The following is a 57,671-nucleotide window of genomic DNA, read 5'->3' as shown; positions in this document are numbered from 1 at the left end:
AAATTCTGAATCCGATTGACACTAACAAACTCAATCTCTCCACTTTCGAATTCACCAACGCCTCGCATCCGGTCAACCTGAACTGGATCAACTACCAGCGCAACATGGAGTTTAAATTTGAAAATATTCTCCTTCCCGACAGCAACACCAATGAACCCCTCTCGCATGGCTTTGTTCGCTATCGCATCCAGCCTAAAACAAATCTCAGCGCCGGCGATACTATTCCCAACTTTGCTGCCATATTTTTCGACTTCAATGAGCCTGTCATCACCAATACGGTAAGAACAATCATTAGTCTTCCTACGGGAATGACATCTGCAACTCCACTACCCGATAAATTACATGTCTTCCCAAATCCCACAGAGAATAACCTTAATATCTCCGGGATTCAATTGGAGAATGGGAAAGCGCAGTTGAGGCTTACTGATATCTATGGGAAACTCATCCTCGAAAAAACTATATCATCAATAACCACTATCATAGAAACCAATAATCTCTCCAGTGGAATTTATTTTATAAAATCCGGTGATTTGCGTGCAACCTTTGTGAAGAAATAACAGTCTATAATTATAATTGAAGATTTTACCAGGTATGATTTTCGATTAATTTGAAAGTGGAATGTTAATTTTAAAATATGAAAATGATATGCGTTTATCCGTTTTTATGCGTCTAATAGTTTTATTTCTGCTTACCAACCTGCCAACATTTGGTCAAGAAATCGATTGGCAGAATACCATTGGCGGTTTAAGAGAAGATTGGCTGACGTCCATTCAACAGACCACCGATAAGGGTTATATTGTGGGTGGGTTTTCTGATTCGGACATATTTGCAGATAAGACAGAAAACAGTTTAGGCTTAGAAGATTATTGGATTGTTAAAACCGATTCTTTAGGAAATATCCAATGGCAAAATACCATTGGAGGAAGTGGGTATGATAACTTAAACACTCTTGTTCAAACTTTAGATGGTGGTTATATTTTAGGAGGGTTTTCATTGTCGAGCATTTCAGGAGATAAATCGGAAAATTGTATAGGCGAAAGAGATTTTTGGATTGTGAAAATTGATTCTATTGGTTTTATTCAGTGGCAGAATACGATAGGTGGGAGTTTAGATGATTATTTGACTTCTATTCAACAGACTTTAGATCATGGCTATATTTTAGGTGGGTGTTCCAGCTCAGGTGTTTCAGGGGATAAAATAGAAAATAATTTGGGCAGTAGAGATTTTTGGGTAGTGAAAGTCGATTCTATTGGTAATATTCAGTGGCAAAATACGATTGGTGGGGATAACTTAGATCAACTGAATTCAATTCAACAGACAACTGATGGTGGATATATTTTAGGAGGACACTCGGAATCCAATATTTCAGGTGATAAAACTGAAAATAGTTTAGGGTCTAGTGATTATTGGATAGTTAAAATCGATTCGGTGGGTGTAATACAATGGCAGAATACTATAGGAGGAAGTGATTATGATCAGTTGTCATCAATGGAGCAAACGATCGATGGAGGATATATTTTAGGTGGATTTTCTTGGTCATCCATTTCTGGAGATAAGATTGAAAATTGTGTTGGCTCCTCAGGCGGTGTTTGTGGTCCAGATTACTGGATTGTAAAAACGGATGGGTTAGGAAATATCCAATGGCAAAATACGATTGGAGGTTGGGGTAATGATTATTTGACTACGATTAGAGAAACACCAGGTGGTGGATTTGTTTTTTGTGGGTTTTCTGATTCAAATATAGGAGGAGATAAAGCGGAAAACAATGTAGGACAATTGGACAATTGGATTGTAAAAGCGGATAGCCTTGGAAATATACAATGGCAAAATACTATTGGTGGTAGCCTCAACGAAGATTGGAATTCACTAAGCCTGACAGATGATGGAAGCATAATTTTGGGCGGATGTTCTTACTCAAATATTTCTGGAGATAAAACAGAAAATAACATGGGGCTAGCCATAGTTAGAAAAGATTACTGGGTAATCAAATTGACCGAAAGTTTCAGTATGATATTCGGACAAGTGTATGCAGATTTAAATGGCAATAGCGTACTAGATGCCGGAGAACCACCATTGCAAGCATGGAAGATTACTGAATTAAACACTGGCCGTTTTTCGTTTACTGATCAAAATGGTAGTTATAATTTATCTGTTTTGGATTCTGGAAATTTTACGTTGACTCCTCAGCTGGCGAATTGGTTTAGTCCTTTGCCAATATCAAAAGCAGTTTCTTTCACAGGAATAAATCAAACCGATTCCCTCAACGATTTTGCATTTCAACCTCAAGGCATATTTGAAGATGTTTGTGTAACGATTACGCCTATGGGAAATTTCCGCAGCGGCTTTTCAGCAAGTTATGCTATCACTTTTGGTAACTACGGTAATTCCACTGTTTCGCCGACTGTTTATTTTTATCCAGATAGTAATATCACTTTTCAATCAGCAACACTTACCCCTACCCAAATCTTTCCTGATTCAGTGATATGGAATCTACCCTCATTAACTCCCTTCCAAACCGGCAACATCATAGTCACAGTAAATGTGAATCTCGGACTCCCTATCGGCACCCTCATCAACAGCAGTGCGCATATTGAGCCTTATGCCACCGACGATAACCCAAGCTGCAATAACAGCAATTGGGAAGTGTACACCACCGGCTCCTTTGATCCGAATGATATTCTCGTCAACGAAGATACCCTCACCACAACACAACTCAGCAGCGCACCCTGGCTGGACTATATCATCCGTTTTCAGAACACCGGGAACGATACGGCTTTCACAGTAAAAATTCTAAACCCTATTGATACCAACAAACTTAATCTTTCTACCATCGAATTTGTATACGCATCGCATCCCGTCAACCTCAACTGGATCAACTACCAACGCAACATGGAGTTTAAGTTTGAAAACATTCTTCTCCCCGACAGCAACACCAATGAACCCCTCTCGCATGGTTTTGTTCGTTATCGCATCCAACCCAAAACAAATCTTTCCGCAGGAGATTCTATCACCAACTTCGCTGCCATTTACTTTGATTTTAACGAACCTGTGATCACCAATACGGCTAAAACCAGTATTATTCTTCCTACGGGAATTGCATCTGCATCACCAACACACGGCAAATTGCATGTCTTCCCAAATCCTTCGGAGAATACAATCAACATCTCCGGCATTCAATTGGAGAATGGGAGAGCGCAGTTGAGGTTGACGGATATCTATGGGAAACTGATTTTTGAGAAAACAGTCACATCAACTATCGCCGATCTCGAAACAACAAATTTGCCCTCGGGACTTTATCTACTACAATCCGGAGCATCCCGTGCAACCTTTATGAAGCAATAGTAGTCTATAGTTTTAATTGGAAATTTTACCAGTGTAGGTTTCCGGTTAACTCACTAGTAGATTATTAACTTTAAAGGATATGAACGTCACAAGGACTCTTCGTTTTAAACTTGTTTGTGTTTTATTGCTACTTATCAAACTCTCTGTGTCAGGTCAGGAAATCGAATGGCAGAAGACCATAGGAGGTAGTTGGAGTGATAAACTGTCTTCAATTGAGCAAACTGCTGATGGGGGTTATCTTTTAGGCGGATCTTCCAGATCCATTATTTCCGGTGATAAGACGGAAAATAGTTTAGGAGGATATGATTATTGGATCCTAAAAACCGATTCATCAGGGAATATCCAATGGCAGAATACGATTGGTGGCGGTTGGAACGACAGACACTCTTCAATTGAGCAAACTGTTGATGGGGGATATATTTTGGGCGGAACTTCTCTATCTGATATCTCCGGCGATAAGACAGAAAACCGCATGGGTGGTGATGATTATTGGATTGTTAAAATTGATTCATTTGGAAATATTCAATGGCAGAATACGATTGGGGGAAATGATAATGATCAACTATCTACACTCCAACAAACCATTGATGGGGGCTATATTTTAGGTGGATCGTCCCTATCCGGCATCTCAGGAGATAAAACAGAAGTCGGGTATGGTGGTTGGGATTACTGGATCGTAAAAATCGATTCAACAGGCAGTATCCAATGGCAAAATTCGATGGGTGGAAGTGATTATGATTATTTACGCTCTATACAACAAACTAGTGATGGTGGATTTATTTTGGGTGGTTATTCCGCTTCAAATATTTCAGTTGATAAAGCAGAAAATTGTTTAGGTGTCTTTGATTACTGGATAGTTAAAATTGACTCCTTAGGAAATATACAATGGGAAAATACAATTGGGGGTAATGGTATTGATGTTTTGTCATCCATACAGCAAACTACTGATGGTGGCTTTATTGTAGGTGGTCATTCTGATTCTCACATCTCTGACGATAAGACCGAGGTTAATTTAGGATTTCAAGATTACTGGATCGTAAAAACCGATGCAAGTGGAGTGGTCCAATGGCAGAATACAATTGGTGGTAGTTTATCTGATTATTTGAACGCTATTCTGCAAACTGTTGACGGGGGCTATATTTTAAGCGGAACTTCACTTTCCGGAAGCTCAGGAAATAAGAGTGAATTTAATTTGGGTGATAAAGATTACTGGATAGTAAAAACGGATACGGCAGGAAACATTCAATGGCAGAATACGATTGGGGGAAGTTTAGGGGATGAATTAATGTCTGCTCAAGTAACTGTTGATGGAGGATATATTTTAGGCGGATATTCCTTATCCGGTATTTCCGGAGATAAATCGGCAAATTGTATAGGAGGTGATGATTATTGGATCGTGAAACTTACTGAAAAATTTAATAGGATTACCGGCCGGCTGTTCGCTGATAGCAACAGCAATGGGATACAAGATAGTGCAGAACTATCTCTGACTGCAAGGAAGATAACCGAACAGAATACCGGTCGAATTACCTTTACTGATCAAAATGGAAACTATTCACTTGTGGTGTTGGATTCCGGGAATTTCACAGTGTCTCCACAATCATTATTATGGTATAATCCTGCTCCTTTTTGGCACACCGTTGCCTTCACCGGAAATCAACAAACAGATTCCCTCAACGATTTTGCATTCCAACCACAGAGCACTTTTGATGATGTATGTGTAACGATAACACCAATGGGGCCTTTCCGCAGTGGCTTCAATGCCTTTTATCAAATTAGTTATGGCAATTACGGTACAACCACCGTTACACCAACAGTGATTTTTTACCCTTTCAGCAATATCACATTTCAGTCGGCGACGCTCCCACCAAGCCAAATCACTCCTGACTCAGTGCTATGGAATCTGCCGGCGATGACTCCCTTCCAAACCGGTAGCATTATCGTAACAGTCCATGTCAACCCCGGCCTTCTTAACGGAACCCTCATAAACAGCAGTGTACATATCGAACCATACCTCACCGATGCCAACCCAAGCTGCAATAACAGCAACTGGAAAATATATACCACAGGCTCCTGTGATCCCAATGATATACTTGTGAACGAAGCTGCATTTACCACTACGCAATTAAGCACATTTCCCTGGTTAGAGTACATCATCCGCTTTCAAAACACCGGCAACGATACGGCTTTCACAGTAAAAATTCTGAATCCGATTGATACCATCAAACTCAACCTCTCCACCATCGAATTTGTAAACGCATCGCATCCCGTCAATCTCAATTGGATCAACTACCAGCGGAACATGGAATTTAAATTTGAAAATATTTTATTAGTGGATAGCAACACCAACGAACCCCTCTCTCATGGCTTTGTTCGTTATCGCATTCAGCCTAAAACAAATTTAAGCGCGGGAGATTCTATCACCAACTTCGCAGCCATTTACTTCGACTTCAACGAGCCCGTTATCACCAACACAGCTAAAACTATTATTATTCTCCCTACTGGAATTCCATCTGCAACAGCCACACAAGGGAAGCTCTTCGTCTTCCCAAATCCCGCAGAGAATTCAATTAATATCTCCGGAATTCAATTGGAGAATGGGAAAGCGCAGTTGAGGCTGACGGATATTTATGGGAAACTCATCCTCGCAAAAACGATCACAACATCAACAGCTACTCTTGAAACAGATCATCTCTCCACAGGTATCTATCTGATTCAATCAGGAGAAATGAGAGCGACGTTTGTGAAGCAATAAGCTCACCCAACATAAAGAGTCAAAATTGAAAAATCGCGCATTCAAAATAAATCAAGTCGAGGCCTCTCCATCAATAAGTACCAACAGTAATTAAAACCATCTTCAAATTCATCCATTTTCAAATCTTCAAATTCATCTCATCTTTCGCGAGGCGCTATCTCCTTACGGAGATTTTTGCTCGCGATCACGAGCTAAAGCTCGCGACAAACCTGTCTCCCGCCAGGGAGATCAACCCATCTTCAAATCTTCAAACCTGTCTCCCGCCAGGGAGATCAACCCATTTTCAAATTATGATTTTAACCCATTAAACGGATTAAGTTTCCGTAAATTCAATCCCGTTCCTATTGCTCTTTGTATCGCTGCATCCCCGAATTTCAATCGCATCTTATCCATCGCCTGGTAGAGGTTGATGATTTCTTCACTGTCTTCGAAAAGGTTGATCTGGTGTCCGCCGCCGACGAGGTGACTGAAGCGTATCCCCAGCAACCGTACCAGCATCCGCCGTTCGTAGAGCTTGTCGAAGAGTTCCTTCGCTCTTGATATCAGCGTATGGTCGTTGGAGGAATAGGGGATGCGGCATTGCGTGGTGTGGGTGTCGAAGTTGGAGTAGCGGATCTTTACGGTAATGCAGGCCGTTAGTTTATTTTCGCTGCGCAACTGGAAGGCGAGTTTCTCCACCATTTTCACGAGGAGCGCTTTGAGGAAGACAATGTCGATGGTGTCGGTGTCGAAGGTTTCTTCGGTGCTGATGCTCTTGCGTTCGCTGTAGGGCTCTACCGGACTGTTGTCAATACCATTGGCTTTCTTCCAGAGCACGATGCCGGGTTCGCCCAGGACTTTCTCGAGCAACCTGACGGGCATCTCCTGGAGAGTGTGGATTTTCTCTACGCCCATGCTGCGCAGCAATCCCGCGGTTTTTTCGCCGGCACCCGGAATCTTACTCACTGAAAGCGGCGCAAGAAAGGGCTTCTCCTTGCCGAAATCGATTTTTAATTGTCCGTTGGGCTTGGCTTCTCCCGTGGCGACTTTACTCACCGTCTTGTTCTGCGAGAGGCCGAAGGAGATGGGCAGTGCGGTTTCCTTCATGATCTTCTGCCGTAACTCCGTAGCAAAACTGTAGCAACCGTAAAAACGATCCATGCCGCTCAGGTCGATGTAGAATTCGTCGATGGAGGATTTCTCGTACAGCGGAACCTGCTCGTGGATGATATCGGTGACCATCCCGGAGTAGTAACTATAGCGTTCATAATCTCCACGGATAATGATGGCATCGGGACAGAGGCGCCGCGCCATACGGATGGGCATGGCCGAGTGTACCCCGAACGCCCGGGCCTCGTAGCTGCAGGCTGATACCACGCCCCGCTCACTGCTGCCCCCCACAATTACCGGCTTGCCGAATAGTCCGGGATGCTCAAGGCGGGATACCGAGACGAAGAAACTGTCAAGGTCCATGTGGACAACGGTGCGGGAAGGATCTGCCATTGGGATGTTTAAATTATTTCCTATCTTTGACTGCCAGGCAATCATTTGGAAGGACTGCAATATAAACATATATTTGCAAAACTATTTATCAAAAACACCTTTCAGATGAAACAGCTTATAGTAAATGAAAGTGCCTCCCGGTATAAACGCAGCGGTAGCAGCGGTCTCGCGGCGGGCGCAACGAAGACAGAAAATGAGATTGCAACGTTAATATTGGATTGTGCAGTAGAGTTGCACCGACATCTGGGTCCCGGATTATTGGAAAGTGCATATGAGGCTACAATGATGCATTTATTATTGAAGAAGGGATTAAGAGCAGAACACCAAAAGGCGCTTCCGTTGGTGTATGAAGAGGTGAAACTGGAAGCCGGATATAGGGTAGATATATTGGTGGAGAAGAAAGTAATAGTGGAGGTGAAATCAGTAGAGATTCTTAACGATGTACATCTGGCACAAGTAATGACTTATTTAAGATTATCAGGATGTAAACTTGGACTACTAATCAACTTCAATTCAATGAAGGTGATGGATGGTGTCCGAAGAGTTGTAAACAAATTATAGAACCGTTGCGTCCGCTGCGATCCCGCCGCGTCGTTGCGTTTAAAGGACGATTATTACCCGAAGCTTATGACATTTAACGCTAACATCAAACTTCTTCGCCAGCGCCGCAAGCTGACGCAAGACCACGTTGCCGGTGAACTCGGCATCAGTCGCTCCACCCTCAACAGCTACGAGAACGGCAGCGTCCAGAACCCTACACTCGAGATGCTCATGTCTTTCTCAAAGTATTTCCGCGTCAGCATCGACACCCTCGTCAAACTCGACCTCACCAAGCTGAGCGAATTTCAACTCTCAGAACTCGAGCGAGGCCACGATGTGTACGTCACCGGTGCCCGCCTGCGCGTCATCGCCACTACCGTCGACAGCAACAACAAGGAGAACATCGAAGTCGTTCCCATCAAAGCAAAAGCCGGATATAAAAATGGTTTTGCCGATCCCGAGTTCATCAAGAAACTACCCACCTTCCAATTGCCCATCCTATTCGGCGACCGCAAATACCGCATGTTCCAGATTTCCGGCGACTCCATGATGCCCATTCCCGACAAGAGCTGGGTGATCGGGGAGTACGTGGAAAATTTTTACGACATCAAAGACGGTAACGCGTATGTGTTATTAACGCAGGAAGATGGTGTGGTATTTAAAGTTGCGTATAAGCAGATCAGGAAGAATAAGAATTTACTGCTGAAGTCACTCAATCCCAACTACGATCCCTACGAGGTACCGTCTACGGATATCCGCTAAGTATGGAGCTTCTGCAATTACATCAGCGCCGAACTCCCCGAAGAATACTGGGCCAAGGACCGTGTGCTGAAACGCATCGAAAAATGGAAGCAGAGATGAAGGATTTGAAAGGGAATTTATAGAGTGCCTTTCATCCAATTATCGAATATTAAGATAATATTTATCGTGCAATCAGAAATTTTCCGGAATACACGAACGTATCTCCATTTGCTCGTAATTGATATATGCCGGCAGGAATCATGGAAATATCAATGCGATTGTCCCCATCCATCGTTAGCGAAAAAGATCTTCCCATAACATCAATGGCAACAATTGAATGTAAAATTTCATCGGAGGTTATATAAATTTCGGTAGCGGCAGGTGATGGAGAAATGGAGATCGGTAAGGATACCGCAGCTTCTGAAATGCCTGTAGTAATGACAGGTATATTGTATTTCAAAGTAGTTCCATAATTGATCGTATTATTATTTTCACAAGAACTTCCGGTTACGATAAGTCTGTTGAAAGCATCCAGGCGTGCTGCCGCAATACCATCATTGGAACCGCAGGGACCATCATATACAAAGGTATTGTTAATAGTGCCTTGCGCATTGTAAAACCATACATTAAAGTTGTTACCTCCGCCAACAGCAATCACATTCTTCTGAGGACTCAACAGTAAATCCTGAATCATCCCTCCGGCGAAGGAAGAATCTCTCCAGACAATACTACCGTCCATGGAGTTGTGCTTGTTAACATAACGCTTGGTAGGAGGAAGGTTGGAATTGTTTCCGGCAAGATAAACGGCATTATTGCTCAGATCAACGAGCATTTGCGTAAAATAAAGATTTGGCCCTTCGGCTGTTATCGTATCATAACTATTGATATATATGACACCTGCATCTAATATTCGTGTTAGTACATTGACCGGATCCGGCACACCGCTGAGTTGTTTAGTTAAAACAAATATTTCTCCGTTTTCTACATGAATCATTTGTGGGTCAGCAAATGAACTATAGAGGGGAGCGGTCCACATTTTAGAGGCGTAGTTGAAGTTTAATTTCGATATGCTTCCAGGACCTGCATAGTAAACTGTCCCGTTCGGTAAATAATAACAAGGCCCGGGATATACACCAAAACCAAGCGTGTCATGAAATTGAGCAATCAGGTTAAAATTTGAATCGAATTTCAGAAATGAATATATAGATAAACCCGCATTTACTTTTATAAATGAAGTATGAATATTATTGGATTGATCAATATGAAGACCATAAGAGTAAAAAGGTTGAGACTTAATACCAATAAGCCGGGTGGTTTCAACAGTATCGATTACCAATTGGTTGATCAAATTGCCCAGCGTATCTATTTTAAGAAGACATAAATGGTTATATTGGGACTGAGATGCATTACTCACGTTCGCGGCTATGTATATATTCCCGTTCTTATAAATACTATTGTTGAACTGCATAGCAGTGTACCCGGCAGGAAGGTAAGAATTGTTAAAATATTGTCCGCCGGAAGGAGAAAGTTTGATCATGCTCGATATACCATTACTATTACTGCCATCATTAAAGATATATACATTCTGATTGGTGTCAAGCAACATCATCTCCATAGCCCCACAGTTACAAGAATGTTTCCATAAAGCCGGCGTGTTTTGAGCGTTTACTGTATGCACAGTAAAAAGTAGGCTTAAAAATGGTATAAGTATAAGTTTTCTCATGTTCGTTTGCTTATGTATTACAAATATAAAGGAAACACTTGTCCCCATAAAGAGTGAAATGAAATTTGATTGTTTCTTAACTTAAGTCATGTAATTTTATGGTATTCAAACGAATAAATCTACATATTCCATAAATCGCGATGGAATTCTTATTGAAAAGCTGTGATGAAAAATATTGTTTTAATGTGCAAATTGTATCGTCAGGAACTTTTGGAAAACATTAGAATTTCAATAGTCAGAGCTCATATTTCTAACCTTAAACCTTTAGAGCAAATAAAAGGATTTAACTCTGGTATATAGGATCCTAAAAAAATAATTAAGCCCTAAGTGGTATTAGGGCTTAATTTTAAGATGAAGTAGATGAATAACTAAGCTTGCTTCACCAACTGAATCTCTGCATGTAGTCTTACCTCTTCACTCACTAACAATCCGCCTGCTTCTGTAGGGGCGTTCCAGTTCAAGCCAAAGTCTTTGCGGTTAATCGTTCCCGTTAGTGTGAATCCGGCCTTTGTATTTCCCCATGGATCCTTAGCGACGCCACCGAAATCAACATGCATTACGATGGGCTTCGTTACTCCACGCATAGTGATCGTGCCATTCAGTTTACGGCTCTCTCCTTCACCACTCAAACCGTCTGCCTTTATCGTAAGTTGTGGATGATTTTCCGCATCGAAGAAATCCACGCTTTTCAGGTGTGTATCACGCTGCTCGTTGTTGGTGCTGATGCTGTCTATATCTGCAGTAAATACAATATCTGCCTTGCTGAAAGTATCATCTTCAGCATTCACTTCCGCATTAAACTTCGAGAAGCTTCCGGAAACATTTGTAATCATAAGGTGCTTCACTTTGAAACCTACCTCACTGTGTGTCGGGTCAATCGCCCATTTTGTTTTTTCAAGTACTGTTGTCATCTTTTTTAAATTATTTAAGTTTTTATATTTTTACCGTATTATATTTTTTCATTCAGCTCCAAAAACATTTGTCATTTTTTAAAGAGAATTCTGTTATTTGATTTTCAGCTGCTACATTTTGAATTTCGTACATTCGTAATATAAGCGGATTCGTCAATTCGTATTTCGTATTTTCGTACACTTTCGTATTTCGTAACCCCTTTTATTTTTCGAGCACCCCCATCTTCCCCTCCCTGTACTCCTCCAACGCTTCTATCAAATCCGTTTTACTGTTCATCACAAACGGACCATAACTCGCTACCGGTTCCTGTATCGGTAAACCCGCCAGGACAATAAACTCACTGTCTTCTTTCGCTTCAAGTTCAATCGTTCTTCCATCTTCCTTGAACCAGATCAAATGACGCTCGTGAACTTCAAAGCCATCTGTACTCAACAGACCTTTTAACGTATATACGGTACTGTTATATCCCTCCGGAATGGTAATGCTGCTCTTCCCATCTTTATCGAGTCTTCCGTGAAGGATCAACACCGGAGTGAGTAATTGAGCCGGAGATGTTTTATCATCATACGAGCCGGCAATGAGTTTCATACTTGCATCCCCTGCTTTCACCAACGGAAAATTCTCTGCGCGCAGATCCTGATAGCGGGGCTCGTGCTGTTTCGCACTGCGGGGGAGGTTTACCCAAAGTTGGATGAGTTCCATCTCTCCTCCTTTTTCCAGGAATGCAGGTGGTACTCCTTCAGAATGAACAATACCTTTTCCGGCGGTCATCCACTGCACATCTCCTGCCTTCAGGTTACCGGTGTTTCCCATGCTATCGTGATGAAGTACCTCACCTTTAAAAAGAAGGGTCACGGGTTCAAATCCTTTATGTGGATGTGGAGGAACATAAAAAGGCTTTTCCTTACTGACATGCGCCGGACCAAAATGATCCAACATCAGAAAGGGACTTATTTGTTCCACCCATTCATTGGGAAGTGGACTCTTAACAAAGTTGCCATTGCCGATATGTTTGTCAACAGCAGCCAGAATTTTGCGAACCTTTTTCATGGTAATATGTTTTAACATCATTTGTTGGTACAAATATAGATAATAAATAGTTGTATATACAACAGTTGTTGGCCGATAAGTCATAAATAATTGATAATTAGTGCCTAAAATTTGAAAGTGAGAGCTATTTTAAATCGGGTATAATCATTTAAACCCGTATGCAAACGATTGTTCCTTGGAGATCGGATTAAATAAAAGGAGAGAAACAGGTCAAACCTGAAGTCACAAAAACAAAGGATTCTTGAATAAAAGATCAACCCTCTCCATGCGTCTTTAAGGCAGGTTCCATTGATCATCCGATCGCCCCGCAAGTAATAACTATCTTTACCAGCCTGTGAAAAATTACTTTCGCCTCCTGCGTTATATTGGTCCGTATAAAAGCCGGGCCATTACCAGCGTTACCTTTAATATCCTGACTGTTGTCTTTTCTCTTTTTTCACTCACGATGATCGTTCCATTTCTGAATGTGCTTTTCAGTCAGGATCGTAATTACACCTTACAACCCTGGACATTTTCGGTAAAGACCTTGCTGAATAATTTCAATTATTATCTCGGCGACTTTGTTGTTCGTCATGGTCAGTTAGAGGCATTGTCGTTGATTAGTCTGTTGGTGGTGATTTTATTCCTGTTGAAAAACTTCACCCGCTACATGGCCATGTACTATCTGGTACCTATTCGTAATGGAGTGGTACGGGATATTCGACGCGATGTCTATTCAAAAATTCTCTCTTTACCTATTGGCTATTTCACCGATGAACGCAAAGGGGATATTATGGCGCGGGTTACCAACGATGTACAGGAGGTAGAGTGGGGCATTATGAATTCGCTCGAAGCAGCCTTTCGTGAACCACTCAATATTCTCATTTTCCTCATTACCATGTTCACGATGAGTTCAGAACTGACTCTCTTCGTTCTCGTTTTACTTCCGATAGCCGGACTCATCATTGGTCGTATCGGGAAGAGTCTGAAGAAAAAATCAGGTCTGGCCCAGATTAAAGTAGGAGAGTTGTTAAGTAATCTGGATGAATCGCTCGGCGGATTACGTATCATTCATGCGTTTACTGCAGAGGAAAAATCGAAGAAGCGTTTTGGCGATATTAATCAACAGCTTTTTAGACTATTAAATAAAATCGGTCGTCGTCGCGATTTAGCTTCACCGCTTAGCGAATTTCTGGGTGCATTAGTGCTCACTATCGTCATGTACTTCGGAGGAAGATTAGTACTTGGTCCTGGCTCCAGCCTTGAACCATCGGAATTCATCGCCTTTATCGCCATTTTCTCACAACTCATCCCCCCTGCGAAATCGCTCACGACTGCCTGGTACAATATTCAAAAAGGATTAGCCTCCAGTGAACGGATTTACCATATTCTGGATGCACCTGTTGCAGTAAAAGATGCAGAGCATCCTAAAGATATTGCCACCTTCACTAATGTGGTCAGCTATCGGAATGTTTCCTTCTCTTACCGCAAAGGAGAGCAGGATAATGTATTAAAAAATATCAGCCTTGACATTCCCTTCGGCAAGACCATCGCACTGGTGGGACAATCCGGATCCGGCAAAACCACATTGGCGGATATGCTTCCCCGTTACTATGATCCTGCAGAAGGACAAATCCTTTTGGATGGTCATGATCTCCGCGAACTTCGCATTCACGATTTAAGAAAGCTGATCGGCGTTGTCACTCAGGAGTCTATCTTGTTCAACGATACGGTTTTCAATAACATTGCATTTGGTGTAGACAATGCTACAGAGGAAGCAGTCATCAACGCCGCCAAAGTGGCCAACGCCCATGACTTTATTTCGGCTATGCCTGATGGTTACCATTCTAATATCGGCGACCGTGGCGGCAAGCTCAGCGGAGGACAACGACAACGTCTCAGCATCGCCCGTGCCGTCTTAAAAAATCCCCCCATCCTCATCCTCGACGAAGCCACCTCCGCCCTCGACACTGAATCCGAAAGACTGGTACAGGATGCCCTTACTCACCTCATGCAAAACCGTACTACCCTTGTCATTGCACACCGGCTTTCAACAATTGTACACGCTAATGAAATTATCGTCATGAATAAAGGGGAAATAGTAGAGAGAGGGACGCATGTAGCGTTGTTGGAACTTGGCGGGTATTATAAGAGGCTTTATGAGCTTCAAACATTTCAGTAGGTTACGAATTTACGAATCTTCCCTGAAGCGTGAAAGGAAAGATGAGTCCTCATCTTTCCTTTCTCTGCTTCAGGGATACGAATTTACGAATGTACGAATAGTGCGAATCCGCAAATTTTACGAATGTACGAATAGGGCGAATCCGCTAATTTTACGAATGTGCGAATGTACGAATTTTACGAAGGGTGCGAATGCGTTGAGATACTAAGATGGTTTTGGAGTTTTGGACGAATTTTGAGACGCTGGATTGTAATATTCTTCAAGCACCAGTCTTTTTGTAATTACACCATCAGTAGCGAAATTAATTAGTATTGCCAGAGCCATTTTGCCACTATGCATATAGTTCAGAATTTGTTTTAAATAAGCTCTTCCGGAACGAATCTCTCTTTTTAATTCTAGAATAATTTCATTTTCTATTAAGAAATCTACATAGCCTTTTCCAACCGAAGCCCCCTTAAAAAATATATTTAATGGAGCTTGTTCTTTAAAAGCAATCCCTGCATCTTTTAACGCAATTGCAAGTGCTTTTTGATAAACTCTTTCCAAATGACCAGGCCCAAGTGCATTATAAACATCATATGCACAACCAATAATTTTATAACTTAAGTCCGGAAAAATTAAATCATTTCGATTTACTTCTTTTTTCATGTTGTTCAATTTTAATGCAATCATAGTATGATCCTTGCTTGCTAATCGTATAAAAGATAATTGTATTCGTTTGTAAATACATTTTTGCTTTGGAGACATTGATTATTAATTAATTAAATTACGTTTATTGATGCATTAGCAATATAAACTTACAGTTTCCTAAAAATGAAATACTCCCATTTTCTCCCCACCAACCCGATCTAAACCCATATCGCTCAAAAAAAATATACCCTTTCACATTTGCATCAGAAGATACATGCAACAATTCTTAAATCCTCATTCCTTCTCATTCATTTTCTCTTTCTCGTCATACATTCTATTTGTAGTAATCACAGTATTCGTAGCATTCGTAAAATTCGTAGCATTCGTAATATTCGTAATATTCGTAGCATTCGTAATATTCGTTCCCATCGCCCCATTCGTACTTTCGTGAACTTCGCGAATTCGTAAATTCGTATTTCGTATATTCGTACTCTCGCCCGCAGGGCGAGACTGATTCGTAAATTCGTAACCTCATGCACGTATCTCCACCCATTGATTCCACCTCCATCAATGAACGCATCACCCGCCTCACGAAGCGCTCTATCAAGAACGAATCCAAGATGCACGCTCTTCAACTGGCGATAAGTATGATGGATCTGACCACCCTCGAGGCCAGGGATACTCCCGGTAAGGTGCGGCAGTTATGTGCCAAGGCCATTCGTCCGCATGAGGCATTGCCGGATTTACCCTCTGCAGCAGCAGTATGTGTTTATCCGCCCATGGTACGTATCGCAAAAGAAGCTTTGGGGGATAGTGGTGTGAAGGTAGCCGCTGTAGCCACTGCTTTTCCGAGTGGAATGAGTACCCGTAAGGTAAAGTTGGAAGAGACGAAATATGCGGTGAACGAAGGAGCTGATGAAATTGATATGGTGATTTCCCGCGGTCATTTTCTTGCCGGAGAATTTAATTATGTCTTCGATGAAATTGCGGCGGTTAAGGAAGCCTGTGGTGAAGCACATCTGAAAGTGATCCTGGAGACCGGAGAATTGAGTACCTACGATAACGTTAGAAAAGCCAGCGACATTGCCATGTATGCCGGTGCAGATTTTATCAAGACTTCCACCGGGAAAGTTCAGCCTGCTGCTACCCTTCCGGTTACTCTAGTCATGCTGGAAGCGATCCGTGATTTTTACTATAAAGAAGGAAGGATGATCGGCATGAAACCCGCCGGTGGAATCAGTACCGCTAAACTGGCCATTCAATACCTTGTTGTGCTCCGCGAAACGCTGGGCGAAGCCTGGATGAATCCGGATTATTTCCGTTTCGGGGCCTCTTCACTCGCTAACGATCTCCTCATGCAAATTGTAAAGCAAACGACCGGCGTATATCAGAGTGGTGATTATTTTTCAAAGGATTAACCCTGCATAGCCCGCGATTCAAAATGAATCTGATGCCAGTAGCTGCGTTACATGTAACTCAGCTACTGGCATCAGATGATACAATTTTTTGAAAATGTAATTCAACTACAGTAGTATTAGCTATTTTATCTATTGTAGAATTTCTTATCCTGTCCTTTCACCACTAGCTCACTCAGCAACTGTTCCAGTTTTTCATGTTTAGCATAGTGGATGGCATACTCCGAATCCCGGCCAATAGCCTTTTCTGCAATCATGTTCAACAAAAGTTGCCTATCTGATTCATTCCATTTTTTAATACTTCCTCCCGCTTGAATGTACAAAGCTATTTTTTCAAGACCGGGCTTTAAAGTGGCATAGGTGGCATCATCGGAGATGTGAAGATCTGCACAGAGCGTTGAAACAGCTTCTTGTTCTGCGGCTCTTGTGTCGCCTTTATATCGTTGACGAATATACTTTGTTAATGCTGCGCTAAGGGAAGCAGTATCGTATTTGAATTTAAGTATTCCGGAATCATTATTTATCAATAACACCATTTCGTCCTCAACCAGTTGCTCTAATGTCCGTTTCGATGTCTTGTGATTTTTGTTCTGAAGCAAGCGTTCAAATTCTTTTTTGGCAAGCTCCTGCAGTTTTCTTTGAACGGGACGAAATCCCAAACGATAGTAGAACCAAAAGGCACCGGTTTCAATTCCCTCGGGGTTATTTCTTCCGACCTGATAGGGCTCTGCAACGAAATAGGCGGGTTGAAAGACTTGTTTATAGACTCGCATGAGTTGTGCAAAAAACCAGGCCGATTCTCCGCCTCTGTAGGAAGGAAAAACATTGATTCCGATTTTAGCCATCTTACCTAACAGCCACGCCCCTCCGTAAGCATAAGGTAATCGGTTTTTGAAAGCCATGAAGCCAATATAAGCATCTAGGGGTTGCCGGTGATCAGCATCCATCCCAATCAATACGATGTCCATTCCGCGACCTGTATTAAATATATGCAAATCATTGCTGTCAGCGTAAGTAGCAGGATCTGTTTCACGATAGAGGCTGAGCAATTGCATTCTCATGGCGCTGATTAGGTGTTGTTTTTCCTTTTCATTCAACACCATTGGCACAGGTAAAGGCTCCTTCAGGATAGAGGGCAAGTCGATTTTCCTTATTATCGATTCTTTATGAAAATAAATGGGACGTGGTGTTCCTCTGATATCCATACGGCTTGGTACTACATTCAAATCAACATCAACATACATTTCAAGTTGATCAAAGTGCTGGTTCCTGATGTTCATTGGTAATGCAGCATCCTTGAAAAGACGTGCAATGAAACTCAACTGTTCATAACGGTTCTTGCTAACCGTAAAAGCAAGCCATTGTTCCACCGTTTCATATCCGCCTTCATTGAAATGTTCCCGTAATGTTGCAGGTAACAAGGGCGAGAGTAAAGTAAAAACCAATTCCGGATCGCTCCCGAAGGAGTCTAATGTAATTGCATTGGGATATTCATGCAGTAGCCATTCAATTAGCTCGAAACTAAAACAGGCTTTTACATGGGTTCCGGTTAATCCTGTATTTTCAAAGGGTCCTGTTTTTTTTGTCTTCCGGATCATTGTTTTTATTCCTCCTCTTGTCTTTTCAAGAAGCAAGTTTAGTTTTTGTAAAAACAATTTATGATGAGGATAAGCCAATAGAAAAAGAAGTGTTTCGCTCAACTCTAGTAGATCCTTCGCCTTGTTTATTTTTACGCGCGCGAGTTCCTGAATGATGGTTTCTTTTTTCACGAGTGATACATCATCAAAAGCAGCTCGAATGGTCTGGAGTTCAGCTATTAGTTTGGTGGGTGTCGGCATGTCTGAAAAATAGGAAATAATTTATATGGCGGCTATGATTATTGTCAAAAGTATGGTAAATTAAAAAGGGCGTAACCATAGGATTACGCCCTTTCCTTTTAACTTTTACAGATCAATTACCGGCAATCTTCATTTTTTCAAATGTATTATCTTCCAGACTTTCAAGCGCCCGGGTGTAGAAAATATTAATATCGTTGATAATAACATAATAAGCATTGATGCCCCAAAGGTCTCTGGCGATTAAAGCTTTCAATTGCGTTCGGATTAATTTTTCCGATGTCTTAAAGCCGGCTTCGTCTTTCTTTACCGATTTTTTCTCTGCATACGCGATGAACTTATTCATGAATTCAGGAGTAACAGTGAATTGCTGTTTGTAAGCATAAACATCTTTATGCTGAGCTACTAATTCAGCTCTGTTTTCATCCACATAACTCAACGTAAAATCATTCAGGATTCCGTTTCTGCGTAAGTCATCATAGTATTTACTGGTCATGCTGGTGTCCAGTGGCACAAAGACATCAGGCATGATACCACCACCACCGTATACTAATCGTCCTGCGTTGGTTTCATACTTTAAAGAATCTATGAAGTGAATACTGTCAGCACTGTAAAGTTCACCATGTTCATAACGCTTGCTGATGTCCATATCATAGTTTTCATCACCTGCTTCGTAGGGTTTTTGAATACATCGTCCACTCGGAGTATGGTATCTGGCAATTGTTAAACGTACTGCCGAACCATCAGGAAGAGGGTAAGGTTTTTGTACTAATCCTTTTGCGAAAGTACGTCGACCGATTACGAGACCGCGATCCCAGTCCTGAATGGCTCCGGTAACGATCTCACTGGCGGAAGCAGAATTTTCATCTACCAATACAATCAGCTTTCCTTTCTCCCATCCACCGGTGTTAGTAGAGAATGATTCCTGACGTGGGTTGTTCTTCCCTTCTGTATAAACAATGCGTTTACCCATACTTAAAAATTCATCCGCCAGTTCAATCGCACGGTTCAGATAGCCACCACCGTTACCACTCAGATCGAGTACCAAACTATGAATCTGTTTTTCTTCTTTTAATTTCTTTAGTGCATCACGGAACTCATCAACTGTTGTGTCAGCGAATCGGGATATCTTAATATAACCAACCCCTGGAGCGGCTTCATAGGAGGCTTCAAGACTATAAAGTGGAATTTTATCTCTTGTAATCGTAAACACCATGAGGTCCGGAACTCCACGACGGTAAATATTCACTTTTACTTTCGTTCCCTTGTCCCCACGAAGCTTTTTCAATACATCGCTGTTTTTGATTCCAATGTTAGCAACGGAAGTATCGTTGATCAGCACGATACGATCACCGGAACGGATGCCTAACTTTTCAGAAGGTCCTCCGGCAATGGTCTGAGTCACCATGATCGTATCATCCAGAATATTGAGTTGTATTCCTACACCTTCAAATTTCCCAACCAGGGGCTCATTTGCGCTTTTCAGTTCATCTGCAGGTATGTAAACGGAGTGAGGATCCAGTTCCTTCAACAGCGCCCGAATAGCATCGTCCGTAATTTTCTTTTCATCTACGGAATCTACATAAGCGTAACTCACCATATTGAGAAGGGCTTCCAGCTTCTGTGCGTTGGGATTGTCTTGCGCATTAGTCTTTAAACTCAGGCTTACAATAACTGCAGGCAGCAAGAGGTAGCGCATCCATTTATTTATTTTCATCATTTTCTGAAATACTTAAGTATACTATTGTTTTGTAGAAGTATTGACGTGATTCATCACCTTTTTATTGTACGCTGATGCACCTATTTTGTTCTCGTAAATAAGCAAGGAAAAGCCACCACAAGTAAGACGTGGCGGCTTTTCGCAATTTTATCAATGATGATACCGAAAATGGTCAGGGCTTTGTCATTTTAAACCCCCTGGTCAGCATGTGGCTGCATGGTTTCCAGGTCTCTGTCGAAGAGATACATACCTCCCTTGTCGGAACCAATGAGTTTGATCTTGTCCAGTAAATTACGGGCAAGGCGCTCTTCTTCAATTTGTTCAGCAACATACCATTGCAGGAAGTTATGAGTGGTGTAATCCTTATCTGCCAGACAATGTTCCACCAGTTTATTAATCTCGTTGCTCACCTTCACTTCATGTTTAAGTAAAAGTTCGAACACCTCACTAACACCTTTAAAGTTAATGGGAGGGCTTTTCAATGCCGGAATAAGCGCAGCACCACCTCTCTCATTTACGAATTTTATCAGCTTCAGCATGTGTAATCGCTCTTCATCGCTGTGACGATATAAAAAGGCGGAAACACCATTGTATCCGGAGCGCTCTGCCCAGGAGGCCATGGCGAGATAGAAGGATGAGGAATCTGCCTCAAGGTCAATTTGCTGATTCAATAATTTTTCAATTTTCTTAGATATCATATCAACTTAGTTTTTGAAAGAAATGATTATATTTTTATTCAATAATACTTCAACAAATATAAGTAGAAAGTGTTTAATCCATCCAAATATTCGCACTTCTGTGCCGACGTTTTCGGGAAATGTTTAAATGTTCGTTACGGTTGCTGAATCCATTTCCTCAAAAATTTCCACAGGTAAATCTTTATTTTCAAAAGCAGCACTGATAACCGCATTGGGTGTCTTAAATGTGTGAAGGAAATAGTTGTGACCCTGAAGAAAAAGAGTGTTTTTAGAGCAATCTACGGAAGCTAAACCATCAAAAAGTCCGATGCCCTGTGCTTTTAATATGGCCTCTTTGCGAGTCCAAATGTCGAAGAAATTAGTTCCCTTTGAGATTAACTCTTGTTCTTCGGGATGAAAGAATCGTTTGGCTATGGGCAAAAATGGAGCAGGATCTCTAAGGATTTCTATATCGATTCCGGCCATCACCGGGGCAAAGATAAACGCCAGATTATCCTGACAGCGACTCATATTAAATTGAATTTCCGTATCCGGGAGATAGGGCTTTCCGAAGGGATTCGTTTCGAAGAAAAGTGCTGTCGGTAGTTTGTTCAACCAGTGTGATAGCCATGTACGCAGCAAGTGGTGCCGATATAGAAATGCCTGTCGATCTTCTTCCCTTACAAGCTTTGCAGATCGCTCCCATTCGCTTGTTGTCAGATTCAAAACTGCAGGTAAATTTAAAGGAACTTTTTCGAGAACAATGATAATTTTATTCTCCGGGAGATGTTTTGACGGATCAAAGGCGGAAACGGAAACCTTTGATTTCTGACTCCTCTGATCAACCATTTATCTTATTCAGGATTTCATTCATTTTAGCTGCAAGTATCGGCACATTCGGTTCTTCAAATATAGAATTATGATCACCCGGAACTGTAATCACAGTTGTTGTTCCTTTTACAAAATTTCCCCAGCCGAGATCTTCATCGTATTCATTATTATAATGTCCATCTTTTGCACGGAACAATACCAATGAGCCTTTATAGGGTTTAATCTTATAATTCATCAATGCTTCGTAACAGGCTTCTTCCACTCTCTTAAAATAAGTTGCGGCGTCTTCACCAATCATTTCAGTCACATTAAAAATATCGAGCCATGATTCCAACTCACCTACTTCTTTAATTTTTTTACGGGCTTCGAAATAATTTTTACGTTCTTCTTTATCCGCCTTAGCTAGTACAGTTGCTCGTTTTATAAACCTGCTGGCAAGTAACGTTGCTCCCATGAGCTGTTTTACACCACCGGGAAGAAAGTCAGTTTTCTTTGCCGCATCAAGGTCGTATAACGCGAGAAATGAAACTTCTTTGCCTTTCTCCATCAGTTGAATGGCCATCTCATAGGCGAGATATCCTCCAAAGGATCCTCCCCCTAACATATAAGGTCCATTTGGTTGAAATTTTAACAAGGCATCGATATGATACGCTGCCATCTCTTCCATATTGGTAAAGGGAATATCTTTTCCATTTAACCCGAATCCTTGTAAGCCAAGGCTAGGCTGGTCCGGATGCAGGAGTTTTCCTAAAGCAAAATATTTAAATACATTCCCACTCACCCCGTGTACAAAATACATAGGCTTCCTTGTTCCTTCCGCTTTTATAGTAACGAGAGGACTCCATACTCCCTCTTCTGCTGGTTTATCATAAAGCGAACTGAGTTTCCGAATGGTTGAATGTGTAAAAAGAACAGCAATTGGAAGACGAATACCGGTTTCTTTTTCGAGATCAACCATCAATTTTACAGCGAGAATGGAATAGCCGCCATGTTCAAAAAAATTGTCATCAAGGAAAACTTCCGGCACTTTCAAAGTGTCTTTCCAGACATTGGCAATCTGTAGTTGAAGTGGACTGAATTGTTCAAATTCAACGTTATTTCGGTCTATTGGTTTTGCAGTAGTATGTTTAGGCAATGCTTTACGGTCTACTTTTCTATTGGGAGTAAGCGGAAAACTATCCATCTTCATCCACAAAGTGGGAATCATATAATCAGGTAGTTTTAATGCTAGCGCCTTCTTACATTTCTGTATAAAATCTGTTTCATCTACATCTTTCTCTTTTGTAGTGAACCAAACAGCTAACATATTACTTCCTGTTGCATCCGGTACGGTCATGACTACACATTGCGATATTCCATGACATTCATTGATATTTGTTTCGATTTCACCGAGTTCAATTCGATATCCTCTTACTTTTACCTGATGATCAAATCGATTCATGAAATGCAGGTAACCATCCTGATCCATAACTACACGGTCACCCGTACGATAGACTCTTCCGTTATTGTCAGGTGAAGGGATGAACTTCTCTCTGGTCATCTCAGGGAGATTCTTATATTCAAGGGCCACACCTTCCCCCCCAATCCACAATTCACCTGACACACCCAGTGGACAGGGTTGGCCGTTAGCATCCATGATAAATACGCGGGTATTGGCGATGGGCTTTCCAATACTCATCGCTCCACTTCGCATTAAATGAAGATTTTCATTGTTGAAAAGTTGTACAGTAGCCCAGATAGTAGCTTCAGTAGGACCGTACAGATTCCAGATCTCTTTATTATAATAAAGGACCTTTTCTACTAATTCAATTCGCATGGCTTCACCGCCGCAGAGAAGTACAAGATCGTTATTCCCTTTCCATCCGGCGGAGAAAAGTATCTCAAAAGTGGCAGGAGTTCCCTGTATAAACCGAATCGAATTTTTATTTATGTAATCCTCCAGCCACATCGGGTCAAAAGATTCCTCCTTAGTGGTCAAATGCACACTTGCACCATGCATCAGTGGCATAAATATTTCGAGAACTGAAATATCAAAAGAAATGGTGGTGATGGCCAGGAAACGATCTTCCATACTCATCCCGAATTTACCTGCCAGTTCAGTGAGCACGCTAACTACTCCATGATGTTTTATGACAACGCCCTTCGGTTTGCCCGTCGAACCGGAGGTATACAGAATATAAGCAACACTATCTTTGGTAACAGGATACTTGGTATAGGTGCTGCCGTTAGTTTCAGAAATTAAAGCATCAATATATATTATTTTATCTTCCGGAAAATGAAATTCATTTTGCAATTCTCGCGTGATAATAATAAATCCTGCATTGGAATCTTCCACCATGTACTGCAGTCGATCAACAGGAAATGCCGGGTCAAGCGGTACATATGCACCTCCGGCTTTCATTATACTTACCAAAACTGCAGGCAATTCAATGGTGCGTGGCAGGCATACCCCTACAAAGTCACCCTCTTTCAGTCCTTTCTTTTGAAGCCGGCTCGCCCATCGGTCAGATATGTCAGAAAGTTCCCGGTAAGTCATGCTCTTCGCCCTGGCAACTACTGCTGTTTGTGAGGGCTTTAACTGAGATGCTATTTGATCAATACATTCATGTATACCATTGGGCTTGTTAAAATTTACATCTGTATCGTTAATAGAATTTAGAAATGCTTTTTCCTCTTCAGTTCTTACTTCCAGATGACTGATTTTGCAGGAAGGATCATCTGCAATACTCGTCATCAGCCGTATGTATTCTTCCATGCGCAATCGCATCATGTCCTCATCGAACAGGTCATTGTTGAAAGTGCATTCGAGCACCAACTTATCACCGGATCCGGAAGCATTTAAAAATATCTCAAAATTTTCAAAATGACGGGGATTGGTAGAAACATCAAATGTACATCCTTCAAAGGAGAAGCCTTCTGTAAAGCCAATGTCTACATTGAAAACTACAGGAACTAGCGGTATTCTTGACGGATCACGCTGTATACTTAGTTTTTGTAACAAACTTCCAAAAGTGAATTGTTGGTGATCATAAGCGTCGAAGAGATAACTTTTTCGATCCTTCAGGTAATCACTAAACGCTTGCTCAGGTCTTATTTTACTTCTCAATGGAAGCAAGTTGACACAGTGTCCGATCAGATTATAATACCCTTCTACATTTTGTCCTGCTGCCGGTAAACCTACTACGAGATCTTCCTGTCCGGTTATACGATAAAGAAAGGCCTCAAATGAACTGAGCATTATAGTGACAAAGCTTGTATTACTTTTACGACTTAATTGTCGCAGTCTATTCACTAATTCAGGAGGAACAGTGACATCTATCCGCTTTGCAAAAAAACTTCTCACTGTTGGCCGATGGTTATCAGGAGGAAATTCAACAACAGGTAACTCACCCTGATATTGATCCAGCCAGAACTTTTCTACTTCCTCATGTTCTTTACTTTTCAGATAATGTTCCTGTTCATTGGCATAAGTGATAAATGAAACTGCTGATTCCAGATCCGGCTGCTCGTTTTTTACCAGCGAGGAATAAATCGTACTGAGATCCTTGATCATTAAACTCAATGACCATCCATCACAAACAATATGATGTCCTGTTACCAGCACGGCATGACTGTTGTCATTAAAATGTAACAACAACATATTTACCAGAGGCCCATTAATAAGATCGAACACATGCAGCGTTGCCTCACGTGCATATTTATCAAGCGTTGCTGCTTTTTCAGAAGTGTCGAGATTCGCAATTTCCCTCCAGGGTAAATCAATAGAGGGAAAGACATGCATCAGCAAGCCATCTTCACTGAAGGTGGATCTTAAGCTCTCATGACGAACAATAATTTGCCTGAAGGCCTCCTTCAATTTATCTTTTTGAACCGGTCCGTGAAGATGCAAGGTAATGGATTCATTGTAGGCACAGTTGGCAGGATCTCCGCCAAGAAGTACAGACATGAACATTTCCTTCTGAACTTCAGTGGAAGGAACAGTGATCGTTGAAGAACCGAATGGGTCGAAATCAACTGCTTCAAATTGGTAACCCGGAGGTAATGTAGACATATTTAATAAAGGTAGTAATTAATTAAGCATTAATTTGAGGTATTTTCCGGGACGAGCAGGATCAGGTACAAACCAGCCCTGTGTTCCATCAGGATTCTTCCCAAGCATGGCACCGGGAACAGGAGGCAGAGTAGCATCATTCTGTTTCTGTCCGTTGCCATTCATTGAAGCGCCGTTGGAAGAAGTGTTATTGCCAAGACCCGGAATGAACCCGGCATCAGCCAGTTCTGACAACGCTTCTTTGAACATGCTGATGATAAACTCAATATCTTCACGGCTATGCGCTTCCGTTAGAAAGCAGGGGAACCCATCATAAATATGAATGCCTTTTTGACGAAGTAACAAGTAAATTAAATCGGCATTCGGCAGATCAATATCATACTTAGGTTTGAATAATGATCCGAAGTGAACGAGATGGAATGGAATATTTAATGAAGCAGCAAAATCATTTACTTCTTTTGCGAGCCATGCGGTATTTCCATTCAGATGTTCCTGCAACGCTTGTCCTTTTTCTTTCATGTGAAGGAGCACTGCTTTTGCTGCGGCAAGTGCGAACGGATGACGAACGAAGGTTCCTGCAAAATAGGTCACCCCGATTTCAGGCACTGAACCATCTCCATATTGCCAGAAGCCACCGTCGAGCGCATCCATGTATTCTTTTTACATGCAATAACTCCGATCGGCATACCACCACCCACTACTTTACCATAAGTGCCGATGTCCGCCTTTACATCGAAATATTGTTGCGCTCCTCCCGGTAAAGTACGGAATCCGGTGATGACTTCGTCGAAAATCAACAAGCAACCATTGTCACTGGTAATTTTACGAACTTCCTGAAGAAATTCTTTCGGATGAAAATCAGCACGACGGCTTTGTACAGGCTCTACCATTACAGCAGCAATCTCATGTGCGCGCTGGCGAATGATTTCGAGCGATTCCGGTGTACCATAATCCAGCACCAGCATGTTCTGAACAGATTCAGGCATGATACCTGCTGCCGCCGGTACTGATTTGAATTTTTTAGTTCCACGAAGAATGACTTCATCGTTGATACCGTGGTAAGATCCGTTGAAACTTATAATTGTGGAACGCCCTGTAACGGTTCTGGCTATACGCATAGCACCGAGTACAGCTTCTGATCCGGTATTGCAGAATCCTGCGCGGTCAGAATTGGTCAGCTCACAGATCATCTTCGCCACTTCTCCGGCCAACTCATGTTGAGGTCCCAATTCATATCCGCGTTTTAATTGTTCACTAATGGCTTCCACGATAAACGGTGGATTATGTCCGAACATATTTGATCCGAATCCATTTAACACATCCACGTATTCATTTCCGTCGATATCCCAGATACGAGAGCCCAAAGAGCGATTGACCACCGGCTGATAGATCATCTCCTTCAGATGAGGTTTGAATCCGGTAACAACACGTGGGTCTGCTAAATGCGGCCGATGTTGTTGCGTATAAGCTTTCGATAATTTTGTTTTCTGAACGTAGGCTGATTTAAATGCTTCCAGCCATTGCACCTGTTTTTCGGTGAACTGACTGTTGACACTTTTTTCAATGCGCGCCACTGCACCAAAAGGCTTCTTCAGTTCTTTTTCTTCATCCGGAGTGATGAGGGCATCTTTCGTTGCCTTTACAGAAGGTGCTGCTGTTGGAGGAGGAGTATTCGAAATAGCTGCTGCTACAGGACCGGGCGGCATTGCTACAGGTGCTTGTCCGCTGAGCATCATGAGTTGTTGCTGCATGAGCTGTAATTGCTGATTGATCACCGCTTGCACACTGCCATCGTTTGGAATGGTATTTTGCATCTGTGCGACGGGCTGAAAATTAAATGCCGGAGCATTTTGCGCAACTGGTGCTGAAGTGGCTTGCTTCGGTTGAACCGGAGCAGCAACAGGAGCCGGAGCATCCGGTGGTAACTGCTGATCAAAATAATCAGAGAGACTGTTGAGTGTGGAAAGGCTTTCATTCAACTGACGGAAAGTCACTTTCACACCGTATTTTTTGGTGAGTGTCAACGCTACCGAAGTCAGGAAGAGAGAGTCAAGACCCAGTTCTACAAAACCGGCGTTGCGATCTGCTCCTTCCAGTTCCATCCCTGAAGCTTCTTCGAGGATGTCGGAAATTTCTTTTACTAATCGTTCTTTTCGTTGTTGTGACATAGCTGCAATAGTTTGGAAATCGGAATTGTTTTCTGTTATTGTTTCTTGTTGTGTTTCTTGTGATGAATAGGTTGGAAGCTCCGTTTGCGCAGGAGGATCCAGCCAGTAGGATTTATGTTCAAAAGGATATCCGGGCAAGGCCGTTCGTTGACGATTCTCCAGCGCATAAAAGGCTTTCCAGTCGATGTAAATTCCATTCAACCATAAATGCCCGATGGCCGAGAGTAAAGCGGTCCACTCCGCATCGTTGACAGATGAATCGCCGAGTGATGGAATAGCTTTTTGTGATTTCGGATCAATAGCCTGTTGTCGTGCCAATGTCGTCGCTGTATTTCTCGGTCCGAGTTCCAGCATGACCATGCGGGGCTTGTCTGTCCACAAGGCTTTCACTCCTTCCGCAAACCGAACTGTGGCCCGCAGATGTCCTGCCCAATACATCGGATCTTTTGCTTCTTCATCACTGAGCCATTTCGTAGTGACTGTTGAAAGAATAGGTAAAGCCGGTGCTTTGAGTTCAATCTTTTTTACCAACTCAGCAAAGGGGGCGATAACCGGCTCCATCATGGGAGAGTGAAAGGCATGAGAAGTATGCAAGGGTTTGCAGATGACTTCTTCCGCCTCCCATTTACGTTGTAATTTTTCTATTTCATCATAGGGTCCGGCTACGACACATAATTGCGGACCATTTACTGCGGCTATGGAGATTTTATCATTCAATAAAGGACGTATCGCTTCTTCGGATAGGCGTACCGATAGCATAGCGCCACCCGGACAATCCTGCATCAGCTTACTTCTCCCTGCAACAATCGTCAGCGCATCTTCCACTGTGAAAACTCCTGCGATAGTAGCAGCGACAAACTCGCCGATGCTATGGCCAATGAGCGCGGATGGTTTGATGCCCCAACTCATCCACAATTGCGCCAGACTATAGCCAATGGTGAAGAGTGCCGGTTGCGTGTAATACGTTTGCTTTAATAAATTTTCCGCATCCGCATTGCCTTCTTCTGCAAAGAGTAATTCCCGCAGATCACGTCCCAGTAAAGGCGTCAGGATGGCTGCACAACGGTCAACGGCTTCTTTAAAGATAATTTCATCACGGTAAAGTGCCGTTCCCATTCCCACATACTGTGATCCCTGACCGGGGAACATAAACACAACGCCTTCAGCCTGCTGTTGCAAGACATGACGGGAGCTGCGTTTAGGATCCCCTTGTTCAAGTAGCGTAGTGGCATCACCGTTATCATTCACCACACCAAACCAGCGCTGGGCAAAATCATGCCTTCCGGTTTGTAAGGTAAATGCGGCGTCGGCGGTGTTCAGCCCGGGGTTATTATGGACATATTCACGGAGGTCATGTTGTCGCTGTGCAAGTGCATTTTCAGTCTTGGCAGATAAGAGCAGCAGATGTTTACTTCTGGCAGGTCCGGAGGGGAGAGGAACAGGAGCCTCTTCCAGAATCACATGCGCATTGGTACCACCCACACCAAAGGAGCTCACACCTGCACGGCGTGGCAAACGTGTAGTATCCCAGGGGCGAAGTGTGTTGTTGACAAAGAAAGGGCTCTCGGAAAAGTTAATCTGTGGATTCGGAGATTGATAATGAAGACTGGGAGGTAACTCCTTATGGTAAAGAGCAAGAGCGGTTTTAATAAAGCCGGCCACACCTGCAGCAGATGTCAAGTGTCCGATATTGGTCTTGACAGATCCCAGAGCACAATATTGTTTTTCGGCAGTATGTTCACGGAAAGCTTTAGTGAGCCCTTCAATCTCAATAGGATCGCCTAACGGTGTCGCAGTACCGTGTGTTTCAACGTAAGAAATAGTAGAAGGATCTACTCCAGCCATCGCTTGTGCCATGCTGATCACACCGGCCTGACCTTCTACACTGGGTGCGGTAAAGCTTCCTTTATCACCACCATCATTGTTCAGTGCAACACCACGTACCAATGCATACACGGTGTCGCCATCTGCAAGTGCATCTTCATAGCGCTTCAGCACCACCATTCCGGCACCATCACTAAATACTGTTCCACGAGCACCTGCATCAAAAGTTCGAGTATGGCCATCTTCAGAAAACATGGCACCTTCTTCATATCGCTGACCACTGTTTACAGGCGAGGTGACGGCAACACCACCGGCGAGGACCATATCACACTCTCTGTTCCAAAGCGCATTACAGGCCTGAGAGATGGCGGTAAGTGAGGTAGAGCAACCGGTATGTACACTTACGGCCAATCCTTTCAGATTGAGTTCATAAGCAATACGGGTAGCGATATAATCTTTTTCGTTCTGCGTCATGGCGAGGAAGGATCCTACGCGCTGAACAGCCGTTTTGTTGGGCAATACATTATTCAGGTAATAGGTGCTGTTTCCCATACCGGCAAAGACACCTATCATACCTTCATAGCGGGAGGAAGCGTGACCGGCATGCTCTAAGGCGTTCCAGGCCAGTTCAAGCAGGACACGTTGCTGCGGATCAGTTACCTTCGCTACATTAGGATTCATATTAAAAAATGGTGCATCGAATCCGGATGCATCTTTCATTATACCTCTCACCGGTACATATTGCGGATCATCAATCACATCTTTCGGAATAGACGAATCCATCTCTTCCGGCTTAAAGAAGGTAATGCTTTCAACGCCGTTGCGCAGATTATTCCAGAATTCTTCTACAGTATCCGCACCGGGTACCCGAAGTGACATTCCTACAATGGCTATCGCATCATTTGCAGTATTTGCTCCCTTTGTATGACGCGCGGCGGCACGTTCCCGCATGGAAACTTTCAGTTGTTTGCCGGTATCTTTTCCTTCAATGGAGGCGCTGAGGCCTGCTACTGTTGGATGCTGATACACCTTTATAACGGAGACGTCTATACCATACTCCGCTTTCAGGTAAGCAACAAATTGAAGCGCGAGCAATGAGTTTCCTCCGAGGTCAAAGAAATTATCTTTGGTACCAATGGGTTCAATATTGAGTAAGGAAGACCACAATGAACAGATGTTATTCTCTAAAGGGGATGACGGTGCTGTAAATGGTACATCCAGTTCAGGTCTTTTGGTATCCGGTTTCGGGAGACTGCGACGGTCAATTTTTCCGCTCGGTGTTCGGGGGAGAGCTTCCATCTGAACAAAAGCAGAGGGCATCATATAATCCGGAAGTCGGGTATGCAGAAAGTTGCGTATATCCTTTACGTTTAGTGAATGCCCCGGATCCATGACCAGATACACCACCAGTTTTTTCTCGCCGGGCTTATCCTCTCTCACTGTTGCAGCAGCCTGAGCCACATGATCAAATCGGCCGGCAGCTACTTCTATTTCACCGAGCTCTATTCTGTAGCCACGCACCTTCACTTGTCCGTCGATGCGACCGAGATATTGAATATTTCCATCCGGCATTCTTCTGGCGAGATCACCGGTTTTGTACATTTTTTCACCTTTTCGGAATGGATTCTCCAGAAAGCGTTCAGTGGTGAGATCATCTCGTTTCAGATAACCATCTGCGAGGCAAAGACCAGCGGCAAAGAGTTCGCCCTCTTCACCATCTTTCACAAAATTCCCGTTTTCATCCAGCAAATAAATTTCCGACTGCTGAATCGGTTTGCCTATAGCAGGCAATGCGGGCCATGTATCGGGAGTGCCTTCTAACAGGTACGAGGTAACGACATGTGTTTCGGTAGGACCGTAATGATTGTATAATTTACAATGCGGAATACGGTTGAAGAAATCAACGAGCGCCGGAGTTACCTGCAATTGTTCGCCCGCCGTAATAATTTCCTTGAGTGAGGGTAATGTAGAATCCGCATGTTTTGAAAGTTCACATAAACTTTGAAGAGCAATAAATGGCAGGTATAATCTCTCAATCCGGTTCTCATCAATGAATTTCAACAAGGCGAGTGCGTTCAGGCGCAATTCGTCATTGATCAGACAAATGCATCCGCCATCACACCAGGTACTAAAAATCTCCTGGAAGTGAACGTCAAAACTGACAGGTGCAAATTGCAAAGTCCTGCCTTCATCATGAATGGATGTTTGGCTGATTTGCCAGTCTACCAAATTCACCAACGCGCGGTGAGGCATAACAACGCCCTTGGGTAATCCGGTAGATCCGGAAGTAAAAAGTACGTAAGCAGGCTGATTTTCAGCAATTTCTAAATTGGGATTGGTCGAAAGTCCTTCTGTTTTAACTTTATTAATGTCCAGCACTTTAAAAGACCCCTTCGGTAAACGTCGACCAAGCGCATCAGAAGTAATCATCACTGGAATGTCACTGATTTCTGCCATATATTGTAAACGCTCAGCAGGATATTCCACATCGAAAGGGACATAGGCAGCCCCGGCCTTCAGAACACCGAGAATGGCAACCATCAGGTCGGAAGAACGCTCCAGACAAATCCCAACATAACCACCTTTCACATTGCCGTGGGCAGAAAGTTGGTGGGCAATACGGTTCGATTGTTCGTTTAATTCACGGTAAGTCAGTGTTTTACCATCATGAAGGATGGCAGCACGTTCCGGATGTTGTTGAGCTCGAAACTCGACCCATTGATGTATAGTTTTAGAGGTGGACATTTGTCGGATTAAAAGTGTGAATTGTTTCTGTTTACGTGATTTTTACTCATTAACATTATACAGAACTCAAGGATAAAAGTTACGCAAATTTATGAAGTTTTATCTCTATAATTCAGGCTTTTATATTATGGGTTTGCAGAAGATGTTCATCCCGTTGCAGACAGAGAACCACGCGTTGAAATGACCATGATCTGCTTCATTAAAATCAGGGTGACACAGTGCATTCTCTATGTAAAATTATTAAAATGTATTAAGATGATACGACAAAGATAGTGGATAAAAAATGGTCAAAATGTCAGTTTTTCCATTTGGCACCTAAATTGACATCGGCAGAGCCGAAACCATAAAAAAATAAGCAGAAAACTGAAAATATGAGCACACAGCACGGTAAAATCAATGTTCAAACAGAGAACATCTTCCCTATTATTAAGAAATTCCTTTACAGCGACCATGAAATTTTCCTCCGTGAATTGGTAGCCAATGCGGTGGATGCTACGCAGAAACTTAAAACCCTGAATACGATAGCGGAAAAGCCGGTGGAAACCGGGGAGCTTTTTGTAGAAGTCATCATCAATAAAGAGGAAAAGACCTTAACAGTCAGAGATCGTGGTGTTGGAATGACGGGTGAGGAAATTGAGAAGTACATCAATCAGATTGCTTTTAGCGGTGCGGAAGAATTTGTCAATAAGTATAAAGATCAGGCAACCGCGCAACTCATTGGTAAGTTCGGACTCGGTTTTTACTCGGCCTTTATGGTGTCGGACAAAGTAGAGATTCACTCACGGTCATGGCAAGCCGAAGAAGCGGATGCGGTGAGGTGGTCCTGTGATGGAAGTCCCTCGTATACGCTCGATAAAGAGCCGAAAACGGATCGTGGAACAGACATAGTTTTAAATGTCAATGAGGATTCCGCAGAGTTTCTTGAGCCGGCCAGAATAAAAAATCTTCTTAAGAAATATTGCGGCTTTCTTCCTGTGGAGATTCGCTTTGAGGGAGAAAAGATGAACAATACGGAGCCGGCATGGGTAAAAAAACCTGCTGACTTAAAAGACGAAGACTATCGCGCTTTTTATAAAGAGTTATATCCTTTTGCAGAAGAACCGCTCTTCTGGATTCACCTCAATGTGGATTACCCTTTCAACCTTACCGGAATATTGTATTTCCCTAAACTGAAGAAAAATCTGGAAGTGCAGAAAAACAAAATTCAACTCTATTGCAAACAGGTTTTTGTGACCGATGCCGTAGAAGGAATTGTTCCGGATTTTCTGACCTTGCTTCACGGTGTTATTGATTCTCCGGATATTCCATTGAATGTTTCCCGCAGTTACTTGCAGAGTGATTCGAATGTGAAAAAAATCAGTAATCATATTCTGAAAAAAGTAGCCGATAAGCTGGAAGAATTATTTAAAGAGAACCGTACAGATTTCGAAGCGAAGTGGGATGATATAGGTGTGTTTATTAAATATGGAATGCTGAGTGAAGAGAAGTTTTACGACAGGGCCGCGAAATTTTGTTTGTTGAAAAATGTAGACAAGAAGTACTTCACTTTTGAAGAGTATCGTGAGTTAGTAAAGGTGAATCAGGAAGACAAGGACAAAAAATTTATCTATCTCTACTCGACGCAGCCGGAAGAACAGCATATTTATGTAGAAGGAGCAAAGAATAAAGGATACGATGTGCTCTGGATGGATGGAGTGATTGACACACATTTTGTAAATTTCCTTGAACAAAAATTAGAGGGAAGCAGTTTTGCGAGGGTAGATGCCGATACTGTAGATAAGTTGATCAACAAAGAAGAATCGAAAGTCTCTGTACTCAACGAAGAGCAGCAAAATGCGCTCAAAGAAATTGCGGAATCCGTTGTCAACAAAGAAATCTATCATGTCAATTTTGAGTCATTAACAGAAAAGGATGCACCCGTAATGGTGACCCGTCCCGAGTTTATGCGACGCATGAAGGAGATGTCGGCAACCGGCGGAGGATATTCTTTCATGGGAGAAATGCCGGACCAATACAATCTTGTCGTTAACAATAATCATCCGCTTATGAGTAAAGTCCTTTCTGAAGAGAATACGGAGAAGAAGACGCAACTCATGCAGCAGGCCATTGATCTTGCATTATTAGGACAGGGCTTACTGAAGGGCGAGGCCATGTCGAACTTCATGCGCAGGAGTGTAGAGATGTTAGGAAAGGACTAATGAAACAAGGGTGCTGAATGGTAGAGTATGAAGAAGTACAGTCGTGAATGGGATAGCGTTTTAAAGACAATTTCTGACCGGAATATGCTTAAGATCATTAAACCTTATTAATATTCAGCAGGTTAGTTACCTTAAGCGATAATAAACGTTTAATATACGACTAAAGCGATGGCTACTCTTTAATTTTGTCCTCAGTTCGGTGATAATATACTTATTAACATTTGCGTTACAGGAATGAAAAACCGGTGTTAAAATAAGTGTAGAAACCGTCTAAATCAGTATTTTTGAAAATCAAATAACAGCAATAATTATGAGTCAGGAAATCACAGCAAAATTACTCTATTCACTTCCGGAGCAAACGGGTACTGGCAAAAATGGCCAATGGGTGAAGCAAGATTTTATCGTTGAAACGGAAGATCAATATCCAAAGAAAATATGTATGAGTGCATGGGGCGATCTGGTAAGTACCTTCAAAGCATTTGCACCCGGTACACGTTTAAAAATTAATTTCCGTGTGGAATCACGCGAATACAATGGTCGTTGGTACACGGATGTTCGTCCATGGCGCGTTACAGTAGATGGTACTGCACCGTCAAGTACTCCAATGGACAATACACCTGTTGCAGCAGGAGCAATGTCAGATCCAATGTCAGGCTCATCCGGCGAAGCGGACGATCTTCCATTCTAGAAAAACATAACTCAATCAAAGCCCCTGTCTCCTCAGATGGGGGCTTTTTATTTTAGGGCGACTTTAGTTTTTTTAGCCCTGTAGGGGCGACATCAAAGTCAGCCGAAAGCCCATCTCTCCCCTTAGCCCTGTAGGGGCGACATCTCTGTAACCCGAAAGCTCCTCTCTCCCTCCAGCCCTGTAGTGGCGACATCTCTGTAACCCGAAAGCTCCTCTCTCCCTCCAGCCCTGTAGGGGCGACATCTCTGTAACCCGGAAGCCCATCTCTCTCCTTAGCCCTGTAGGGGCGACATCTCTGTAACCCGAAAGCTCCTCTCTCCCTCCAGCCCTGTAGGGGCGAAATCTCTGTAACCCGAAAGCTCCTCTCTCCCTCCAGCCCTGTAGGGGCGACATCTCTGTAACCCGAAAGCCCCTCTCTCCCTCCAGCCCTGTAGGGGCGAAATCTCTGTAACCCGGAAGGAAGCCCCTCTCTCCCCTCGAGCCCTGTAGGGGCGACATCTCTGTTTCTTTGTGTGTTCGACATCATGATGAATATGAAATCTCTACATTTCATCACACCCAATCGGTTCTTTCGGCAGCTAAGTCTTGGTTGGAGTTTTCAATATTGATATGTTGAAATCTCATACACAATATAATAATTTTCAAAATAATCTCGAAATATATTTGTCAAGTAATTTTTCAAAGAAATCATTTTAAAAAAAATAATTTATGGCAAACACATTCACACAAATCATTATACATTTTGTATTCGTTGTTAAAGGTAGGTCCAATCTAATTAATGAGAATATAAAGGATACTATCGAAAAGTATATGTGTGGTATCATCAAAGAAAATAAATCAAAACCGTTATCGATATATTGTAATCCAGATCATGTTCACATTTTAATTGGATTACATCCTGAAATTTCGGTTTCTAAAATGGCCGGTTTAGTTAAGGGTAACGCATCCAAATTTATCCACGAGCAAAAGATGATTAAAGGAAAATTTGAATGGCAGTCGGGATATGGTGCTTTCTCCGCTTCAAGGTCTGCTGTTCCCGTAATTTCAAAGTATATCTTAAACCAAAAAGAGCATCATAGTACGAGGTCTTTTAAAAAAGAGTATGTAACAGTTTTGAAAGAAAATGAAATTGAGTTTACAGAAAAATATCTACCGGAGTTTTATGATGCTGACTCCGATTTAGGTGTTTAGCTTAGAAGGCAATTTAACAGGGCTGGGGTAGCCGTATCTGAGGAGGTTTCGCCCCTACAGGGCTTACAGAGGTTTCGCCCCTACAGGGCTTACAGAGGTTTCGCCCCTACAGGGCTTACAGAGGTTTCGCCCCTACAGGGCTTACAGAGGTTTCGCCCCTACAGGGCTTACAGAGGTTTCGCCCCTACAGGGCTTACAGAGGTTTCGCCCCTACAGGGCTTACAGAGGTTTCGCCCCTACAGGGCTTACAGAGGTTTCGCGCCTACAGGGCTTACAGAGGTTTCGCCCCACAGGGCTTACAGAGGTTTCGCCCCTACAGGGCTTACAGAGGTTTCGCCCCTACAGGGCTTACAGAGGTTTCGCCCCTACAGGACTGAGGTAGCGGATAGTTGTTCATTCCAACTTATTCCATCCTTTTCCTATTTTTACGCCTCAAATCATTCTATCATGGTATTACGCAGGCTTGTCGCTATCTTCTATCTGTTTATTCATTGTTCCGTTGCTGTTGCTGATGAGGGGATGTGGTTGCCACAACTTTTGCAGCAACTGAATGCGGCTGAAATGCGAATTAAAGGCTTGCAAATTCCGATCGAAGAAATTTACAACGTCAATAAAAATAGTTTGAAAGACGCGGTGGTTTCGTTTGGCGGATTTTGTACCGGCGAGCTTATTTCATCGAAAGGTCTTATGATTACAAATCACCACTGTGGTTTTAGCCAGATACAGAAACAAAGTACACTGGAGCATAATTACCTGCGAGATGGTTTCTGGGCTATGTCAATGAAAGAAGAAATTCCTTGTCCGGAACTTACAGCCACTTTTATAATCCGTATTGATGATGTGACGGCTTCATTCACTAACGCACTGGAAGGTCTAAGTGAAGAACAACGGGCTGTGAAAATTAAAGAAATTGCTTCCGGTCTTGAGAAAAAAGCTATGGAAGGAACCCATTATGAAGCTCAGGTTAAACAATTATATTCCGGTAACGAATTTTTTCTTTTTGTGTCAGAGACGTTCAGGGATGTACGGCTTGTTGGCGCACCTCCTTCCTCTATAGGAAATTTTGGAGGAGATACCGATAACTGGATGTGGCCAAGGCATACCGGCGACTTTTCGGTTTTTCGTATCTATGCGGATAAGGATAATAAGCCGGCAAAATTCAGTCCGGATAATATCCCTTTTACACCACGGCATCATTTCTCCATCAGCATGAGAGGTGTAGAGGAGGAAGATTTTACCATGGTGTATGGATTTCCGGGTCGGACACAGCAGTATATTTCCTCTTATCAGTTGCAGACAATCCTTGAAGTGAACAATCCTAATGGTATTAAGGTTAGGGATGAGCGTTTGCGTATCATGAATGAAGCAAGGAGAAGCAGCGAAGCACTGCATCTTCAATATGCCGCAAAATACAGTAGAGTCAACAATGCCTGGAAGAAATGGCAAGGGGAGATTAAAGGATTGACGTTATCGAATGGATTAAAGAAAAAACGGGACTATGAAGTAGATTTTAGAAACTGGTGTAACACCAGCGAGGCGAACAAAATGAAGTACGGGCAGGTGCTTCCTGCTCTTGAAAAACTTTATGCTCAGCACCGCCCCTATCTATCAGCCAATGACTATTATGCTGAAGCGGTCTTTGGTGTGGAAATCATTTCCTATGCCAACGCTTATAAAAAATTGATTGATGCTACTCTGGAAGAGAAGCCGGACACCGCTAAAGTCAGGATAGAAGCAACAAAACTGAAGTCCGGAGTTTCAGATTACTTCAAAGATTATGACGCGAGCACCGATAAAAAAATGATGAGTAGCCTATTCAAGCTATTTGACGAAGGGGTTTCCGACTCCCTGAAACCAGAGTACTTTACGTTACTTCGAAACCGTTATAAATCGGATTTTAATAAAATGACAGAAGAGATTTTTGAAGATAGTAAATTTGACGAACGGGCCGGAATGGAGAAAGCACTGTCTTCTTTCAACACTTCTAAAGCGAAATCCCTGAAGAAGGACCCTGCTTATCAGTTAGCGGATCAACTGTTAACCTTCTTCCGTTCAAAAATTCAGCTTAAGCTAGTAAGTTTCAATATTGAACTGCAAAAGTGGAACCGCATCTACATGGCCGGACAAAGAGAGATGCAACCGGAACGAAAATTTTATCCCGATGCCAATAGTACTTTGCGCTTAGCCTATGGGAAAGTCAAAGGGTATGATGCCAGAGACGCTGTTTTTTATGACTATCAAACCAATCTCGATGGCGTCATTCAAAAATATATTCCAGGACATGAAGAGTTTGATTTGCCTCCGCGTTTAATCGAATTACATCGCAACAAAGACTATGGAAGATATATGGTGAAAGGTTCTGTGCCGGTCGCTTTCATCGCTACCAATCACACTACCGGTGGTAATTCCGGAAGTCCGGTGTTGAATGCAAAAGGGCAACTCATCGGCACCAATTATGATCGGGTATGGGAAGGAACAATGAGCGATATTCTTTTTAACCCGGATATTTGTAGAAATGTCACCCTGGATATTCGTTATACCCTTTTTATCATCGATAAATTCGCAGGTGCGAAACACCTCGTGGATGAAATGGATATTGTAGAGTAATAATATCGTTACCGGCTACCGGCTACCGGCTACCGGCTACCGGCTACCAGCTATTATATGTAGAACAGGCGAAATTAACACTGTAATTATATTTCAAATATTTTTCCCTGAATATTGCACCGATATCCAAAGCCTAAACTACAGCGGGAAGCCGGTAGCTGGTAGCCGGAAGCTAATCATAGGTGGAATCTATATTTTAAAGGAAAACTAATCCTTCACAAATTCAAGTGAACGGATAGCACCTCTGTTATCAGTAGCTGATAAATAAAGTACATCTCCATCCAACATGACAATGGTCCATGCACGGTTTAAATCTTCATCTGTAAATGCCGAATTAGTGAACTGTAAAGAATCAGGGAATGTGAAGCCGCTTAATTTGACATACGCTTTAGAAAAACGGGCATCAATAGAATAGTTACCAATAAAAGTATAATTAATGGTAGTATCTAAAGATGGATAATCTTTATCATAATTCAACAACACTTCTCCATTGCTGAATGTCCATTTTTCGCGGGAGTCATTACTGTTGGCGTAAAGTACTTTCCAGGTTTTCTGAAGTTTTTCATTCAATTTTTTCTCAGAAAGCAGCAAGTCGTTCTGCTCACAACTAATGAAGGTCATTGAAAGCAACCCGGCCAGAATTAATAAAATATTTTTCATGCGTATTTCGATTTTTTATAGACTTTATACCTTCTCTACTAATCAAAGATACAGTAAAAAACTTCCAAAGTATTACAAATGTCAGATTTTTGCCTGCCGTATGCGTTGTTCAATGGCTGTTGTTGAATAGCCCTCTACAAAGGGAATGGTTTTAACACTTCCTCCTCCTGCTATAACGACATCTGCACCCACTATATTCTCTATCTTGTAATCTGCTCCTTTTACCAGTACGTCGGGATTGACCAAACGAATTAATTCAAGGGGAGTGGGCTCATCAAAGAGGATAACTGCTGAAACACAAGACAATGCAGCCAGGACCAATGCCCTCGAGCGCTCATCATTGATCGGCCTCGTTGGTCCTTTTAATCGGGACACCGACCGGTCAGTATTGAGTCCAATAATCATCTTGTCGCCGAAGTCGGCAGCATGTGATAAATAGTCCACATGTCCTAAATGCAATAAGTCAAAACAGCCATTTGTAAACACAATCTTACATCCCTGATCCCTCCACTTCTTCAGTTGTTCTGTTAATTGAAGGGCATCCATTAACTTGCTTTCCAGCTGTTGAAGATGGCTCATGCGGTTGCTGAATTACGGTTTTTTACAAAAAAGAATAAGCTGATCATAGATAGCGCACCGAGTAAAATTAATAATAAAGTAGCGATCGCATGACTCATGGTGGCATATACTAATCCGTCGGTTTCAGATAACCCATATAATAAGAGTCCTTGAGAGACCAGCAAATGATAAGTACCGATACCCCCTTGTACAGGAGCTGTCATACCAATTCCTCCTAATACCATAATAAAGAGTGCTGCTGATGGACCGAGTGAAGTGGTTTCCGGCAAGGCGAAGAAGCAGAGATAGCTCATCATAAAATACATGGTCCAGATAAATAAACTATGAAAGAGAAAGAGTCCTTTGTTTTTGACTTTGGTTATGCTCTTCAATCCATCTCCCAAACCCAATGCAAACCCGCGGATTTTCTGAATCAATGCAGGCGGATTCGACATCCTGAACAGGGCATAAAGTGAGCCTCCGGCGATGACAGCAATAATCAGGAGGATCACAATTAAGAAAGTCCCATTACCCACTTTTTCTATTGCCGGTCCGATGATCTGTTTATAGAGAAATCCTCCCAGAAGATCGAATTCCAGAAAGGCGGTCATGGCAATGCAGACGAGCAGCATGAAAACATCCGCGAGTCGTTCAATAATCACCGTGCCCACCAGCTTTTCAAAAGGGACATTGTCACTTTTCTTCAAGGCACCACAACGGGAAATTTCGCCCAATCGCGGAACCGCCATATTGGCCAGATAGGCAAAGGTAACGGCATGGTAAGTAGTACTCAATCGGGGTTTATAGCCTAGGGGTTCAATAAGTTGTATCCATCGCATCGCACGGCTGATTAAAGCGGCCATCGAACAAAGGCAAGATAATCCGAGCCACCAGGGATTGGCTGTTTTTACTTTCTCCCATACCAATGAGAAATCATGGTTACGGAAAGTGAGCCACAGAAGAACTCCTCCGATTGCCAGAAAAAACAGATTGCGTAGTGCCGGTATCAAACAGTCTTTTAGGATCTTACGGGATGATTCTCCGCATCAGGGAAGCAAATCCATGGTTTAAAGGATTTTGCCTCTTCGAAGTCCATGCTGGCAAAGGAAACAATAATTACGAGGTCTCCCAAATACATTTTCCTCGCAGCAGGTCCGTTAATACAGATTTCACCACTGCCTCTTTTTCCTGTAATAATATAAGTTTCAAGCCGTTCGCCATTGTTAACGTTCAAAACATGTACTTTTTCACCTTCAATCATATTGGCGACTTCCAGTAAGTCCGGATCGATGGTAATGCTGCCAACATAATTTAACTCAGCCTGAGTAATTCGGGCGCGGTGGATTTTAGATTTTAATACTTGTATGGTCATAGCGGTGCAAAAATAAGGAAGAAGCCTTTGCATTTTGCAAAATGGAATTTTGAAATCTGCTAAGGGGTAGGGTTTCAATGTATAATAGATATTGTGTGAAAGTTGGTGATTAATAAAGTTTACGTCCCTGTACTACCAGACTACGAATTGATCAGCAGATTATTTTCTTACTTTAGCCCTGTAATTGACAGGTCGGGGAAATTTCCTTCCAAGATCCTAACTGATTAATAATTATGAAATTCGGAAAAGCCAGAAAAATTTTTATTGTGGAAGATGATGAGTTACAAAGCTCGTTGCTGATGGACCGCCTGACGAGGGATATTCCACATACAGTAACCATTTTCCCCACCGGCGAGGAGTGTCTGAAACATATCCATGAAAATCCGGAAATTATTATTCTGGACTATCACCTGAACAAGGATGTGAAAGATGCGGCGACCGGAATGGAAATCCTGACTGTGATTAAAAAAGCGAATCCGGATATTCATATTATCATGCTCAGCAGTCAGGAACGTTACAGCATCGCCTTGCAAAGTATTCAGAAAGGAGCGGAGCAGTATGTGGTGAAGGACGCGACTGCTTTTGAGAAAATAAATAATCTGGTGAACGACCTGAAGTAAGTAAGTGCAGTTGATGATTTAATTTTTTCCAACCATTTGTTCAAGATTAAGGTAGCTCTGCACAATTAAAGAATTGATTTTATATTTATCCTTCGACATTCTAAAAAGATGAATAGAATTGCATGTCTTAGCTTAGCGATCCTCGCATTTTTATTTTCTTCCTGTTCATCAGAAGTGGATGGAACGGAAGCCAAAAAAATCGTTGAGCAATTGCTGACAGATTTGAAAAACGAGAAGTACGATGGGCTGGATACGTATTATACTTCTTCGTCCAATCAGAGCGAACCCCTGCAAGCCAAAATGGAGAAATTTATTCGTTTGCAGGATACCACAGGTCCGATCGAAAGCTTTGAATATGTAAGCGAGGATAAAAAGTACGATGAGGCATCGGGGTACAATCAATTGACACTTATCTATAAGGTGGTTTGCAGCAGAGTTGTTTTAAAGGAAACATTTATTCTCGTGAAGGATGAGGGAAAGACCGGCATCATTTTTCAGAACACGGAAAACTGGCCCGAAGAGCAGAGTAATTAATTGATTCCCGGTACTGCGATCTTCCGATTGATCCGTAAATCTTCCACATAGCCTTGCATTTCATCCCTGCAAATGCATTTTATCCCATAACCCTTACCATTTCTCCCGTTTTTTGCAGTTAACCCCTTCTTACTTGACCTGAAAAAGGATCGATTGCATTTTTGTCGAATCAAAGGTTAAGAAAATGTTGACACTTCTCTCCATGCTGCTGATGGTCTCCTCCATTCCGGGAGATGTACGATCCCTCATTTATCTTTTGTTGGAACTGCTCGTTTCGATTTTGAACTTTCTGCTTACGATCATTTAGATGATGGGTCTGATGAAACATATCCTACTCCTGCTTGTCTTTTCGGCAGGTCTGTTTACCGGTGTTGCCGCCCAGGAAAATCAGCAGGGCGCCCAAACCCGTCATCGTTTTGCGGAGATGTACGTTGGGGCGGATATGCGTTTTTTTCCAGGAGCAGGAACGCAATCGAAGATCATTTCTGAAGATGGCTCTTTGAAGAACCGGGAACTGGATGATTATGCCGGGAACCGTATCCTCATCGGCGCTACTCATTTCTGGGGCCATGCAGATTTCTTTGTGGCCATTCCCGTCGCTCGTTTTAAAGAAGCTGCTTTGAGCACCGGCGTAGAAACAGGAGGACGCTATTTTCCGTGGAAGATAGAGAAGGGGAAACTCCGGCCCTGGTTGGGGATTTCGCTGGCAGCAACCTCGTACAAACAGGGAGAAGGAACCAAACAAACACGATTTACGGCTCCTTTAAGCAGCGGCGCAAGCTTCCGGACACGCAATCATCTCATTGAATTCTCTGCAGCGATGGATTTCGGTAAGGCGCAACGTTATTATTTCAGCAGAGAAATAGCGACAACTGTTTCACTGCATAAAATGAGTGTTGGTCTTTCCTATAAATATTTATTTGATGTCACTTTAAGCGCGGAGAAAGACTGGCAGAGCGGTCGTACCCAACGCATCACCGATACCCTGGCTGCAAGGAATAAGCTGAACGGATTCACACTGGCGGCCGGACCTTCTTCCGCATTCTATTTAAAAACATCTGACCACAATACATCTTCACATCCCTGGCTCGGACAACATAAAAGCGCAAAAGTATTTCCTGATCTGGCCATCGGTTACTATTGGCATAAGCCCGATCTGCAATTGAGTCTGGCATATCGTCCTGTAAAAAGTGAACTGAAGGCCTATGGTTACGAGCAAAAGTTGCATCGTAAATCAATTACACTGGAGGCGTATAAGTTTATCGGCGATTACCATGGCTTTGTGCCTTTCGTTGGACCTTCGGTAAGCTATGAACATCTTTCTCTCCATGAAAAGGAAGCGCGGGCAACAGCCTACAAAAAGGAGAAAGAGTACATCCGTCCCGGCATCACCTTTGGCTGGGATATCCGACCCAACCGCATTCAGTCGATGCTGCTCCGCACCAACCTCCGCTGGATTCCCAATTTAAATTTATCAATGAAGGAAGGTAAAAAAATTTCCTTCGATCAATTGGAATTTAATTTCATTCAGTTGGTTATTTTTCCGGGAAGGATGTTTTAGGAGGGAGAATGTGCAAAGAAGAATCTTTCCCTAAGGGAATGAAATGTAGAAGGAGTATTCATTGAATCGAAAACAACAATCCATTCAATTTCCTATCACCCCTGCTTCAACGCCTTAAATACTTTTTGATTTTGAATTGTTTTTACAATTATAAAGTACAATCCATCATTAAATTCCGCCAGGGAAATTTCCGAATAGTTTGTATTGATCTGCGATAGTGTTTTGATTGTTTTTCCTGTTGCATCCATAACAACAATGGATTGAATCTCATCTCCTTCTTTGTTTTCAATGTATATTCCGGTGGCTACTTGAAAGGGATTGGGTAAAAGTTTAATATGAGCATTGCTGCTAATTTCCGGAGTTGTACTATTTCTAATGCGATTTCCGCTACCGCCACTGAGAGGTGGAGGACAGATGGCCACTGATAAATTGGGGTCAATAGTTATTTTAACTGCTGAACCGGGCAGTGCACTAAATCCATTATCCAGCTTTATATATTCTTTTGCTATTAATTCAAGATTGCTACCTATATCTGCAACATAAGGTCCTGCCGTTTGATTCGGATCAACAAATTCGCCCACATGGATTTTTGCATCTGCCACATACGTATTCGGACTATTTGCTGATTCAACATCATCTTGTAAAAACAAAGTGCCGTTTGTTAGGGAAGCAAGATCATACTTGCGGATAAGTCTTCCGCCCATTCTATCAATGGCCACACGATGGAGCCCGACAAATGTAGGCGCATTGGCAAATTCTAAAACCGAACCGGGATTTAAAATAAAAGCAGCATCAAAAACCTCAACGCAGGGATCAAAGGTTAATTTGCTTCCGGCTGCCAGTCTGTACAAAGAGGCATATCTGGAATGGTCAGGAATCATTGGGTCATCGGGGAACAACGGATCTTCACTACGCAGGTCAGTGCGAACGGGTACATCACGATCATCACTATAAAAACCACCATTGGCGGGAGTATTATCATTGGCCACTTCGGCGGGTGAAGGATAAACTCCACGAATGGTACGGAAGGAATAGTGACTTGGAAAATGAAGATCAGTGGCAGTAATGGTAACATCGCTGGGGTTGTAGAAGATTCTATCTGTCGTTGCCAGCTCTGTAAACGCAAAGTCAAAATTAGAATTTATAGTATAGTTGTGTGAAATACCAAACATGGGAGAAAAGTTTGATCCCGAAACTTCGTAACCTGCTATCGCTCTGCCTTCACTTTGATAGAGTGGTGCCGTGATCAATGAATAAGGTGCAAAATAGGCACGGATGTATGAAGGGAATCCGGGTGTATAGTTATAAAATGCATAATTGGACAAGGGGTAAATCGTATAAGGCAAATTACAATTTGAATTTACAAGATCACTGTATTTAAAATAGTCAAGAGTACCTGAAACCGGTACAATCAGAGTTGGCGAACTTTCATTGTAATAGTGACTGGTATTTTTATGTAATAATCTTGGAGCAAAGCAAACATCATATTGTGATTCATTGCAAAGTGCATCGCTATTTGGACAGAAAGGATAGGATTTCATACGACCTCTCGTATTATCATGAAGCCACGAAAACTTGAAAATCGGTGGTGTAATCGGATCAGAGGTTGAATTCGTTTCACAATGAATATTCAAAGTATGTTTTAATATGGTATGAGGAAAATAATTTCGGACCGGGGTGCTTAACACGGGATTATCAACGGCATATGCAAATGAAGCTAAACTTGAACCCTTCACATTAAACTTAGTCGGTGGAATATATCTTCTAACGTAATCCCAGCTATCAGTATTGGGATCATATGGATCTGAGGGTAAAATGAAGTTTCTTCCGGGATTAGGATTATTAGCTCCACATCCACTAGTATTTTTAATACAGTCAGGTAAAAACGGGAAAGAAACTACTTCAATTTGATAAGAAACAGCAATTCCATATCCTGGCGCCTGAATGTAGTTCTCCCAAAATAGCCAATCGTCTATAGTGAGAATATTGTATTCACCGTCATATGATGGAAATGGATTGCTGAAAGGTCTATACCATTTAAGCAATTGCGTATTTGAAGTAGAGGATAAATTTATTTCAAAATCAGAACTTACCGGAGAGGGTAAATTCGCATATTGATTTATTAAATCTTGTGCAGTAACATTAAGAAATGATAGTTGCATTAAAATAACAATAGATTGTATAAATTGTCGTCTCATCTAATTATTTATTTTAATTAATTTCTTATTGATTTTGCTTTTATCATTATATACTATTGATAAAATATAAATTCCTGATGGTAAATTTTCCAGATTAATTTCTAAAGTTGATAGATCATTTACTCTGCATTTTTCCATTAAAATACCATTCATGGAACTTATACTTATATTAATTGAGGATAAGGGGTTATCACAAGTAATTGTTATTTTGTCTTGAAATGGGTTAGGAGATACTTTTATTTCGATATCATTCAATTCGGAAATTTCATTAGAAGAATTTGGACATAAATTCATAAGTCCCAAAGTTGAATTTAATACATCCAATCCATAAGTATAGTTGAAGCTATGTGATGTGTCTATAGAAATCGAATCCGGATTAATTGCAATAGGATAATTTACTGAACTTTCAGTAAGATTGCTGGCAAAGCAACCTATTCCATTCAAGTCTGTTTCGGCTATTATAATATCAAAAGCAGAACTTAGAAGTAATTTTACGCTTCCTATAAAATACGCTTTATTACCGATTACTGTTCCTGCTTTATAAAGAATGTTTGCAAGTGGGTAGGTATTGTTTTGGAAGATATAGTTATAGCCAATGATATCTCCTATGCTATCAATATTAAGTATCCGGGGTCCTAAGGATAAAAGAATATTATCAGTTGAATCAATAAAGGCGTTTGTAAAAAATAATTTATCTTGAATTCCATCATAAATTCTTTTACTTATCACTTTATTATTAAGAGAATCGAGAGTAAAGTATATAAAACTGCTCTTTTGATTAGCAGAAAATTTTTCAACACCACAAAAAATCTTTCCCGATTTCTTCGATGTTGCTAGTTGGAGGTAGCTATAGTCAACAGTATCTGACATACTATACATATTTATAGCTAAACCATTTGTATTACATTCTATTAGAAATAACTGAAGAAAATTCGATGAAGTCGTATCTATTTGCGCCGTCCCTGCTATAAGGAAGGTTTGCTTCTTTTCATTGAATACTCCATGCCATAAATTCGTATTGTAGTTTGGATGTTTGTTAAAAATTCTTTTGAATATAACTGAATTGGTTTTATGATTATAGGCAATAAAAACGCCTTCATTTGGCTCAAATTGTTTTGTACTTCCAACGGAACCAATAAGGAACAAACTATCACCGGAAACATGAATCGGTTTAAGATATAGATTGTTCAGTGAATCACTGATGTTTAGTGTATGTATGGTATCGCCTGACATATTTAATTTAGCGATGGTTGAAAATAATCTATATTTTTGATTTAATGAGTCGTATTCAGAATTTGAGCTCACTATAAGTATACTAGAGTCATTCGTGAGTTCCATACCGGATGTATTATAGTTTACGTTACTATAGCCATACAATTTGGTAAAGATGGGGTTAAAAGAGGAGTCTGTTTTAGTAATCGCTAGTTGAGGCAGTCCGAGAGACCCTATTCTAATAGTGGATGATATTATAAAGTGATTATCATATGTAATTGCAATTTTATCTCCATACTCGTTGTTAGCAGGGTTTGTGAAACATACGTTTCTATAGGTTTGTGCGGTTGAAGTTCCACGAAAAAGAAAATTTAAACATAGCCCTATAAAAAGAAGAGCGTACTTCACAAAGCTTGATGGAGAATTTAATTTCATTCAAATGGTTATTTTTTCCCGGAAGGATGTTGTAGGTAGAAGCGTTTGCATCACGTGGTTATCATTTCGGTAAAAGAAATGCTCAATTGATAAGAGGATTAATCGACGCCAACAGTTCGTACATTTTCATGTTACCCTTGCTTAATCGCCTTAAACACTTTTTGATTTTGAATGGTTTTTACAATTATAAAGTACAATCCATCATTAAATTCAGCCAGAGAAATCTCCGAATAGTTTGTATTGATATGCGATAGTGTTTTGATTGTTTTTCCTGTTGCATCCATAACAACAATGGATTGAATCTCATCTCCCTCTTTGTTTTCAATGAATATTCCGGTGGCTACTTGAAAGGGATTGGGTAAAAGTTTAATATGAGCATTGCTGCTAATTTCCGGAGTTGTACTATTTCTGATACGATTTCCGCTACCGCCACTCAGCGGCTGTGGACATAAACCAATTGATAATAATGGGTCGATTTTAATTTTCACCTCAGAACCATTTTCAGCAGAAAAGCCATGTTCTAGTTTAATAAATTCACTAGCTAATAGTTCTAAGTTGGTTCCGATTGCTGCTACATAAGGCCCAGTTTGTGACAAAGCATCAACATTTTCTCCAGCAAATATTTTCGAATTTACAACATAGGAATTTGGAGCAATTGCTGTTTCAGTTTTATTTTGTAAATAAAATGTACCGTTATTTAGGTCGTGTTTTTCAATTAGCCTCCCTCCAAATCGATCAATAGCTACCCTATGTAAACCAATGATGGTGGGTTTGTTGTCTAAAACTAATGTTGAATTTGGATATAGAATAAAGGCTGCATCAAAAACACTAACACATGGCTTTAATGTAACCATGCTACCAGAAGCTAATCTATACAATGAAGCATACTTAGAATCATCAGGAATCAACGGGTCATCGGGGAATAAGGGATCTTCACAGCGCAAGTCAGTGCGAACGGGTACATCCTGGGGATCATAGGGGCCACCATTGATATTGATGTTATCAGCCAATACCTCAGCAGGTGTTGGAAACATTCCCCGAATAGTTCTATAGGAGTATGGATAATAAAAAAGTAAATTATCAGCAGTTATTGTAACATCACTAGGGTTGTATATGATGTAATCAGTTGTATTGATTTCAGCCATGTGGGGTAAAATATTCGTGTTTATAAAATAGTTATGTTCTATTCCATTTAGTTTCACAATGTTTCCAGAAATATTTTCGTAGCCTGCAGGTACTAGACCACGATGTTGCATGAGTGGAGCAGAAATGAGGGAATATGGCGGGATATATGCTTTATTGTAAGTAGAAACAGGTGAGCTGGAAAAGAACACATCGTTTTGATTTGGTTGAATTAAAAGAGGAATGGTACATCCATTGGAATTGATATTTGAGTAATCAAAATAGTTTATAGTTCCATTTGGTAATAATACTGTGTTATTGCTTTCATTGTAAGAATGAGAAATTTGATTATGAAGTAATTTTGGAGCATATGAAACGTCGTATTCTGATTCTGAACAATTGGTACAGTTGCAGGGGCAAAAAGGGTATTCTTTCATTCTGCCTCTTGTATTATCATAGATCCATGAAACACTAAATATTGGATTAGAAGTAGGGGTAGTGACATTATTGTTTTCACAATGGACATAAATGGTATGTTTAATTATGGAATGAGGAAGATAATATCGATTGGTAAAAACATCAAAAGGAAAGTTATCTTTATATGCTATTGATGCTAGAGATTGACTTTCAGTATTTATCAATTTAGTCAATGGTTTTTTTCTAAAAATTGCAGCTCCCCAGGTATCAGTTAATGGAAAATAAGCTTGCGAAGAAGGTGGCATTACCAAATTTCTATCAATAGCACCTTCGCATCCATTCGAATATAAATAGCAATCTGGTAAAAATGGAAAAGACACCACCTCCATGTCGTAGGATAAAAGATAAGTTTCTAAAGTCGGACCAAGATAATGATCAGCCCAAAAAAAATCAGGAGTAAGTAAGTTTATTTCATATTCACCATTATAACCTGTAAAGGTATTACTTCTATAAAATTGTACTGGATTAGAATAACTATTTACAAATGTTTCAAGGTTCGAAAATTGAAGAGTTGGGCTATTGAAATAGGGTACTATTATGTCTTGACTTTCAGATTTAGTATTAAAAATAAACATGAAAAGAAATAGATTGCAACAGTTTTTCATTTTAGTTTTCATATTCCTTAAGATTTTACAATTTTTAGGTACGTGTTAGAGCCGTTGGACAAATTCAATTTCAAAAGATAAACTCCGGGAACTAAGAAACCAAAATTAATTATTTGATCATTGTCAATTGAATAATTAAATGTAAGTATTGTTTTTCCTTCCAATGAAAAAACTTGAACTTGTTGTATCGAGGAAGGTAAATTTTTAAATTGAATTGAAGAGTGGAATGGATTTGGGAATACATTAATTACTTCTTCTTGTTTATTTATATCTTCTAAAACAGCATTTGGGATACATTGATCAAAGCGATTTAAAACGATCGACTGAATATTAAAATGTGGTTGCTTATAAATTATTATTGAAGAGTCTACGGTTATTGCGTTGATGCTGGGAGTCATTTGAAAAAGATAGGGTGTGGAAGAAAAGGGAACAGGGTTAATATAGCAACCAACACCTGAAAAATCACATTTTGAAATTAACATCTCTTGTTTCCCACTCAATGTATATTGCGTTAAACCAACAATAAAGAGATCATTATTTATAGCAGTCGCTGATTGATTATTTATTTGCAGCAATGGAAAGGTTGAGCTGTAGTAGTTATTATTACTTAACATGTATCCCGTTGAATCAACAATAAATATATTTCCACCTGCTAAAAATATAATTGTTGAATTGACAGAATTTAAGGTCGCTTTAGAAACGTGAAGCCAATTATTATAATACTTATTACTGTTTTTTATTTGTAAATTGGAGTCTAATACACATATCACAAATCCATCACGGATATAATTGGTTGTCGTTAGATCTTCGTAAAAAATATTCAACTCCTTTGTGAGATTATTGTAAATTAATCCAGCAGTTGAACTCACATATAACTCCATAGTATCTTGCAATTGCCATTTGTTAAGAATATCGCCTAGTTTATTTATTTCAAGTATATAAGGAACACGCAAGAGCGAAATTGTGTCTTCTATATTATATACAGTTAAGAAAAAACTATTCCTGTGTTCATGATAAATATATGATCCGATGCCAGTCTCCACATGTGGAGATATACTATATGTTTTATTAAACATGATTTGCTTTGAATTAAGATCGATTGCAATTAAGACCATTTCACGATCCATCGTGGCATTCATATTGAATATATTGCAAATTAAGTATAATATGTTATTTTCAAAATGCAAAATATTGCCGGATATTCCATTTAATGAATCGCTAATGGTAATTGTCCATAAAGTATCAATTTCATGATTCAGGCAAAGTATAGTTAATGAAAATTTTGTTGGAACTGTGTCGGTTGATGTGGTGGAAGTAATAATAAATGTGGTGTCGGATATTGGATAAATATTTTCAAATCCACCTCTTAAATTCGAATCAATATATGTTTTAGATGTGACTAAATTATACGAACTATCCAATTGATATAGGATGCCTTTAGGATCTCCATTTTGTAATTGATGGAAACCTATTATAATATTTAAAGTATCGTTAACATGATACATTTTTCGACCCACATGATTTTGCCCTGGTAAACCAAAAGATGACGTAAAGTAAGATTGTGCATTTAATGAATTAAAGGCTACCAATTGTATTAGTATCAATAGTATACTTTTCATGAATACGAAATTTGAGAATTAAATAGTGATTGAAAAACGAGGAAAATTAATTTTATTTATTCTTCTCTTCCAATTTTCGCAATCTATCCTCTAATTCAAAAATATATAGATGCAGCTCTTCGATTTTTTCAAATGCCTTACTCATCAACTCCATTACATTTGCCCCCTTACTTTCTAATTCGCCGGCTGAAGGAACTCCCGGAAGATGCTTGTTTTTTGAAACATAGTGGCGTAGTGTATTTTGGATAGTTTGTCCCATCGTGTTGCTGACTAATATTATATTAAAAAGTAAAATTAGAGCCGGTAGCCGGTAGCCGGTAGCCGGTAGCCGGTAGCTGGTAGCTGGTAGCTGGTAGCTGGTAGCTGGTAGCCGGTAGCTGGTAGCATATTATTTTTTGTTTCCATAGTATTAAAAATAGTAGAGTTATACTTTCAAAAGTACTATTAATTTCAATCAATTTCCCGGTTGCTTTGAATTATTTGCCATCCGGATCAATTTTATCCCTCCTCTCATCTCAAAATAATCCGCAAAAATCAAGTCTAAATGCAATAGTTCTCCACCCGTTTGTCGACTTTCACCAAAATTGATAACTATTTGTTGCAACAGTGAAAGTGAATTCATACTTTTCATCACCTAAAACCATGATGATGTTTAAAAATCTACTCTGTTGTTGTTTGTTATTTCTAACTGTTCAACACGCCATTTCTCAAACTGTTCCTACTGCACAGTCCATTCCCTATAGCCAGGATTTTAGTACACTGGCTGCTTCTTCCGCCGTCTATCCGGCAGGATGGCAGGGATGGCAGTTGAATGCCACCGGTCCGACCACATCTTTTCGTACAACAGCCCCCACAGCAAACCTGAATCTAACGGCTAGCAGTACCGCAGCGACTACCGCAGGAGGAATTCATAATTATAATGGTAAAATCGGAATTCTAGCCAGTGGAACGAATGATCCTGCATTGGGATTGGTAGTGAATACCGTAGGGAAGATAAATATTGTGGTGACTTTTGATATCGCCACCATCCGCAACCTCTATAACGGTACCACTGAAACACGTCGTAATAATGTGGAACTCCAATACAGAGTCGGAAATACCAATGGAACTTTTACTTCATTGACCGGAAGCATTTATATAAACAATACCTCGGCTCAAACAACGGGCACTACCGCACGTAACGGCATGCGTTTTCAATATATTCTTCCTGCGGCTTGCGAGAATCAGACGGATGTTCAGTTGCGCTGGGTGCAGCGCGATAGTTCCGGTGCGGGTTCTCGCCCTTCTTTTGCTATAGACAATGTGATTGTTTGCCCGGCTCCTATCGTAGCTGCCACAGTTGTTCCTGCCTGTAATGGCAATGATGGCAGTATCAGTCTCTCCGTCTCTGCCGGATTGCCTCCTTATACTGTTGCCTGGGATACGATCAATAAAAATGGTCCGGTGTTTTCAGTTACGACAGCTAACAAAAATGCCAGTCACCCTTATTTCGGTGTAGGTTTTCCGGTAGGCTATGTGCTGGATGGAATTCAAGGCAAGGAATTGAATCTGACCCGTGGTGTCAATTATACGTTTTCCGGAACTTTCCCCGGACATCCTTTTCATATCACCACCAGTGCAGCGGGCGGTAGTTTTTTGAATGAAGTCACCACCGGTGTCACGAATAGTCAGTTGCAGGGAGGTGCAATGGTTTTTACACCGAATGTCACCCATCCTGCCTTGCTCTATTATATGTGCGGTGTCCATTTGAATATGGGATGGAAGGCGAACATTAATTCCGGACAATTAACAAGTTTTAATATCGCTAATCTTTCACCCGGCAAATACAGTGCTGCGGTTTCTTCCTCGGACGGCTGTATCACAACACTCACGATCACAGTAGCTGCCGGTACACCGGTAGAACCACATATCTCAGCTAATAGTCCGATTTGTGAAGGCAACACACTTGAACTTTCAGTAACAGGAGGAGATTTCTATAGCTGGACAGGCCCGCTTTCATTTTCTTCTAATCAACCTTCTCCTCAGTTACCCAATGTGAGTGTTACCAATGAAGGATACTATTCGGTTGTCGCCTCTTCGTTAGAAGGATGTACGTCCAAGGACTCTTTAGAAGTCATCATTAACTTAAGCCCCTCTATCAGCTCCTTCCTTCCCGCATCAGGACCCATAGGCACTACCGTTAGCCTTAGCGGAAATAATTTTTCGGTGGTGAATGAAGTGAAGATCAGCGGGCAGACGGCCACTCCTGTCATTTTGAATAATACCTCACTCGAATTTAATGTTCCTGCCGGAGCGGTAACGGATAATATCATTGTGAACACGGCTGAAAATTGCTCCGATACAAGTGCCGTTGCATTCCTGGTTGTCAATATCAGTCAGCTGAATTTGAAATTATTTGTGGAAGGTTTTTATACGGGCAACAATGCCATGACGGCACCCTTGCAGGACCCGCTTCATCCCACTCATGCCGATTCGCTGATCGTAGCCTTGTATGACTCTACAAACTTAGCAGGCGGCCCGGCATTTTCTGTTGCAGGAGTGGTGGATGTCTCCGGCAATGTATTGCTCACTTTCCCACCTGCAGTGATTGGCAACAGATATTACATTGTTATAAGACATAGAAACAGCATTGAAACCTGGAGTAAGCATACACAGTTGTTTAGTCAAACCACACTTTTTGATTTCACGGACTAACTTCTTGTTGTAAATAGGTTGGAGTAGCTAAACGCAGGGAAGGTTCAAATTAAACCGACCTTAGTGACGGTACTTTCGATTTTATGTAAATTTGCCCGGACCTTACTCCCATGTTACCCACGTATTTTTTCCGCCTTCTATTCCTTGTTCTGCTTTCATGCGGTATTCCTGCCTTATGTCAGGAGGCGGAAAAATTAAAAAAGGAACTTTCATTTGCCAGGGAGGATACCACCCGTTGCCGGATTTTAAACGAGTTAATCGAAGCAGAGGCGGATGATAACGTATGGCCTGCATACAACGATCGTATGAAACTTCTTGCGGAGAAAAATCTGGGAGAAAGAGCGGCAGATGATCCACAGCTTCCTGTTTTTAAAAAGTACCTGGGTGCAGCGTTAAACAATACCGGAGTAGTGATTCAAAACAAGGGGAATTCTAAACTTTCGCTGCAGTATTATCTGAAGAGCCTTCGCCTGCGTGAGGAAGTCAGGGATAGCTCCGGTATTGGGGAAACATTAAACAACATCGGTTTGATTCATCATGCACAAGGCAATATTCCATTGGCCATCGATTACTATCAGAAAAGTTTAAAAATACAGGAGCTGATTGATGATTACACCGGGATGAGTACAACGATTTTGAATCTCGGCGTGATCAGTTCTGATCAGGGTGATTATACGAACGCGCTCACTTATTTCCTCCGAAGTTATGAATTGCAGGAGCGTACAGGAGATGAATATGGGAAAGCGCATTCATTACATAATCTATCCCGTATTTATCAGAGAAAAGGAAATTTCGAAAAAGCATTAAGAACTATACAGCAAAGCCTGGAGATCAGGAGGAAAATACAAGATACGAAAGGAATCGCCTATTCGCTTTTTAATATGGGTAACATTCTTTCAAAGATGGATACCATTGGTGAAACAAAAGTTATCCAAAAGGAATATCTCGAGAGCCTTGCCATCTTCGAGAAGCTGGAGGATAAGGAAGGTGTTGCCTATGTGATGAATCAGCTCGCTGAATTGTATTTTAAGAATGGAGAGTATAGGCGCGCGTTAGACTGTGCGGAAAGAGCCTTGTCACTAGGTAAAGAATTAGGATATCCCGAACAAATCAGAAATGCTTCTCATAGTTTGTATCTTATTCATAAAGCGATGAAGCAGGAAGGTCTGGCACTTGCCATGTACGAGTTGTATTCAATTATGCGCGATAGTATTTCTAATGAAGAATTACGCAGATTGAATCTGGGAAAGCAATATCAATATGAATTCGATAAACGTACTACAGCAGATAGTGTCAAGGCGGTGGAACAGCAGAAAGTGATGGCCGCCAGAATTTCAAAGGAAAAAACACAACGCTTTGCAGTTACGGGTGTGTTGATATTGACAGTTGTCTTTTCAGGATTTATCTTCAACCGCTGGCGCATTATTAAAAAGCAGAAATTGCAAATACAACAACAGCATACCGCTCTTGGAGAAGAGAAAAAGAAATCAGACGATTTATTGTTGAATATCTTACCGGAAGAAACAGCGGAAGAGCTGAAACGAACCGGGCGTGCAAAAGCCATGCGCCATGAGCAAGTTTCTGTCATGTTCACCGACTTCGAAAATTTTACTCAGGCTTCCGAAAAGATGAGTGCAGAAGAATTGGTCAATGAAATCCATTATTGTTACAGTGCCTTCGACCGGATTATTTCAGCCTATCCCATCGAGAAAATTAAGACCATTGGGGACGGGTACATGTGCGCTGCCGGTTTACCTTTAGCAAATGTGAATCATGCGTTAGATTTAGTAAAAGCAGCTTTAGAAATCCAGAAGTTCATGAAGGAATATCAGGAAGAGAGAATGAAAACCGGGAGGGATTATTTTGTAGCGCGGATAGGTATTCATAGTGGCACTGTGGTAGCGGGTGTAGTAGGCACTAAGAAATTCGCCTATGATATTTGGGGCGATACCGTAAATTTGGCAGCACGTATGGAGGCAGGCGGGGTTCCCGGAATGGTGAATATCAGTGAAAGTACAATGGAGTTGGTGAAGAATTATTTTGATATGGAATACCGTGGGAATCTGGAAGTGAAGAACAAGGGAGAGATGAGAATGTACTTTGTAAAGACTATTAAAGAAGTAATATGAAGTTTTGTTAATGTTCTTTCTATTGTTTAAAATTTAATAATTTTGTACACCTCTACCAGCTATGAAAATTAGAAAATCTCTTTTCCTGACTTTATTCCTGCTTGTAATTGTTATACAGGGTTGCCTGGATGACAAAGAAAAGGAGCCTTGTGGTGAAACGCTTGGCGATATTACATTCAACACGCTGCCCGAAGCAAATAAGTTTGTTGTGGTGCAAGTGGATACCCTTGCGGATGTGGCTATATTGAGGTATACCGGCTCCGACTGGGATAATATATGTACCAAGGATAGTGTGGGACTTTCTGTAAATGTCCAGGGTGTTTTTACAGAAATAAAAGCTTGTTTGCACTGGTCTCCTGCGGATAGTATCGTATTTGAAGTGACGAATGCCGGACCCGTATGGTCAGGGAGGTCAGCGAACAAAGATATTTCCGGTGTTCATGGCAGCGGTCCCGGAGTGATTTATACTTCTGTGGATTTTAAATTTTCTTATTCGGATAGTGTTACCACACTTTCAGCACTGCACAATCATCTCTCCGGAATTTTTACAGGCCTGTACATTGATCCTGTCGGATATCGTTTTAAGCCG

The 57,671-nt window shown here is 41.4% G+C and carries 37 protein-coding genes and 1 pseudogene (2 of these 38 cut by a window edge); 17 read left to right on the top strand and 21 right to left on the bottom strand.

All coding sequences use genetic code 11. From position 1 onward, the window contains the following. From IPJ86_04805 to IPJ86_04795, 3 genes are all read left to right on the top strand, one after another. Positions 1-557 carry the end of a T9SS type A sorting domain-containing protein gene (locus tag IPJ86_04805; GenBank protein ID MBK7886633.1) on the top strand. The gene continues 1,879 nt to the left of window position 1, outside the view, so 557 of the gene's 2,436 nt are visible here — the last part of the coding sequence; its start codon lies beyond the left edge, outside the window; it ends in the stop codon at positions 555-557. A gap of 61 nt (positions 558-618) precedes the next feature. Beyond that, positions 619-3,342: a T9SS type A sorting domain-containing protein gene (locus IPJ86_04800; protein MBK7886632.1), complete on the top strand. Its 2,724-nt coding sequence runs from the start codon at positions 619-621 to the stop codon at positions 3,340-3,342. A 79-nt stretch (positions 3,343-3,421) separates the two neighbouring features. Then, positions 3,422-6,097, top strand: coding sequence for a T9SS type A sorting domain-containing protein (locus tag IPJ86_04795; GenBank protein ID MBK7886631.1), 2,676 nt, complete (start codon positions 3,422-3,424; stop codon positions 6,095-6,097). 288 nt (positions 6,098-6,385) lie between these two features. On the opposite strand, the gene dinB is transcribed toward IPJ86_04795, so the two are convergent. Next, positions 6,386-7,579 carry a DNA polymerase IV gene (gene dinB / locus IPJ86_04790; protein ID MBK7886630.1) on the bottom strand — a complete coding sequence of 398 codons (1,194 nt, stop codon included), beginning with the start codon at positions 7,577-7,579 and terminating at the stop codon, positions 6,386-6,388. 105 nt (positions 7,580-7,684) lie between these two features. Here dinB and IPJ86_04785 point away from each other — a divergent pair, with 105 nt between their 5' ends. Both IPJ86_04785 and IPJ86_04780 read left to right on the top strand, forming a co-directional pair. Then, complete coding sequence (locus IPJ86_04785; protein ID MBK7886629.1) at positions 7,685-8,140, top strand: GxxExxY protein; 456 nt, start codon at positions 7,685-7,687, stop codon at positions 8,138-8,140. Between the two features lie 66 nt (positions 8,141-8,206). Continuing rightward, positions 8,207-8,881, top strand: a complete 675-nt coding sequence (locus tag IPJ86_04780) for a LexA family transcriptional regulator (GenBank protein ID MBK7886628.1) — start codon at positions 8,207-8,209, stop codon at positions 8,879-8,881. Between the two features lie 160 nt (positions 8,882-9,041). Here IPJ86_04780 and IPJ86_04775 read toward each other — a convergent pair whose 3' ends face one another. The 3 genes from IPJ86_04775 to IPJ86_04765 form a co-directional block, all read right to left on the bottom strand. Further along, positions 9,042-10,583, bottom strand: a complete 1,542-nt coding sequence (locus IPJ86_04775; protein ID MBK7886627.1) for a hypothetical protein — start codon at positions 10,581-10,583, stop codon at positions 9,042-9,044. 368 nt (positions 10,584-10,951) lie between these two features. Continuing rightward, positions 10,952-11,494, bottom strand: coding sequence for a YceI family protein (locus IPJ86_04770; GenBank protein MBK7886626.1), 543 nt, complete (start codon positions 11,492-11,494; stop codon positions 10,952-10,954). A 202-nt stretch (positions 11,495-11,696) separates the two neighbouring features. Continuing rightward, positions 11,697-12,545, bottom strand: coding sequence for a pirin family protein (locus IPJ86_04765; protein ID MBK7886625.1), 849 nt, complete (start codon positions 12,543-12,545; stop codon positions 11,697-11,699). A gap of 334 nt (positions 12,546-12,879) precedes the next feature. Here IPJ86_04765 and IPJ86_04760 point away from each other — a divergent pair, with 334 nt between their 5' ends. After that, the gene (locus tag IPJ86_04760; GenBank protein MBK7886624.1) at positions 12,880-14,706 is read left to right on the top strand and encodes an ATP-binding cassette domain-containing protein; all 1,827 of its coding nucleotides are present in this window, start codon (positions 12,880-12,882) and stop codon (positions 14,704-14,706) included. Between the two features lie 204 nt (positions 14,707-14,910). Here the strand turns inward: IPJ86_04760 and IPJ86_04755 are convergent, their stop codons facing one another. Further along, a complete protein-coding gene (locus tag IPJ86_04755; protein ID MBK7886623.1) occupies positions 14,911-15,354 on the bottom strand; it encodes a GxxExxY protein in 444 nt (147 codons plus the stop codon). A gap of 515 nt (positions 15,355-15,869) precedes the next feature. Here IPJ86_04755 and deoC point away from each other — a divergent pair. After that, on the top strand, positions 15,870-16,754 hold the full coding sequence (gene deoC, locus IPJ86_04750; GenBank protein MBK7886622.1) for a deoxyribose-phosphate aldolase: 885 nt from the start codon (positions 15,870-15,872) through the stop codon (positions 16,752-16,754). 125 nt (positions 16,755-16,879) lie between these two features. On the opposite strand, the gene IPJ86_04745 is transcribed toward deoC, so the two are convergent. The 6 genes and pseudogenes from IPJ86_04745 to IPJ86_04720 form a co-directional block, all read right to left on the bottom strand. Then, positions 16,880-18,589, bottom strand: coding sequence for a hypothetical protein (locus tag IPJ86_04745; GenBank protein ID MBK7886621.1), 1,710 nt, complete (start codon positions 18,587-18,589; stop codon positions 16,880-16,882). A gap of 112 nt (positions 18,590-18,701) precedes the next feature. Next, the gene (locus IPJ86_04740) at positions 18,702-20,285 is read right to left on the bottom strand and encodes a PDZ domain-containing protein (protein MBK7886620.1); all 1,584 of its coding nucleotides are present in this window, start codon (positions 20,283-20,285) and stop codon (positions 18,702-18,704) included. A 209-nt stretch (positions 20,286-20,494) separates the two neighbouring features. Continuing rightward, positions 20,495-21,004 (bottom strand): ferritin, encoded by a 510-nt coding sequence (locus IPJ86_04735; protein ID MBK7886619.1) that lies wholly within the window; start codon positions 21,002-21,004, stop codon positions 20,495-20,497. Between the two features lie 123 nt (positions 21,005-21,127). Then, positions 21,128-21,832 (bottom strand): 4'-phosphopantetheinyl transferase superfamily protein, encoded by a 705-nt coding sequence (locus IPJ86_04730; GenBank protein MBK7886618.1) that lies wholly within the window; start codon positions 21,830-21,832, stop codon positions 21,128-21,130. Further along, a complete protein-coding gene (locus tag IPJ86_04725) occupies positions 21,825-25,865 on the bottom strand; it encodes an amino acid adenylation domain-containing protein (protein ID MBK7886617.1) in 4,041 nt (1,346 codons plus the stop codon). Before IPJ86_04725 ends, IPJ86_04730 begins: the two co-directional genes overlap by 8 nt. An 18-nt stretch (positions 25,866-25,883) precedes the next feature. Next, positions 25,884-32,602 (bottom strand): annotated as a pseudogene (locus tag IPJ86_04720) (amino acid adenylation domain-containing protein). A gap of 371 nt (positions 32,603-32,973) precedes the next feature. On the opposite strand from IPJ86_04720, the gene htpG reads away from it, so the two are divergent. From htpG to IPJ86_04700, 4 genes are all read left to right on the top strand, one after another. Beyond that, on the top strand, positions 32,974-34,800 hold the full coding sequence (gene htpG, locus IPJ86_04715) for a molecular chaperone HtpG (protein MBK7886616.1): 1,827 nt from the start codon (positions 32,974-32,976) through the stop codon (positions 34,798-34,800). A gap of 310 nt (positions 34,801-35,110) precedes the next feature. Next, positions 35,111-35,488, top strand: coding sequence for a DUF3127 domain-containing protein (locus tag IPJ86_04710; GenBank protein ID MBK7886615.1), 378 nt, complete (start codon positions 35,111-35,113; stop codon positions 35,486-35,488). A gap of 708 nt (positions 35,489-36,196) precedes the next feature. Further along, positions 36,197-36,679: an IS200/IS605 family transposase gene (tnpA, locus tag IPJ86_04705; protein MBK7886614.1), complete on the top strand. Its 483-nt coding sequence runs from the start codon at positions 36,197-36,199 to the stop codon at positions 36,677-36,679. A 447-nt stretch (positions 36,680-37,126) separates the two neighbouring features. Then, the gene (locus IPJ86_04700; GenBank protein ID MBK7886613.1) at positions 37,127-39,286 is read left to right on the top strand and encodes a S46 family peptidase; all 2,160 of its coding nucleotides are present in this window, start codon (positions 37,127-37,129) and stop codon (positions 39,284-39,286) included. Positions 39,287-39,493: 207 nt separating this feature from the next. On the opposite strand, the gene IPJ86_04695 is transcribed toward IPJ86_04700, so the two are convergent. The 4 genes from IPJ86_04695 to IPJ86_04680 form a co-directional block, all read right to left on the bottom strand. After that, entirely contained in the window at positions 39,494-39,946 is a 453-nt protein-coding gene (locus IPJ86_04695; protein MBK7886612.1) for a hypothetical protein, read from the bottom strand. Between the two features lie 81 nt (positions 39,947-40,027). Next, positions 40,028-40,525 (bottom strand): D-glycero-beta-D-manno-heptose 1-phosphate adenylyltransferase, encoded by a 498-nt coding sequence (gene rfaE2, locus IPJ86_04690; GenBank protein ID MBK7886611.1) that lies wholly within the window; start codon positions 40,523-40,525, stop codon positions 40,028-40,030. After that, a complete protein-coding gene (locus tag IPJ86_04685; protein MBK7886610.1) occupies positions 40,522-41,514 on the bottom strand; it encodes a flippase-like domain-containing protein in 993 nt (330 codons plus the stop codon). Before IPJ86_04685 ends, rfaE2 begins: the two co-directional genes overlap by 4 nt. A gap of 8 nt (positions 41,515-41,522) precedes the next feature. After that, positions 41,523-41,876, bottom strand: a complete 354-nt coding sequence (locus tag IPJ86_04680) for an aspartate 1-decarboxylase (protein ID MBK7886609.1) — start codon at positions 41,874-41,876, stop codon at positions 41,523-41,525. Positions 41,877-42,109: 233 nt separating this feature from the next. Between IPJ86_04680 and IPJ86_04675 the strand changes: the two genes are divergently transcribed. From IPJ86_04675 to IPJ86_04665, 3 genes are all read left to right on the top strand, one after another. Beyond that, positions 42,110-42,496, top strand: coding sequence for a response regulator (locus IPJ86_04675; GenBank protein ID MBK7886608.1), 387 nt, complete (start codon positions 42,110-42,112; stop codon positions 42,494-42,496). A gap of 108 nt (positions 42,497-42,604) precedes the next feature. After that, positions 42,605-43,030, top strand: a complete 426-nt coding sequence (locus tag IPJ86_04670; protein ID MBK7886607.1) for a hypothetical protein — start codon at positions 42,605-42,607, stop codon at positions 43,028-43,030. A gap of 319 nt (positions 43,031-43,349) precedes the next feature. Beyond that, positions 43,350-44,591 carry a hypothetical protein gene (locus IPJ86_04665; protein MBK7886606.1) on the top strand — a complete coding sequence of 414 codons (1,242 nt, stop codon included), beginning with the start codon at positions 43,350-43,352 and terminating at the stop codon, positions 44,589-44,591. Positions 44,592-44,686: 95 nt separating this feature from the next. Here IPJ86_04665 and IPJ86_04660 read toward each other — a convergent pair whose 3' ends face one another. From IPJ86_04660 to IPJ86_04635, 6 genes are all read right to left on the bottom strand, one after another. After that, positions 44,687-46,789, bottom strand: a complete 2,103-nt coding sequence (locus tag IPJ86_04660) for a T9SS type A sorting domain-containing protein (GenBank protein MBK7886605.1) — start codon at positions 46,787-46,789, stop codon at positions 44,687-44,689. Further along, complete coding sequence (locus tag IPJ86_04655; GenBank protein MBK7886604.1) at positions 46,790-48,436, bottom strand: T9SS type A sorting domain-containing protein; 1,647 nt, start codon at positions 48,434-48,436, stop codon at positions 46,790-46,792. Between the two features lie 131 nt (positions 48,437-48,567). Beyond that, a complete protein-coding gene (locus IPJ86_04650; protein MBK7886603.1) occupies positions 48,568-50,652 on the bottom strand; it encodes a T9SS type A sorting domain-containing protein in 2,085 nt (694 codons plus the stop codon). Between the two features lie 5 nt (positions 50,653-50,657). Further along, on the bottom strand, positions 50,658-52,259 hold the full coding sequence (locus IPJ86_04645; protein MBK7886602.1) for a T9SS type A sorting domain-containing protein: 1,602 nt from the start codon (positions 52,257-52,259) through the stop codon (positions 50,658-50,660). Between the two features lie 52 nt (positions 52,260-52,311). Beyond that, the gene (locus IPJ86_04640) at positions 52,312-52,518 is read right to left on the bottom strand and encodes a hypothetical protein (protein ID MBK7886601.1); all 207 of its coding nucleotides are present in this window, start codon (positions 52,516-52,518) and stop codon (positions 52,312-52,314) included. 195 nt (positions 52,519-52,713) lie between these two features. After that, positions 52,714-52,881 (bottom strand): hypothetical protein, encoded by a 168-nt coding sequence (locus IPJ86_04635; GenBank protein MBK7886600.1) that lies wholly within the window; start codon positions 52,879-52,881, stop codon positions 52,714-52,716. 20 nt (positions 52,882-52,901) lie between these two features. Here IPJ86_04635 and IPJ86_04630 point away from each other — a divergent pair, with 20 nt between their 5' ends. From IPJ86_04630 to IPJ86_04620, 3 genes are all read left to right on the top strand, one after another. Further along, entirely contained in the window at positions 52,902-54,953 is a 2,052-nt protein-coding gene (locus tag IPJ86_04630) for a hypothetical protein (GenBank protein ID MBK7886599.1), read from the top strand. 110 nt (positions 54,954-55,063) lie between these two features. After that, positions 55,064-57,082 (top strand): tetratricopeptide repeat protein, encoded by a 2,019-nt coding sequence (locus IPJ86_04625; protein MBK7886598.1) that lies wholly within the window; start codon positions 55,064-55,066, stop codon positions 57,080-57,082. Between the two features lie 61 nt (positions 57,083-57,143). After that, positions 57,144-57,671: the 5' portion of a hypothetical protein gene (locus IPJ86_04620; GenBank protein MBK7886597.1), read on the top strand. 3 nt of this gene lie beyond the right edge of the window; only the first 528 of its 531 coding nucleotides appear in the window; its start codon is at positions 57,144-57,146; its stop codon lies off the right edge, out of view.

The organism is Bacteroidota bacterium, from assembly GCA_016713925.1.
GTDB lineage: Bacteria > Bacteroidota > Bacteroidia > AKYH767-A > OLB10 > JAJTFW01.
Note: the sequence above shows the minus strand (reverse complement) of the source record. Positions and strands in the feature narration are given on the sequence as shown.

Bases quoted from the DNA above. Each gene is read 5' to 3' on its own strand.
- IPJ86_04650 (MBK7886603.1), bottom strand. From the start codon at position 50,652: ATGAAAACTAAAATGAAAAACTGTTGCAATCTATTTCTTTTCATGTTT.
- IPJ86_04640 (MBK7886601.1), bottom strand. From the start codon at position 52,518: ATGGGACAAACTATCCAAAATACACTACGCCACTATGTTTCAAAAAAC.
- IPJ86_04655 (MBK7886604.1), bottom strand. From the start codon at position 48,436: ATGAAATTAAATTCTCCATCAAGCTTTGTGAAGTACGCTCTTCTTTTT.
- IPJ86_04735 (MBK7886619.1), bottom strand. From the start codon at position 21,004: ATGATATCTAAGAAAATTGAAAAATTATTGAATCAGCAAATTGACCTT.
- deoC (MBK7886622.1), top strand. From the start codon at position 15,870: ATGCACGTATCTCCACCCATTGATTCCACCTCCATCAATGAACGCATC.
- IPJ86_04770 (MBK7886626.1), bottom strand. From the start codon at position 11,494: ATGACAACAGTACTTGAAAAAACAAAATGGGCGATTGACCCGACACAC.
- IPJ86_04680 (MBK7886609.1), bottom strand. From the start codon at position 41,876: ATGACCATACAAGTATTAAAATCTAAAATCCACCGCGCCCGAATTACT.
- IPJ86_04630 (MBK7886599.1), top strand. From the start codon at position 52,902: ATGATGATGTTTAAAAATCTACTCTGTTGTTGTTTGTTATTTCTAACT.
- IPJ86_04675 (MBK7886608.1), top strand. From the start codon at position 42,110: ATGAAATTCGGAAAAGCCAGAAAAATTTTTATTGTGGAAGATGATGAG.
- IPJ86_04625 (MBK7886598.1), top strand. From the start codon at position 55,064: ATGTTACCCACGTATTTTTTCCGCCTTCTATTCCTTGTTCTGCTTTCA.
- IPJ86_04800 (MBK7886632.1), top strand. From the start codon at position 619: ATGTTAATTTTAAAATATGAAAATGATATGCGTTTATCCGTTTTTATG.
- IPJ86_04755 (MBK7886623.1), bottom strand. From the start codon at position 15,354: ATGAAAAAAGAAGTAAATCGAAATGATTTAATTTTTCCGGACTTAAGT.
- htpG (MBK7886616.1), top strand. From the start codon at position 32,974: ATGAGCACACAGCACGGTAAAATCAATGTTCAAACAGAGAACATCTTC.
- IPJ86_04775 (MBK7886627.1), bottom strand. From the start codon at position 10,583: ATGAGAAAACTTATACTTATACCATTTTTAAGCCTACTTTTTACTGTG.
- IPJ86_04740 (MBK7886620.1), bottom strand. From the start codon at position 20,285: ATGCGCTACCTCTTGCTGCCTGCAGTTATTGTAAGCCTGAGTTTAAAG.
- rfaE2 (MBK7886611.1), bottom strand. From the start codon at position 40,525: ATGAGCCATCTTCAACAGCTGGAAAGCAAGTTAATGGATGCCCTTCAA.
- IPJ86_04730 (MBK7886618.1), bottom strand. From the start codon at position 21,832: ATGGTTGATCAGAGGAGTCAGAAATCAAAGGTTTCCGTTTCCGCCTTT.
- IPJ86_04765 (MBK7886625.1), bottom strand. From the start codon at position 12,545: ATGAAAAAGGTTCGCAAAATTCTGGCTGCTGTTGACAAACATATCGGC.
- IPJ86_04725 (MBK7886617.1), bottom strand. From the start codon at position 25,865: ATGTCTACATTACCTCCGGGTTACCAATTTGAAGCAGTTGATTTCGAC.
- IPJ86_04795 (MBK7886631.1), top strand. From the start codon at position 3,422: ATGAACGTCACAAGGACTCTTCGTTTTAAACTTGTTTGTGTTTTATTG.
- IPJ86_04785 (MBK7886629.1), top strand. From the start codon at position 7,685: ATGAAACAGCTTATAGTAAATGAAAGTGCCTCCCGGTATAAACGCAGC.
- IPJ86_04710 (MBK7886615.1), top strand. From the start codon at position 35,111: ATGAGTCAGGAAATCACAGCAAAATTACTCTATTCACTTCCGGAGCAA.
- tnpA (MBK7886614.1), top strand. From the start codon at position 36,197: ATGGCAAACACATTCACACAAATCATTATACATTTTGTATTCGTTGTT.
- IPJ86_04670 (MBK7886607.1), top strand. From the start codon at position 42,605: ATGAATAGAATTGCATGTCTTAGCTTAGCGATCCTCGCATTTTTATTT.
- dinB (MBK7886630.1), bottom strand. From the start codon at position 7,579: ATGGCAGATCCTTCCCGCACCGTTGTCCACATGGACCTTGACAGTTTC.
- IPJ86_04780 (MBK7886628.1), top strand. From the start codon at position 8,207: ATGACATTTAACGCTAACATCAAACTTCTTCGCCAGCGCCGCAAGCTG.
- IPJ86_04660 (MBK7886605.1), bottom strand. From the start codon at position 46,789: ATGAGACGACAATTTATACAATCTATTGTTATTTTAATGCAACTATCA.
- IPJ86_04700 (MBK7886613.1), top strand. From the start codon at position 37,127: ATGGTATTACGCAGGCTTGTCGCTATCTTCTATCTGTTTATTCATTGT.
- IPJ86_04695 (MBK7886612.1), bottom strand. From the start codon at position 39,946: ATGAAAAATATTTTATTAATTCTGGCCGGGTTGCTTTCAATGACCTTC.
- IPJ86_04635 (MBK7886600.1), bottom strand. From the start codon at position 52,881: ATGAATTCACTTTCACTGTTGCAACAAATAGTTATCAATTTTGGTGAA.
- IPJ86_04665 (MBK7886606.1), top strand. From the start codon at position 43,350: ATGAAACATATCCTACTCCTGCTTGTCTTTTCGGCAGGTCTGTTTACC.
- IPJ86_04645 (MBK7886602.1), bottom strand. From the start codon at position 52,259: ATGAAAAGTATACTATTGATACTAATACAATTGGTAGCCTTTAATTCA.
- IPJ86_04745 (MBK7886621.1), bottom strand. From the start codon at position 18,589: ATGCCGACACCCACCAAACTAATAGCTGAACTCCAGACCATTCGAGCT.